Here is a 56562-nt window from a genome sequence, read left to right as displayed (position 1 = left end):
ACCCGGACCCCGGCACGCGGCCGAAACCGGAACCGGACACCGCCGAGGTCGCAGACGAGGCGACCGACAGGTGAACTCCCGGCGAAGCCCCCGGGCCCACGCCCCGTGCATCGACCGGCATCGATACGATCCTCATCGATGCCCGAGAACCCCGTGGACGACGACTGCTGCACCCCCGCCGACGGCGCCGCGATGAGCGCCGGACGCGCCGCCGAGGTGGCCGCGCTGCTCAAGGCGCTGGCCGACCCGGTGCGCCTGCGCCTGGTGAGCCTGATCGCCTCGAGCCGCACCGGAGAGGCCTGCGTGTGCGACCTCAACGCGGGCTTCGACCTGACCCAGGCCACGGTCAGCCACCACCTCAAGGTGCTGCAGACCGCCGGCGTCCTGGATCGGGAGAAGCGGGGCGTGTGGGCCTACTACCGCGTCCGCCCGGAGGCGCTGGCGGCCGTCGCCGACGTCTTCAGCTCGCCGAGCCTGGCCGGGGCGCGCGCGTGAGCGACACCGTCGGCGAGACCGCCCGCGGCGGGGCGGAGACGCCCGTCCTCCAGCGGCTGTCCACCCTCGACCGGTTCCTGCCGGTCTGGATCATCGCGGCCATGGCCGCCGGCCTGCTGCTGGGGCGGCTGGTGCCGGGCCTGGACGACGCGCTGGACGCCGTCCGCGTGGGCGAGGTGAGCCTGCCGATCGCGGTCGGCCTGTTGCTGATGATGTACCCGGTGCTGGCCAAGGTCCGGTACACCGAGCTGGACCGGGTCACCGGCGACCGCCGCCTGCTGGGCGCGAGCCTGGTGCTCAATTGGCTGCTCGGTCCGGCCCTGATGTTCGCCCTGGCCTGGCTGCTGCTGCCCGACCTGCCCGAGTACCGCACCGGGCTGGTCATCGTCGGCCTGGCCCGGTGCATCGCGATGGTGCTGATCTGGAACGACCTGTCGTGCGGCGACCGCGAGGCCGCCGCCGTCCTCGTCGCGATCAACTCCGTCTTCCAGATCCTCGCCTTCGCGGTGCTCGGCTGGTTCTACCTGCAGGTGCTGCCCGGCTGGCTCGGCCTGGAGACCACCTCCGCGGAGTTCAGCTTCTGGGCGATCCTGCTCAGCGTCCTGGTCTTCCTCGGCATCCCGCTCGTCGCCGGCTTCCTCACCCGCACGATCGGCGAGCGCCGGAAGGGCCGCGCCTGGTACGAGGAGCGCTTCCTCCCCCGCATCGGGCCGATCGCGCTCTACGGCCTGCTGTTCACGATCGTCATGCTGTTCGCGCTGCAGGGCGAGGCGATCACCTCCCAGCCCTGGGACGTCGTCCGCATCGCCCTGCCGCTCCTGGCCTACTTCGCGGTGATGTTCGGGGGTTCGTTCCTGCTCGGGATGCGCCTGGGCCTGGGCTACGCGAAGACGACGACGCTCGCGTTCACCGCCGCGGGCAACAACTTCGAACTCGCCATCGCCGTCGCCATCGGCACGTTCGGCGTGACCAGCGGCCAGGCGCTCGCCGGCGTCGTCGGCCCGCTGATCGAGGTGCCGGTCCTCGTGGGGCTGGTCTACGTCGCTCTCTGGGCCGGCCGCCGGTTCTTCCCCGGCGACCCCACCGTCCCCGCCCCCCTCCGGAGCGCCCGATGACCGCCGACGCCCGCAGCCTCCCCGGTCTCCTCCTCCCGGAGGCGGCGCTGCACCGGCTGGCCGACCAGCTGGCCGACCGGTTCGCCGGCGTCTTCGCCCGGGAGACCATCGACCGGTACGTGCTCGAGTCCTACACCGCGCTCGCCCGCACGGCGACGGTCACGCCGCACCTGCCCGTCCTCGCCGGGCGGTTCGCCACCGAGCGCCTCGCGGCCCTGGCACGGACGAAGGGGCCGGGCGAGGACGGCGTCCGCGAAGTGTTGTTCGTCTGCGTGCAGAACGCCGGGCGCTCCCAGATGGCCGCCGGGCTGATGGCCGCCCTGGGCGGCGACCGGGTCCACGTCCGCACCGCGGGTTCCCGCCCGGCCGCGGGGGTCGATCCCACGGTGGTCGAGGCGATGGCCGAAGTGGGCGTGGACATCTCCGCGGAGTTCCCCAAGCCCCTCACCGACGACGTCGTCCGCGCGGCCGACGTCGTCGTCACCATGGGCTGCGGCGACGCCTGCCCCGTCCACCCCGGCAAGCGCTACCTCGACTGGCAGGTGCGCGATCCCGCCGGGCTGCCCCTGCCCGAGGTGCGGGCCATCCGGGCGGACCTGCGGACGCGCGTCTCCGCCCTGCTCGCCGAGTTCCAGCCCGCCCCGACCGCCTGACCGTCATCCCCGTTCCCGAGAGGCGACCCGTGTCCGACAAGCCCAGCGTCCTGTTCGTGTGCGTGCACAACGCCGGCCGCTCGCAGATGGCCGCCGGGTGGCTGCGCGCCCTGGCCGGGGACGCCGTCGATGTCCGCTCCGCCGGCTCGCTGCCCGCCGACCGGGTCAACCCCGCCGCCGTGCAGGCGATGGCCGAGGCCGGCATCGACATCACCGACCAGCAGCCGAAGGTGCTGACCACCGACGCCGTCGAGGCCTCCGACGTCGTCGTCACCATGGGGTGCGGCGACGCCTGCCCGGTCTTCCCCGGCAAGCGCTACCTCGACTGGGCGCTCGACGACCCGGCCGGCCAGGGCGTCGCGGCGGTGCGGCCCATCCGCGACGAGATCGAGCGGCGCATCCGCGGCCTGCTCGCCGAGCTGGGCGTCCCGGCCCGGATCTGACCGCTCAGCGGTCCGTCGGCTCCTCCAACGGCAGCCGCACCTGGAACCTCGTGTCCCCCGGCTCCGACTGCACGCGCAGGTCGCCGCCGTGCCGGGTGACGACGATCCGCCACGAGACGTCCAGGCCCAGGCCGGTGCCCTGCCCGACCGGCTTCGTGGTGAAGAACGGCTCGAACACCCGGCGCCGCAGCTCCGGGGGGATGCCCGGCCCGGTGTCGCCGATCTCCACGAGCGCGCGGGCGCCGTCCACCGCCGTCCGCAGGGTGAGCGTCCCCGCCCCGTGCATGGCGTCGAGCGCGTTGTGCACCAGGTTGGTCCAGACCTGGTTGAGCTCCCCGGTGTAGGCCGGCACCGGCGGCAGCGACCGGTCGTAGTCCTTGACCACGGTGACGCCGGGGCCGATCTTGCCGCTCATCATCGTGAGCGTGGCGTCCAGGCCGACGTGCAGATCGGCGGCCTGGTGCGGCGTGCGGTCCATCTGCGAGTACTGCTTCGCCGCGTCGACCAGCGCGGAGATGCGCGCGGTGCTGTCGGCGATCTCGCCGACCAGCGTCTCCGTCTCGACCGCGTAGGCCAGCCACTGCACCGCCGCAGCGAGGAAGGACGGCGTCACCGCGGCGGCGACCCGGTCGAGGTCGGCGGGCCCCAGGCCGGCGCTCACGAACACCCCGGCGAGGTCCCAGGCCCGGTCGACGTCGCGCTCCTCCAGCCAGTCGCCGAGCTCGTCCTCCCGGTCGGAGCGCTCGACCGCCCCCAGCTCGGTCGCGGGCGCCATCCGCGCGAGGAAGTCCTCCTGCAGGGTCGTGAGCTCGCCGAGCATCTCCCCCGGGATGCGGCCGTCGGACAGCTTCGCCAGCTTGTGCCGCATCCCGGCGATCCGCTCGCGCAGCGCCGCGGTGGCCCGCGCGGCGGCCGCGGCCGGGTTGTTCAGCTCGTGGGTCAGCCCCGCCGTCAGCTTGCCCAGCGCCAGCAGCCGCTCCCGCTGGCCGACCAGCTCGTTGGCGTTCGCGTTGCCGACGAACATGCCCTCCAGCAGGTGCACCGCCATCGGGTACCACTGCCGGAACACGTCGGCGAACGGCCCGGCCGGCAGTGCCAGGAACCGGCAGTCGGTCACCGCGCGGACCGTCGCCGGATAGACCTGGGTCATCCGCTCGCCCGCGTAGAACTGCACCGCGCCGGAGTACACGCCCCGGTGGTCGGTGCGCACGGTCTCGACCTCGGTGCCGCCCACCCGCCGCGCCATGCTGAGCGTGCCCTCGAGCAGGACGAAGAAGCAGTCGGCGGGCTCCCCCTCCACCGACACGTCGGAACCGGCCGGGCAGTCGACGACGTCGCCGTTGGCCGCCACCCACGCCAGCTGGTCGGCGTCGAGGTCCTCGAAGAGGAACAGCCCGCGCAGCTCGTCGGGGGTCGGGCGGGGCGGGGCGCCGGTCACGACTCCCCCAGGTAGCGGTGCACCAGCGTCACGGCCATGGCCCCCTCGCCCACGGCGGACGCGACCCGCTTGACCGAGTCGGCCCGCACGTCGCCGGCGACGAACACCCCCGGGAGGCTGGACTCCAGGAACCACGGGTCCCGCTCCAGCGCCCAGCCGCGGGGCCGGTCGCCGTCGGCCAGGAGGCCCGGACCGGTGCGGATGAACCCCCGCTCGTCGCGCTCGACCACGCCGTCCAGCCACCCGGTGCGCGGCGCGCCGCCGATGAAGACGAAGAGGTGGTTGGCCGGGACCGTCTCCTCCTCGCCCGTCTGCTCGTGCCGCAGCGTGAGCGACTCCAGGTGGTCGGTGCCGTGCGTCTGCGCGACGGTCGTGCAGGTCCGCACGGTGATCGGCGGGATCTGCGCGATCTGCTCGATGAGGTAGTGCGACATCGACGCCTCGAGGGAGGGCCCGCGGACCAACAGGGTCACCGACCGGGCGTGCCGGGCGAAGAAGACCGCCGCCTGCCCGGCGGAGTTGGCGCCGCCGACGATGTACACGTCCTGCCCGGCGCACGAGGCCGCCTCGGTGAGCGCCGAGCCGTAGTAGACGCCCCGCCCCGTCAGCTGGTCGGCGCCGTCGACGCCCAGGCTGCGGTAGGAGACTCCCGTCGCGAGGACGACGGCGTGCGCGGCGATGGTGCTGCCGTCGGCGAAGCGCAGCACCCGCTTGGGGCCGTGCGCCTCCAGCGCGACGACGTCCCGGGTGAGCAGGAGCTCGGCGCCGAACTTGCCGGCCTGCCGGCGGGCGCGGTCGGCGAGCTGGCCGCCGGAGACGCCGTCCGGGAAGCCCAGGTAGTTCTCGATCCGGCTGCTCTGCCCCGCCTGCCCGCCGGTGGCCTCGCGCTCGACGAGCACGGTGCGCAGCCCCTCGGAAGCCCCGTACACCGCGGCGCCCAGCCCGGCCGGTCCGCCGCCGACCACGACGAGGTCGTAGAACTCCTCGCGCGGGTCCACGGTCAGGCCGACGACGGCGGCCAGTTCGGCGTCGGCCGGCGCCCTCAGCACCTGCCCGTCGGGCGTGACGACGACCGGGACGTCGTCCGTGGTGGCGCCGGCCGCCTCCAGCAGCCGCTGCCCCTCGGGCTCCTCCACGCTGAACCAGCGGTAGGGGACGGCGTTGCGGGCCAGGAGGTCCCGGGCGCGGAACGAGGCCGGCGACCACCGGTGGCCGACGAGCTTCACGTCCTCGGCCGCCGCCGCGGGGCTGGCGCGCCAGGCGTCGAGCATGGAGTCGAGGACCGGGTAGAGCTTCTCCTCGGGCGGGTCCCACGGCTTGAGCAGGTAGGCGTCGACGTCGACCAGGTTGATCGCCGCGATGGCGGCGTCGGTGTCGGCGTAGGCGGTGAGCAGCGCCCGGCGGGCCCGGGGGAACAGGTCCATCGCCTGCTCGAGGAACTCGATGCCGTTCATCTGCGGCATGCGGTAGTCGGCGAGCACGACCGCGACCGGCTCGCCACGCAGCTTGAGCTCGCGCAGCGCCTCCAGCGCCTCGACGCCGGAGGACGCCCGCACGATCCGGCAGTCCTCGCCGAAGCGGCGGCGCAGGTCGCGGGCGACCGCGCGGGACACCTGGGGGTCGTCGTCGACAGTGAGCAGCACGGGTCGTGGGCGGGCGGGCGAGGTCACGGACGGCCTCCTGTCGCGCGGGAACGGCGGCACCCGGCGACGTCGGCGGGCGGCTCACGCTAGCCCGCGACCGGCGCCGTCGGACAGGTTGTCGCCGTCTCCCCCGGCGCCTCTACGGTGGCCGGGTGACCGCGCCCGGCATCGATCCGTCCGTCCCGCCCAGCGGCCCCGGCTGCGTCGGGTGCGACGCCGCCGGCGGGTGGTGGTTCCACCTGCGCCGGTGCGCCGCCTGCGGCCACGTCGGCTGCTGCGACTCCTCGCCCTCCCGGCACGCCCGCGGGCACGCCGCGGAGACCGGGCACCCCGTGATCCGCAGCTTCGAGCCCGGCGAGGACTGGTTCTGGGACTTCCCGTCCGACCAGCCCGTCCACGGCGCCGAGCTGGCACCCCCGCAGCACCACCCGGTCGACCAGCCCGCCCCGGGTCCGCGCGGCCGGGTACCCGCCGACTGGCAGTCGCGCCTGCACTGACAGCGCGGCCGGACCGGCGTCCGCCACCGGCCCGGCCGTGCGGTCAGCTGCGCCCGCCGGGGCCGGGGGTCTCCGGTCCGCCGTCCAGCAGGACGTCGTCCTCGATCACCACGGCCGGGTGGGCGGGGGCGCCGTGCTCGGGGTCGACCGGCTCCTCGACGACGGCCTGGACGGGCGGCACCGGCGGCGGCTCGACCGGCACCTGCTGCACCTCCTCGCGCGGCCCCGCCTGCCCGCCCGGCCGCGTGCTCGCGGCGGCCACCGCGGCGACCCCGGCGACGGCGGCGGCCGCGCCCGCGGCGACGGCCTTGCCCGAGACGCCGGCCTTGCCGCTCTCCCCGTGCGAGCCGACGGCCGCCTCGGCGCCGGGCGTGCCGACGTCGATGGTCGGGTTGATCGAGCCGCGCCAGGCCCCGCTGGCGTATCCCTCGCTCTCGACGAGGGCCTTGAACCGCTCGAGGTCCGCGCGCACCTGGCGGTCGACCACGCCGAGCGCGTCGCCGGCCTTCTCGACCAGGCCCTCGGGCTCGTACTCCATCTCCAGGTGCACGATCGTCGAGTCGGGACCGGACGGCTCGAACCGGACGGCGCCCGCGTTCGTCGCCCCGCCCGTGGCCGCCCACGCGATCTTCCGGTCCGGGACCTGCTCCAGGACGCTGGCGTCCCACTCCCGGCGGACGCCACCGATCTCGGCCACCCAGTGCAGGTGGCGGTCGTCGAGCTGGCGCACCTCGCGCACCCCGCCCATGAACGCGGGGAACTCCTCGAACTGGGTCCACTGGTCGTACGCCGTCCGCACCGGGACGTCGACCTGCATCGACTTCTCGACCTTCGTCGTCATGCCGTATCTCCTCGCGTCGGGTCCGGGGAAGGGACCCGACGGGGATACCCGGACGGCGCCGACCGACTCCCCGCCGCGGCGCCGGCTATCCGCGCAGCGGCCGGTGCGCCCGCCGGTGGCCGAAGGCGCCGCGGATCCGCTGCCACCGGTCCGGCGTCCGCTCGGCGTCCAGCAGCTGGGTGTCGGCCAGCACCTTGCCCACCGCGCCGAGGTCCGGCGGATCGAAGGGCACCAGGGACCGCCCGCTCGGCCGGCGCAGCTCCTCGATCGCGGCGATCAGCGAGCCACCGGCCCGCTCGACCGCGGCGGCGACCTCCTCGGGCGCCACGTCGAGGTGCTCGCCGAGCAGCCGGTCGCGCATGCCGAGCACCGTCGCCGCGAGCGCCTCGCGGTCCGGGGCGTCGTCGGCCACCTCGATGCTGAGGTCGCACTCGGTGTCCAGCCCCATCGAGCGGTTGTTGAGGTTGGACGAGCCGATCCGCAGCAGCCGGTCGTCGACCACCGTGACCTTCGCGTGCACGTAGATCGGCCGGCGTGACTCCGTGACCGGCACGTACAGCCGGAACCGGTCGTGTCGGTCGGCCTCGCGCACCATGTCCAGCAGCGTGGCCCGGGCGGTGCCCATGGCCTTCTCCTCCAGCCAGCCCCACGCCTCGTGCGGGTTCAGGACCACGACCTCCGGCCCGTCGGGCTCCTTCAGCCGCTCGGCGATGGCCTCGGCGACCCGGCGGTTGGCGAAGTACTGCGTCTCGATGTAGACGGTGTGCCGGGCGCCGGCGATCACCGCCAGCCACAGCAGTTCGATCTCGTGGATCAGCGACGTGCCGCCGTGCTCGGGCCTGGTGCGCGACACCGCGACGTCGACGTCGGTCAGCAGCGGCTCGACCCCCTCGGGCCAGCACGGCTCCTCCCCCGTCACCGGCTCCAGGTGCTCGCCCTTGCCGCTCTCCCACCGCTCCCGTGCCAGGTCGCCGATCGCCCGCGCGGCCGGCCCGGAGACGAGGCTGGTGACGTCGTGCCAGGGCCCCATGTCCCGGTGGGACCCGGGACGGGCCCGCGCGCGGGAGTGGTCGGGGTGCTCGGAGGTGTCCCAGCGGTCGGCGGTGACGTCGATGCCGCCGGCGAACGCGAGGCAGTCGTCGATCACGACGATCTTCTGGTGGTGCGCGCCGCCGACCGGGTGGTGGGTGTCGACGGCGAAGGTCAGCCGGTCGGGGGTGCGCCGGCCGAGCAGCGCGATCGGCAGCATCCCGCGGGCCAGCCCGTACACCTGGCCCAGGTCCCAGGCGAGGACGCCGATGTCCAGTTGCGGATTGGCGCGGACGGCGGCCTCGAGGACCCGCCCCAGCCGGTCGTCGCGGGCCCGCCCGCCGCTGCCGGGGTCCAGGCGGACGCGGGGGTCGAAGTCCCACCCGATGAGCAGCACGCGCCGCCGTGCCCCCAGCACCGCCTTCTTGAGCGCGGCGAAGTAGCCCGCCGCGTCGACGAACACCGCGTACCGGTCGGCCCGCTCGATCCGCCAGCAGGTCTCCCCCGGGACGAGGAGCCGCTCGGCGCGCGCTCCGCCCGGCTCCGGCTCGGCCGCGGGTCGCGGCGTCGGGATCCGGAGGCCGGGTGAGGTCGTCGTGCCAGGGCCGTCGGAGGTCATCGGAGCATCTTCCCTCGTGCGGCGCCGTCCGTCTGCGAACGCCACCCGACCGGGTCGTCCACCTGGGGTTGACGTGCGGTCGGCGGGGGTGGCGGAACCGCGGTGATCATCGGCGGGTGGCTGCCCGGCACGCCGGGGGCGGCCGCCACCCGCCGATGATCAACGGGAGGGTCTGACCCCTAGTGCGCGGCGTGGGTGCCGAACCGCCGCGCGTGGTAGGTCAGCGGCGGCGCGGGCTCCTGGCTCGCGCCGAGGACGTCGCCGAGCACGATGACGTGGTCGCCCCCGTCGACCAGGCGCGCCACCCGGCAGGCCAGCCAGCCCGGGCTCCCGGCCAGCCGCGCGGCGCCGGCCTCGGCCGACCAGGCGACGTCGTCGCCGGCGAAGGAGTCCGGGCCGCTGCGGGCGAAGCGCAGGGCCAGGTCCGTCTGCCCGACCCCGAGCACGTTGAGCCCGAAGGGGGTGCCGTCGTCCAGGAGGGCCAGCAGCCGGGAGCGGCGGTCCAGCGACACGAGCACCATCGGCGGCGCCATCGACAGCGAGGTGAAGGCGCTGACCGTCGTGCCGTGCGGGCGGCCGCCGGCCAGCGTGGTCACCACCGAGACCGGCGTCGCGACGCCGGCCATCACCTCCCGGAACGCCTGCGTCACCGGTGCGGAGGGAGCGTGGTCGAGCGCGGTCATCAGGCCACCTCCGCGGCGACGGGCCGTCCGGCGACGGCGGGGAACCGGCGCCACAGCCGGCGGGCCAGGGCGTCGTTGATCCGGAAGAACGGGGCGTTGGTGCGCGGCCGGGCGAAGCCGGCGACCTGCGGGCCCGAGGTCCACGCGCCGTGTGCCAGCACCCGCGCGTCGGGCAGCCCCGACGCCCGCAGCACCCGCAGCTCGGCGTCGACCTCCAGGCGACCGGTGCGCCGGGCACCGGCCGGCGCGGAGGGGTCGGCCAGCACCCGCTCGCGCGCGTCGCCCCGCCGCAGCAGCGCGGACACCAGCGGGTCCCGGGTCGCCGCGACGTCGGCCGCGGGAAGCCGCGCGTCCACCAGGGCCCGCGCCGTCGTCTCCCCCCGGCAGCTGGCCGAGCGCGCCCGGAACACCCCGGCCCGCTCGTCCAGCACGACCTGGGAGTCCGCGCCGAGGAAGCGCAGCACGCCGGCCTCCGAGAGGGCGAGCAGCTCCTCCAGCCGCGGGCCCGGCGGACCGCTGGCCAGGTAGGAGAAGAGGTTCATGAACCAGCCGGTCAGCTGCTCGCTCTCCGACTCCGGGGTGAGCCGGCCGGCGGCCAGCAGCGCCCCCACGGTGCCGAAGGACTGGAGCAGGGCGACGAAGACCGCCGCGTCGGAGCTGTGCCGGGAGTCCGCCGAGCGCGCCAGGTCCGCACGCACGTGCTCCCGCACCGCCTCCTGCAGCTGCCCGGGGTCGGGGAACCGGCACCCGGCCAGCGGCCGGTCCAGCGCGTCGAGGTCGAAGCGGTCGGCGGGGTCCGGAACCGCCGCCGCGGCCAGCTCCCGCGCCTGCGCCGGGTCGGCCGCGGCGAACCGCTCGGCGAACTCCGACCACGGCAGCCGGGTGCGCTCGGGCGCGGCGCGGAACAGCTCGGCGTAGTGCGCCCACGCCAGCTCGCGGGCCAGCAGCGGGCCGAGGTCGGCGCGCAGGTCCAGCAGGCGGGTGGGGCCGAACGCCTCCTCGACCGCGGCCGGCGTGAGGAAGCGCAGCGGCACCGGCGGCCCGGCCCACGTGTAGCCCAGCTTCGCGCGGTAGGGCACGCCGCGGCGCGAGCCGACGTGCAGCACCGGCTCCCGGCCCGACGGCACGTAGTGCAGCCGCCCGTCGCCGCGCCGCTCGAACCGGCCGCCCCGACCGGCGGTCAGCAGCACCGCGAGGTCGACGAACGCCAGCCCCGCGCCGCGGACCAGCACGTCCTCGCCCGGCGCGAGCGATTCGAGGTCGACGTCGGCGGTGTAGCCGGTCGGCAGGTAGGTCAGGCCGTGCTCCGCCGCGGCCGCCGCCAGCGCCCGCTCCTGCGCCGTCGGCCCGGCCTCCAGGTGGCCCTGGGCGAGCAGGACGACGTCGGCGGCGAGCACCGTGCCGTCGGCGAGGACGACGTCGGCGCCGTCCGGCCCGCTGCGCACGTCGACCGCGCGGCCGGTGTGGCAGACGACGTCGGCCCACGGCTCGAGCCGGTCGACGACGCCGTCGAGCACCCAGCTGAGGTAGGCGTTGATCATCGGGCGGGACGGGAAGGACGTCGGGGTGAGCCGCCGGGCCTCCTCGCCCAGCGCTCCGGGCAGCGCGCGGCCGACCTGCTCGATCCACTGCGCGAGCGTGGTGTCGGCGACCACCGGGCCCTCGGCGGCCACCGACGCGTCGGGCAGCAGGGTCACGTCGGCGACCAGCGAGTTCGCCCACAGCAGCGCCGGCTGCGCGGCCCGCCAGACCCGGCCTCCTCCCGGCGGGTGCGGGTCGACCAGGTGCACGGTGAGCCGGTCGGCGCCGGCGAGCTCGGCCGCGTTGGCGGCCAGCCGCTCCAGCACGCCGACGGCGGTCGGGCCGGCGCCGACGACGCACAGGACGGGGCCGGGCCGGAGGGGGGTGGGCGAGGTGCGGGGCATGCGGGGGCTCCTGGGCAGGCGGGTGGTCAGGCGCTGATCTCGGTGTCCGGCCACACCCGGCTCGGCAGCTCCGCGCGCAGCACGGGGGCCACCCGGTCGAGGAACAGCTCGAGCGTGGCGCGGTGCTCGCCGGCGGGGACGCCGAAGCCCTGCAGGCCGAGCTGCAGGACCTCGACGCCGCCGAAGTCGGCGTGCCAGCGGGCGAGCTTCTCCGCGATCTGCTGCGGGCTGCCGACCAGCAGCGGCCCGCGCTCGATCGCGTCCTCGACGTCGGTGAACTCCGGCGCGTTGTGCCGGGCCGCCGGGGTCTGCAGGAACGCGCGGTAGCGGGGCCGCATGGCCTCCACGGCGTCCTGGCTGTTCTCGGCCACGTACACGCCACCGCAGCCGACCCCGACGACGCCGCAGGCCGGGTCGTGGCCGTGCGCGGCCAGCCGCTCCCGGTAGTGCAGCACCAGGTCGGTGTACTTCTTCGTCGGGTGGAAGGCGTTGGCGCTGAACACCGGTTCGCCGAACCGGGCGGCGAGCTCGGTCGACTCGGTCGAGGAGGCGCTGCCGTGCCACACCGGGATCCGCTGCTGCAGCGGCCGGGGCAGCGTGGTGGCGCCGGTCAGCGGCGGGCGGACGGCGCCGTCCCCGCCGTCCCAGGTGACCTCCTCCTCGTGCCACAACCGGCGCAGCAGCTCGTACTTCTCCCGGTTGAGCCGCCACTGGTCGTCGAGGTCGTAGCCGAACAACCGGTTCTGCACCGGGTGGTTGCCCTTGCCGATGACGAGGTCGACCCGCCCGCCGGACAGGGAGTCGATCGTCGCGAAGTCCTCGGCGACGCGGACCGGGTCCAGCAGCGGCAGCACGGTGACCGTGCTGACCAGCCGCACCCGCGACGTCAGCGCCGCGAGGTGGGCCAGCAGCACCGTCGGTGCCGAGGAGAGGAACGGCGCGGCGTGCCGCTCCCCGATCCCGACGGCGTCGAAGCCCGCCTCCTCGGCCCAGACGGCCCCGCGGACGGCCTCGGCGATCCGCTCGTGCGGATCGGCAACGACCCCGGTGACCGGATCCGGCGCGTTGAGCAGCAGGTCGGCGGCGAGCAGCTTCACCGCGCCCCCGCCGGCAGCGGCGCCAGCCCGAGGTGATCACGCAGCGTCTCGCCCTCGTACTCGGTGCGGAAGACGCCGCGCTCCTGCAGCAGCGGGACGACGCTGTCGACGAACGGGTCCAGCCCGGTCGGCGTGATGTGCGGAACGAGGATGAAGCCGTCGCTGGCGTCGGACTGCACCAGGTCGTCGATCGTCGCCGCCACCGTGGCCGGGCTGCCGACGAACGTCTGCCGGGCGGTCACCTCGACCACCAGCTCGCGGATCGACAGGTGCTTGGCCTCCGCCAGCGAGCGCCACTCGTTCGCGGTCGCGATCGGGTCCTTGTACGCCCGGGCGCTGGCCCGGCCCTTCGCGACGCTGGGCTCGCCCACGACCGGGTCGACGTCGGGCAGCGGGCCGTCGGGGTCGTAGGCCGACAGGTCCCGGTTCCAGACCTGCTCCAGCCACTGCAGCGCCGTCGCGCCCGAGACCTGCTGCAGCCGCACGGAGTGCGCGAGCTCGGCCGCCTCCGCGTCGGTGTCGCCGAGCACGAAGGTGGCGGCCGGCAGGACCAGCAGCTCCTCGGGACGGCGCCCGTACCTCGCCAGCCGGCCCTTGACGTCGGCGTAGAAGGCCTGGCCGGCCTCCTTCGTCCCGTGCCCGGTGAAGATGGCGTCGGCCGCCGAGGCGGCGAACTCCCGGCCCTCGTCGGAGTCGCCGGCCTGGAACACGACCGGCCGCCCCTGCGGGCTGCGCGGCACGTCGAACCGCCCGGCGATGTCGAAGTGCGCGTCGGAGTGGGCGAACCGGCCGGCGTCGGCGTCGGCCAGGAACACGCCGGAGGACTTGTCGGCGACGATCTCGTCCCCGCGCCAGGACGCGGCCAGCTCCTGCGCGGTGGCCAGGAAGGTGCGGGCCCGCTCGTACCGCTGGTCCTGCGCCAGGTAGCCCCCGCGACGGAAGTTCTCCCCGGTGAACGCGTCCCACGAGGTGACGACGTTCCAGGCCGCCCGGCCGCCGGAGAGGTGGTCGAGGGTGGCGAACTGGCGGGCCACGTCGTAGGGCTCGTTGAACGTCGAGTTGATCGTCCCGGTCAGGCCCAGCCGGTCGGTGACCGCGGCGAGCGCGGCCAGCACCGTGAACGTGTCGGGCCGGCCGACGACGTCCAGGTCGTGGATGCGGCCCTTGTGCTCGCGCAGCCGCAGCCCCTCGGCGAGGAAGAAGAAGTCGAACTTCCCCCGCTCCGCGGTCTGCGCCAGGTGCACGAACGAGGAGAACTCGATGTGGCTGCCGGCCTGGGGGTCGCTCCACACCGTCGTGTTGTTGACGCCGGGGAAGTGGGCGGCCAGGTGGATCTGCTTGCGGGGCTTGTCGGTCATGGCGGCGCTCCTCAGGCGGTGGTCGCGGCGGCGACAGGGGCGCCGGTCGCGTAGCGGTTGGCGGGGCGCGGCAGGCCGAGGTGGCCCCGCAGGGTGGTCGCCTCGTAGGCCTCGCGGAACAGCCCGCGGCGCTGCAGCTCGGGCACCAGCCGCTCGGTGACCTGCAGCAGGTCGTGCGGCAGGGTCGCCGGGCGCAGCCGGAAGCCGGTCAGCCCCGCGGCCGACCACTCCTCCAGCAGGTCCGCCAGCTGCGCGGCCGAGCCGGTGAAGATCCGCGCGTCGCTGCGGTACTCGCTGCCGGCGACGTCGTCGAGGCGGCGCAGCCGGGCGGCCGCGGTGGCCGGGTCGTCGTCCAGGACCACGACGAGGTCGCCGAAGACGTGCACGGTCTCCGCCGCCCGGCCGGCCGCCTGCTGGAGCCCGCGGATCTCGGCCACGATGGCGCCGGCGTCCGCGGCGTCGCGCGGGGTGACGAACCCGAGGTCGGCCTGGCTCGCCACCAGCCCGTAGGGCACCGTCGAGTGCGCCAGGGCCGTCACCACCGGCTGCCCCTGCGGCGGCCGCGGGGTGATCGACGGGCCGCGGACGGAGAACTGCGGGCCCTCGAAGTCGATGTAGTGCAGCTTGTCGCGGTCGACGAACCGGCCCGTGGCGACGTCGCGGATCTCGGCGTCGTCCTCCCAGCTGTCCCAGAGGCGGCGGACCACCTCGACCCAGTCGGCGGCCTCGCCGAACAGCTCGCGCACCACCTGCTGCACCTGCGGGCTGTCGTAGTCGGCGCGGTCGAACGCCGGTGCCTCGCGGCGCCCGACGTGCGCGTACTCGGTGGCGCTGGTGCTCACCTTGACGCGGACGCCGGCGCGGCCGGTGCTGACGTAGTCCAGCGTCGCGAGCGACTTGGACAGGTGGAAGGGCTCGGTGTGGGTGACGACGGCGGTCGGCACCAGCCCGATCCCGCGGGTCAGCGGCGCGACCCGGGCGGCGACCTGGACGGCGTCGAGCCGGCCGCGGACGCGGTCGGTGCGGTCGTCGGGGGCCCACGGGTCGTCGGACTGCAGCGACAGCGCGTCCTCGAGGGTGACCAGGTCGAGCAGGCCGCGCTCGGCCGCCCGGACCAGGTCGACCCAGTAGCCGGCGGTGAACAGGTCGGCGGGCCGGGCGTCGTCCTCGCGCCAGGCGGCGGGGTGCCAGCCGGCGCCGTCGAGCGCGACCGAGAGGTGGAGGTGCTCAGACATCGAGCACCGCCCCGGACTCCGTGACGCGGCCCAGGCCCCGGGTCAGCGGAGTGAGCTCGCCGGCCTCGACCGCGACCGGCAGCCGGTTCTCCGCCGGCGGCGTCGGGCAGGTGGCCAGGTCGGTGTAGGCGCAGGGCAGGTTCGCCGCGCGGTTGAGGTCGACGACGACGGAGCCGTCGGCGCCGGGGGCGTCGATCTGCAGGGCGCGGAAGGCGTAGGTGGTGCGCCCCGACGTCTCGTCGGAGAACAGCACGTTCAGCGAGCCCGGCTCGTAGCCGGCGAAGGCGGTCAGCGACAGCTCCCGCCCGTCGAGGGAGAACTCGACGACGCCGGGGGCGTCGTAGACGTGGGTCACCCCCTCGAACGCGCCGGGGACCTCGGTGGGCCGGGGCTCGGCGAAGGGCACGAACCGGCCGGGCACGGCCCAGCGCGGGTCGGCCGGGTAGGCGGGGTTGCCGGGGTACTGCTGGCGCAGCGGCGACTGCGGGTCCCGCAGCCGGACGACGTATCGGCCACCCCGCTCGGCGAGCTCCACCACGGTGTCGCCCGCGACGGTCGCGACGCTCTCGCGCAGGCCGAGCTCGCCGAACGCGTGCTCCCCGGTCACCGGCGCGCCGCCGACCTCGAGCTGCTCGCCCTCGTCGAGGGTGACGACGACTCCCTGCGGGCCGGCGACCCAGCTGCCGGGGACGCCGGGGATCCGCTGCGGCTCCTCGGAGAGCCACGACAGCACGGTCACCGCGAGGAAGCCGTGCGGGGAGGCGAGGTTGGCCTCCTTCTGCTCGTGCCACCTCGCCCACTCGGTCGCGAACGTGTCGGTGTCGGGCGCGGTCAGGGTCATCGGGTTCCTCCTGGTGCAGGGATGCGGGCGGCGGTGCCGGGGATGGCGGCCAGCAGCTCGCGCGTGTACTCGTGGGTGGGGGCGTCGAAGATCGCGTCGGTGCTGCCGGACTCGACGACCTCGCCGTCCCGGAGGACGACGACGGCGTGCGCGACCTGCCGGACCACGGCCAGGTCGTGCGAGATGAACAGGTAGGACACGCCGGTGTCGGCCTGGAGCTCGGCCAGCAGCTCCAGCACCTGGGCCTGGACGGACACGTCGAGCGCGGACACCGGCTCGTCGCAGACCACCAGCTCCGGGGCCAGCGCGAGGGCCCGGGCGATGGCGACCCGCTGCCGCTGGCCGCCGGAGAGCTCGGCCGGGCGGCGCTGCAGCACCGAGGCCGGCAGCGACACCCGCCCGAGCAGCTCCCGCGCCCGGGTGGCGCGGGAGGCACGGTCGCCGACGCGGAACGCCCGCAGCGGCTCGGTGACGACCTCCTCGATGGAGAAGCGCGGATCCAGCGACGCGTAGGGGTTCTGGTAGACGAGCTGGGCGCGCCGGCGGAACGCCCGCAGCGCCGCGCCCCGGACGCCGGTGACGTCCGTGCCGTCGAACGTCACCCGCCCGGCGGTCGGCTCGGTCAGCGCCAGCACCATCCGCGCCGTCGTCGACTTGCCGGAGCCGGACTCGCCGACCAGGGCCGTCGTCCGGCCGCGCTCGACGGTGAACGAGACGTTCCGGACGGCGTGCAGCACGCGGGGGCCGCTGCCGCCGCGGGGCAGCGGGAAGTCCTTGCTCAGCCCCTCGGCGACGACGAGCGGCTCCCGCGCCGGGACGTCGCCCTTGCGAACGGCTACCGGCGACGCCGCGCGGCGGGCCGCGGCCAGGCTCGGGGCGCTGGCCAGCAGCCGCTGCGTGTACGGGTCGCGCGGGTCGGTGAGGACCTGCTCGGTCGGGCCGGTCTCCACGATCCGCCCGCCGGACATGACGGCGATGCGCTGGGCCCGGTCGGCGGCGACGCCCAGGTCGTGGGTGACGAGCAGGACCGCCGTCCCCAGCTCCCGGGTGAGGGTGTCGAGGTGGTCGAGGATCCGCCGCTGCACCGTCACGTCGAGGGCGCTCGTCGGCTCGTCGGCGACCAGCAACTGCGGCCCGGCGGCGATCGCGACGGCGATGAGCGCCCGCTGCCGCATGCCGCCGGAGAGCTCGTGCGGGAACTGCCGCGCCCGCACCGCCGGCTCCGACAGCCCGGCGCGCCCGAGCAGCGCCACGGCGCGCTCGGCGGCCTCGCGGCGGCCGGCCAGGCCGTGCACGCGCAGCACCTCGGCCACCTGCGCGCCGATCCGCCGGGTCGGGTTGAGCGACACGGTGGGGTCCTGGGGCACCAGGCCGATCCGGGCGCCGCGGACCAGCTGCAGCTCCTTCTCCGAGGCGCCGGTCAGGTCGCGGCCGCTGAAGTGGATCGATCCGCCGTCGATCCGGCCACCGGCCGGCAGCAGGCCGACCACGGCGTGCGCGGTCGTGCTCTTGCCCGAGCCCGACTCGCCGACCAGGGCCACGACCTCGCCGGGGAAGACGTCGAGGTCGACCCCGCGCACCGCCGGGACCGGCCCGGAGCGGGTGGCGTAGGAGACGGTGAGGTCCCGGATCTTCAGCAGCGGGGCGCCGTCGGGCAGCGGCGCGCTCATCGGGTCGCCGCCCACTCGCCGTCCAGCGCCCGGGCGATCCGGTTGATGGCGAGCACGGTGCCGGCCACGACCAGGCCCGGCATCGTCGACAGCCACCAGGCGTTGCCCAGGTAGTTGCGCCCCTCGGAGACGAGGTTGCCCCACTCGGGCGCGGGCGGCGGGGCGCCGAAGCCGAGGAAGCTCAGCGAGGAGACCGCGAGCACCGCGGTGGCCAGCTCCAGGGTCGCCAGCACCAGCACCGGGCCCAGCGAGTTGGGCAGCACGTGCCGGGCGAGGACGCCGTACCAGCGGGTGCCCGAGGAGCGGGCGGCCTCGACGAACACCGCCGTCCGCACCCGCAGCACCTCGGCCCGCATCACCCGCGCGAACCCGGCGACGCTGGCGATGCCGACGGCGATGGCCACCTCGACCGTCCCGTAGCCCAGCGCGGTGACCAGTGCGAGGGACAGGAACAGCGCCGGGATCGACAGCAGCACGTCGACCAGGCGCATGACGACGTCCTCGACCCAGCCGCCGACGAACCCGGCGACCAGGCCCAGCAGCCCGCCGACGACGAAGGCGACGCCGACCGCGATCAGGGTCGCCTTGACCGACAGCGCCGTGCCGTGGACGACGCGGGCGAACACGTCGCGGCCCAGCTCGTCGGTGCCGAACCAGTGGGCGGCGCCGGGCGCGGCGAAGTTCTCCGCCGGCTCGCCCACCAGCGGGTCGGCCGAGGTGAACGCCCCGGGAGCGAAGGCGGCGACCGCGACGAGCAGCAGCAGCACGCCGGAGAGGACCAGGCCCGGCCGCCGGGCGAGGAAGCGCAGCAGCCGCCGCGCCGTCCCCCTCCCGGCGGCGGCGGGCGCCTCGGCCACGGCGACGGGCGCCGCCGGGGCCGCGACCGCGATCGGCTTGACGAGCAGCTCGGTCATGCGAGGCTCCTCCTCCGCCCGGCGACGACGATGCGCCGGTCGAGCAGCGGGTAGACGAGGTCGACGAGCAGGTTGACCAGCACGAACACCAGCGCGCCCAGGACGACGACGCCCTGCACCATCGGCAGGTCCTGGGCGCCCACCGCCGACGCGGTGACCCGGCCGATGCCGTCGCGGGAGAACACGGTCTCGACGACGACGGCGCTGGCCAGCAGCTGGCCGGCCAGCAGCCCCACGACCGTGAGCGCCGGCAGCGAGGCGTTGCGCAGCGCGTGCGCCAGGTGGATGCGGACCCGGCCGGCACCCTTGGCCCGCGCGGTCTGCACGTAGGGCTCGTCGAGCGCGGTGAGCAGGCTCTTGGCCAGCACCTGCGCCACCAGCGCGCCGGTCGGGATCGCCAGCGTCAGCGCCGGCAGGACCAGCGTGGCGGCCCCCTCGTTGCCGAACGCCGGGAACAGCCGCAGCTGGAACGACAGCAGCTGCACCAGCATCAGCCCCACCCAGAACGTCGGCACCGCGACGCCCAGCCCCGGCAGCGACAGCAGGAGCTGCCGCAGCCAGCGCCGCCGCGTGTAGGTGGCCAGGAGCGCCACGGCGCTGCCCAGGGCGACCGCCAGCAGCAGTGCCACCGCCGTCAGCTGCAACGTCGGGGGCAGGGCCGCGCCGAGGGTCTCGGCCACCGGCCGGTTGGTGGCGACGGAGTTCCCGAGGTCACCGGTCACCGCGTTGCCGAGGTTGGTCAGGTAGCGCACGACCAGCGGGTCGTCGTAGCCGTACTCGGCGCGGATGGCCGCCAGCTCCGCCGGGTCGACCTGACCCCCGTCCAGCCCCGCGCTCGCCATCGCCGTGACCGGGTCACCGGGCAGCGCGTCGAGGATGAGGAAGGAGACGGTGTAGGCCGCCCAGAGGACGACGATCGCCTGCGCCAGCCGGCGCGCCAGGTACCGACCCATCAGGAGATCCAGGTGTCGTGCAGCTGGAGGCGGCTGGAGGCGTCGAACTCGAGCTCGTGCACGGCCGGGGAGACGCCCAGCGTGGTCTGCAGCTCGACCACGGGGATGGTGAAGGCCTCCTCGACCAGCAGCTCCTGGGCCTGCGCGACCAGGTCGGCGCGCTCGGCCGGGTCGGCCGCGGCGGCCTGGGCGGTCAGCAGTTCGTCGAGCTCGCCCGCCGGGAGCCGGTAGAGGTTGGCCAGCTGGGTGGAGTAGGACCCGCGGAGGATGTCGGGGTCGGCGCGGGTCACGTTGCCCCAGGCGCCGTCGAACTCCCCGGCCTGCAGCGTCGGCAGGAGCTGGGCGATCGGCTGCTCGCGGAGCGTGACCTCGACGCCGATCGCGCGCAGCTGCTGCTGCAGCAGCTCCAGCGCCGGCTGGTTGGTCCCGGCGACCGGGGCCCACAGGACCTCGAGGGTCAGCCGGACGCCGTCCTTCTCGCGGATCCCGTCGCCGCCGGGTGCCCAGCCGGTCTCGTCGAGCAGCTCGACCGCGCGGTCGGCGTCGGTGGTCAGCCCGTCGGACAGGTCGGTGTAGCCCGGGGTCGTGCTCGACAGCACGCTGGTCGCCGGGAGGGTGCCGGTCGGGAAGACCGCGTCGACGATCTCCTGCCGGTCGACGGCGAGGGAGATGGCCTGCCGCACCGCCGCGTCGGCGAACTGCGGGCGCGCGTTGTTGAAGGTGATCCCGAAGACGACGCCGGGGTTGGCGCGGACCTGCAGCTCTATGCCGGCGCCGGACAGCGCGGCCTCGTCGGCCTGCCCGACGCTGCCGATGGCGTCGACCTGACCGGACTGGAGGCTGCCGGTGCGGACGCCGGCCTCGGGGACGATCCGGAACACCACGGAGTCGAGGCGGGCCTCGCCGTCGGCCCAGCGCGAGGAGCCCCAGTCGTAGCCGTCCCGCCTGTCCAGCGTGATCGACTGGTTCTGCACGTACTCGGCGAGGGTGAAGGGCCCCGAGCCGACGATGCCCGCGCTGCAGCGCTCGGCCGCGGGGAGGGCCGCGCTCGCCGAGGACACCAGGCCGAGGGAGTGCGTCGACGTCGCCTGCAGGAACTGCACGTTGGGCGTACCGAAGGTCACCTGCGCGGTGAGCTCGTCGACGACGGTCGTGCCCGTGTACCCGGTGAGGTAGCCGCGGGCCAGGCCGGCCAGCGCGCCCAGGTTCGGCACGGCGTCGAAGTTGTCCTTGACGACCTGGGCGGTCAGCGGGCTGCCGTCGCTGAAGGTGACGCCCTCGCGCAGGTGGAAGGTGAACGACGTCGCGTCGTCGCTGACCTCCCAGCTCTCGGCCAGCCACGGGACGATCTCGCCGGTCTCCGGGTCCTGGTCGGTGAGCGAGTCGACCAGCTGCCGCACCGAGTAGATCGTGTCGTTGCTGCCCACCTGCTGCGGGTCGACGCAGCCGGCGTCCGAACCGACGGCGAACGTCAGCGTCCCCCCGGACTGCGGCTCACCGCCGCTGCCGGCGTCGCCGGAGCCGGTGTCGCCGGTGCCGCAGGCGGTCAGCGCCAGCGCGGCGCCGGCGAGGAGGGCGGGGACGGCCCGGCGGGCCGATCGGGAACGGACGGTGCTCACGGGTTTCGGGATCTCCAGACGGGGGGCGGCCTCGGAGGGCCGCGGGGACGGATCGGGGGCATGCGGGCAGCACCGGCCGATCGGGGAGCGCGCGAGGACGCGCGCCATCCGACGGACGGGCAGTGGGTGGTCTCCGCCGGAAGGCGGAGGGGAGCCGCCCCTCGCGGGGCGGGCGGGGAGATCAGGCGCCCGGACAGAGCGCGCTGGTCACCAGCTGGAGGTCGATGTGCCGCCGGCAGGTGAGCGGTGAGCGGCGGGCGTACGCGGCGCGCGTACCGGCCAGACCGTCGTGCACCTGGGTTCCTCCTGCTGCTGCCGGCCGGAGCCGGTCTTCCACACTTGCGGGGCGGGGTCGCCTCGCCGGGCCGTCACCTGGAGCACCCCACCGCGGACGAGGGTTGCCGGTCAGCAAGCCAGGGCTTGTCGCTGACGCTCGATGCCGGGGTCGAGCCTGCCATCCCGAGCCAATTACGTCAATCCCGACCGACTTGATGCACTTTGCGGGAAGGGTCACACCGACCCCGCACCGGAGCGGCTGCGGAAGTCCCCGCGGCCGGAGTCCCCGCGCCAGTCGGCGAACGACTCCCCGGTCAGCTCCTCGAGCAGCGCGATGTCGTCCAGGAGCGGCGCGGGGCCGCCGGCGAGGACCTCCCGGCGGACCTCGACGGGCAGCGGCGGGCGCGGCGCCCGCCCGGCGTGCAGCGCGGCGATCAGCGGCCGGCTCGCCTGCCGCCACGCCTGGGGCGGCGCGTACGCGCCCAGCGCCGCGCCGGCCCGCGTGACGCGCGCCAGGGCCCGGTACCGCGGGGTGTCGGCCACGTACGGCTTCACGTTCTCGGGCGCCACGACGTGCGCGACGCCCTCGGCCACCCCGAGGAACCGGCTGACGCGGTCCAGCGTCTCCCGCGGCGTGTCGACCAGCTCGCGGTAGCGCAGCACGAGCACCTGCTCGCGGGGCAGGTGCCCGTACAGGTCGCGCAGCTGGGCGCCGTAGCGGGACAGGCCGCGGTAGTGCCAGAACGGCGCCCAGCCGGCGGCGATCCGCTGATCCTCGAGCCCGACCGCGGCGCCGAAGTCCGCCTCGGGCTCCAGCCCGTCGGCGCGCAGGTGGACCCAGTTGGAGTGGGCCCGGTCGACCGGGTCGCGCACCACCGCCACCACCTTGACGCCCGGGACGTCGGCGGCCAGCCGGGCCTGGGCAGCCCGGTCGTAGAGGTAGAAGGGCGTGCTCTCCCCCGCCACCGCGCCGCCCGGGGCCCCGGCGAACAGCGACAGGTAGTCCGGCCGCCGCCAGATCCACTCCCGGGCGCTGTGCGCGTCGCCCGGACCGCGCTGGCCGCTGCGCGGCGGCGGGCGCCCGTCGGTCAGGTAGTACTTCGGCTCCTTCACCGGCGACAGGTACAGCCCGGGGTGCGTCGCCAGCGCCGCGTGCAGCGCCGTCGTCCCCGCCTTGGGGGCGCCGGCGATCACGAAGTCGGGCAAACGGCCCTGCGGTCGGCTCATCGGGGCCCTCCTGGGGTCGATCGGGTGGGGTGTAGACACGGCGACGGCGACGGGCGACGACCGGCGCCGTCCCCCCGCACCGGAATCGGAGCAGCCGCGTGACCGCCAGCCCTCCCCGTACCCCCGCCGCCCGCCCGCCCGACCCGGGCCGGTTCTGGGCGGACGCCGAGGTGGTCGTGGAGCCCGAGGACCCGCGCGCGGGGTCGTGGGCCGGCGGGCCGTCGGCGCAACTGGTCGACGGGACGTGGTGGCTGGCCTACCGGCTGCGGCGGCCGGTGGGCGAGGGCCGGGGCTTCGGCAACGTGCTGGCCCGCTCCTCCGACGGCGTCCGCTTCGAGCCGGTCGCCGCCCTGGGCAAGGACCGCTTCGGCGCCGAGTCGCTCGAGCGGCCCGCGCTGGTGCACATGCCCGAGGGCCGCTGGCGGCTGTACGTCAGCTGCGCCACCCCGGGCACGAAGCACTGGCGGGTCGACCTGCTGGAGGCCGACGACGTCCCGGGCCTGGCCACCGCGCGGCCCCGGACGGTGCTGCCCGGCAGCGGCACGGCAGCCGTCAAGGACCCGGTCGTGCGCCACGACGGCGTCCAGTGGCACCTGTGGGCGTCGGTCCACCCGCTCGACGACCCCGACGCGACCGACCGGATGACCACCGAGCACGCCACCAGCCCCGACGGGGTGGAGTGGACCTGGCGCGGCACCGCGCTCGCCGGCACGCCCGGCACCTGGGACGCCCGCGGGGTGCGCTTCACCGCGGTCGTGCTCGACGGCTCGCGCACGTGGGCCCTGTACGACGGCCGGGCGAGCGCCGCGGAGAACTGGGAGGAGCGCACCGGCCTCGCCGTGCACGACGGGGAGGGCGCCTTCCGCGCCGTCGACGGCGGGCCGCTGCTCACCAGCCCGCACCCGCCGGGCGGCCTGCGCTACGCCGACGTCGTGGCCCTGCCCGGAGGCGGCGCCCGCTGGTTCTACGAGGCCACCCGCGCCGACGGGGGGCACGAGCTGCGCACCGTCGTCCTCCCCGGCTGAGCGACGGGCGGGCACGCGGCTCACGGGTGGCCCGCCGGTCCGCCGCACCCGGCCCCGCGGGCCAGCGCGCCGGGGTCGACGCCGGCGAGCGCGGCCAGCGGCCGCGGGTCGTCGGCGGGCTGCCACCGGCCGTCGACGACGGCATAGGCCACCGACGGCCCGTCGGCGAGATAGGCGGCCAGCCCGGCCAGCAGGCGGTCGACGTCGGCGGCGGTCGTGCCGACGCCGACGCTGGCCCGCAGCGCCCCGCCGGGGACGCCGAGCCGGGCGAGCAGCGGATGGGCGCAGAACCGGCCGTCGCGCAGGCCGATGCCGTGCTCGGCGGAGAGGTAGGCGGCCAGCAGGCCGGGGTCGGCGCCCTCCACGGTGAAGCCGACGACGCCGGTGGGCTCGCCCGAGTCCGGCCAGATCCGCAGCACCCGCACGCCCGGCAGCCCCGCCAGCCCGGCGACGAGCCGCTCGCGCAGCGCCCGCTCGTGCGCGTCGAGCGCGCCGTCGGGCAGGGCGCCGAGCGCGTCGCACGCCGTGGCCAGCGCCACCGCGCCGAGCACGTTGGGCGAGCCGCCCTCGTGCCGGTGCGGTGCGGCCAGCCACCGCGCCCCGGCCGCGGTGACCTCGGCGACCGCTCCCCCGCCGGCGAGGTACGCCGGGCCGGCGTCGAGCCAGTCGCGGCGGCCGACCAGCGCGCCGGCGCCGAAGGGGGCGTAGAGCTTGTGCCCGGAGAAGGCCACCCAGTCCGCCCCGCTGTCGGCCAGCGAGAAGCGCCGGTGCGGCACCAGCTGGGCGCCGTCGACGACCACCCGGGTGCCGGACTGGTGGGCCAGGGCGACCACCTCGGCCAGGGGCAGCGCCTCGCCGGTCACGTTGGACGCGCCGGTGACGGCCAGCAGCGCGTAGCGCTCGGCGCCGAGCTCGGCCCGCAGCCGGGCCAGGGTCTCCGCGGCGGTGGCCGGCGTGGCCAGCACCGTCGCGTCGCCCCGGCGCTGCCACGGGAGCAGGTCGGCGTGGTGCTCGGCGTCGAGGACCAGCACGCCCGCCCCGGCGGGGACGCAGCCGGCGAGCACGGCCAGGGCGTCGGTGGTGTTGCGGGTGACGACGCAGACGTCCGAGTCGCGCGCGCCGACGAAGGCGGCGATGCGGTCGCGGGCCGACTCGTACAGGGCCGTCGAGACCTGGGACAGGTAGCCCGCCCCGCGGTGCACGCTGGCGTACAGCGGCAGCACCTCGGCCACGCGCGCGGCGACCGCTGCGAGGGCCGGCGTGCTGGCCGCGGTGTCCAGCTGGGCGTAGGGCACGGTTGCGCCGGTCACCAGCGGCACGGTCAGGCCGGCGCCGACGACGGGCAGCAGCGGGGCGTCGGCCGCCGGGCCGTGGGCGGGGACGGTGCCGGCGGGGGCGGCGCCGACGGGGGCGGCGCTGCCGGCGGCGTCGGGGCCGGCCGGGCGGGGAAGGACGGCGGTGGACACGGGTCTCCTCTGGTCCGGGGACCCGCGAGGCAGGTCCGCGCTTGCCGGCGCCGGTCGGCGCCCGCCTGGTCGTCACCCGGAGCACCCCGCCGCGGAGGAGGGTTGCCGGCCAGCGAGCCGGGGCTTCGCGCTGGCACTCGTGACCTGTCGACGAGCCTGACAGACGCCCCCTATCCCGTCAAATACGATCGGGATGGTAGGGATTGGTGTCGTGAGCACCGTCGCCGTCGTCGGCAACCCCAAGCCCCTCTCGCGGACGCGGGCCGCGGCCGAGTCCGTCCTGGAGCGCCTCACCGGCGCCCCGCCCGACCGGGTGATCGACGTGATCGACCTCGGCGCGGGGCTGCTCGGCTGGGGTGATCCCGCCGTCGAGGACGCCGTCGCGGCCCTCCGGGAGGCCGACGTCGCCGTCGTCGCCAGCCCCACCTACAAGGGCACCTACACCGGCCTGCTCAAGCTGTTCCTCGACCAGGTGGGCACCGGCGACCTCGCCGGCGTCGTGGCGGTGCCGCTGATGCTCGGCGGCGGACCGACCCACGCCCTGGCCCCGGACCTGCTGCTCAAGCCCGTGCTCACCGAGCTGGGCGCGACCACCCCCACCCGCGGGCTGTACCTGATCGACCGCTCCTGGGACGACCCGACGGTGCTCGACCCGTGGCTGGCCACCGCGGGCCCGCAGGTGGCCGCGTTCACCCCCCGTTGATCATCGGCAGGTGGCGGCCCCCCTCGGCGTGTCGGGCAGCCATCCGCCGATGATCACGGCCGCCGGCGCCGGCCGCCGACGAGCCCGGCCACGGTGGCGCGGGCACCGCGGGCGCGCAGGGCGGTCAGGGCTTCGCGGTAGGAGGCGGCGAACCGCTCGTCGGCGGCCAGGTCGCCGAACACGTCGGGATCGTCGAGGAAGGCCAGGGGATCGGCGGCCTGCCGGTCCGCGCGGAGCCCGAGCTGCTCGGCGCGCGGATCGACCAGCGCCAGCGGCAGGCCCGCGTCGTCGGCGCCCTCGGCCGCCCGCGCCCAGCCGGCCAGCACGGCGGCCGAGCGGCGGATCTCGCCGCCGCGGGCCAGGTTGTCGCGCAGCACCGGCAGGAGGAACTGCGGCACCCGGTCGGAGGCGTTCTCGCGGATCCGGTCGAGGGTGTCGCGGACCTGCGGGTTGGCGAAGCGGCCGATCAGGTCGGCCTTGTACCGGCGCAGGTCGATGCCGGGCACGGGGGCGAGGGTCGGCGTGGCCTCCTCGTCGAGGTAGCCGCGGAGGAACTCGCGGAACAGCGGGTCCTGGCAGGCCTCGTGCACGTACTCCAGTCCCGCCAGCCGCCCGAGGTGGGCCAGCACCTGGTGACCGGCGTTGAGCAGCCGCAGCTTCATCTGCTCGTAGGGGGCGACGTCGGCGACCAGTTGCACGCCGACGTCCTCCAGGGGCGGCCGGCCGGCCGGGAACGCGTCCTCGAGCACCCACTGGGTCCACGGCTCGCACACCACCGGCCAGGCGTCGTCCACGCCGAACCGGCGGGCGAGCTCGGCCCGGTCGGCGTCGGTGGTGACGGGGGTGATCCGGTCGACCATCGAGTTCGGAAAGGCCACCTCGGCGCGCACCCACTCCCCCAGCTCGCGGTCGCGCAGGCCGGCGAAGGCGGCGAAGCTGCGGCGGGCCAGGTCGCCGTTGTGCGGGACGTTGTCGCAGGAGACCACCGCGAACGGCGGCAGCCCGCGGGCCCGGCGGCGCGCGAGGGCCTCGGTGACCAGACCGAACGTCGTCCGCGGTGCGGCGCCGGCCCGGAGGTCGGCGACCACGTCGGGGGCGTCGACGTCGAACTCGCCGGTGGCCGCCGAGGTGTTGTAGCCGCCCTCGGTGACCGTCAGCGAGACGATGCGGGTCGTCTCAGCGGCCATCCGCTCGACGACGGCCCCGGGGTCGTCGGGGGCGAAGAGGTACTCGACGATCGAGCCGACCACCCGGGCGTCGAGGAAGCCGTCGGGATGCTTGGCGACGACGGTGTAGAGGCAGTCCTGCGCCGCCATGACCTGGGCCATCCGGCGGTCGCCGGGCAGGACGCCGACGCCGCAGATGCCCCAGTCCGTGCCCCGCCCGGACTCCAGCAGCCGGTCGACGTACAGCGCCTGGTGGGAGCGGTGGAACCCGCCGACGCCCAGGTGCACGATGCCCGGCCGCACCGCCGTCCGGTCGTAGCGGGGCGTCCACACCGACGGGCCGAGGGTGGCGAGGGTGGAAGCGCTCAGCCGCGGCATGCCCGGGCCCTTACCCCCGCGGCGCGGTCTCCACCGGCGGAGCCGCCCGTGATGCGGGAGGGCTGGCGCTCGGGTGTGACGGGGGCCACCATGAGGGTCACTGCACCGTCCGCGCTGCCGGAGGTACCCGTGACGACGTCGCTCCAGGCCCCCCGAGCTCCGCGCGGTCCGGCGTGACCGCCCTCGTGCCGCGGCCGGTCGTCAGCCGGCCGGGGCCGGTCCGGGTGGCGGAGAAGGGGTCGCGGCTGTCGAACCTGCTGCGGACCACCGACCACAAGACCATCGGCCTGATGTACCTGGTCACCTCGTTCGTCTGGTTCATCGCCGGCGGGCTCATGGCGATGCTGATGCGGGGAGAGCTGGCCGTTCCGGGGCTGCAGTACCTCTCGCCGGAGCAGTACAACCAGCTCTTCACGATGCACGGCACGATCATGCTGCTGTTCTTCGCGACGCCGCTGTTCTTCGCGTTCGGCAACCTGATCATGCCGCTGCAGATCGGCGCCCCCGACGTCGCGTTCCCGCGGCTGAACGCGCTGTCGTACTGGCTGTTCCTCTTCGGCTCCATGATCGCCGTCTCGGGCTTCCTCACCCCCGGCGGCGCCGCCGACTTCGGCTGGTACGCCTACACCCCGCTGTCGGACGGGGTGAACTCGCCCGGCGCCGGCGCGACCCTCTGGATGGCGGGCCTGGCGGTCAGCGGGCTGGGCACCATCCTCGGCGCGGTCAACTTCATCACCACGATCGTCTGCCTGCGCGCGCCCGGCATGACCATGTTCCGGATGCCGATCTTCACCTGGAACACGCTGGTCACCAGCCTGCTGGCGATCCTGGTCTTCCCGATCCTGACCGCGGCGATCTTCGGCCTGCTGGCCGACCGCAACCTCGGCTCGCTGGTCTACTCCACCGAGAACGGTGGGCCGATGCTCTGGCAGCACCTGTTCTGGTACTTCGGCCATCCCGAGGTCTACATCATCGCGCTGCCGTTCTTCGGCATCGTCACCGAGATCATCCCGGTGTTCAGCCGGAAGCCCCTGTTCGGCTACAAGGGCATGGTCGCGGCCACCATCGCCATCGGCGCCCTGTCGATGGGCGTGTGGGCGCACCACATGTTCGCCACCGGCGCGGTCCTGCTGCCGTTCTTCGCGTTCATGACCTACCTGATCGCCGTGCCGACCGGCATCAAGTTCTTCAACTGGATCGGCACCATGTGGCGCGGCCAGCTGACGTTCGAGACGCCGATGCTGTGGTCGCTCGGCTTCATGGTGACCTTCCTGCTGGGCGGGCTGACCGGGGTGCTGCTGGCCAGCCCGCCGCTGGACTTCCACCTCAACGACAGCTACTTCCTCGTCGCCCACTTCCACTACGTCGTCTTCGGCACGGTCGTGTTCGCGGCGAACGCCGGGATCGTCTTCTGGTTCCCGAAGATGTGCGGCCGGATGATGGACGAGCGGCTGAGCAGGCTGCAGTTCTGGCTGACGTTCGTCGGCTTCCACGGCACGTTCCTGGTCCAGCACTGGCTGGGCGGCGAGGGCATGCCGCGCCGCTACGTCAACTACCAGCCCGACGACGGGTTCACGACGCTGAACGTCGTCTCGACGATCTTCTCGTTCGTGCTGGGGGCGTCGATCCTGCCGTTCCTGCTCAACGTCGTCCGGTCGTGGAAGCACGGGCAGCTCGCCGTGCGCGACGACCCCTGGGGCCACGGCAACTCGCTGGAGTGGGCGACCTCGTCGCCGCCGCCGCGGCACAACTTCCTCGAGATCCCGCGGATCCGCTCGGAGCGCCCGGCCTTCGAGCTGCACTACCCGCACCTGGTGGAGCGGCTGCAGCGCGAGGCGCACGTCGGCAAGCGACACGAGCCCTACGCGGGTCAGATCGGCGGCACGGCCGGCCGCCGGCAGGGGCCGAACGACCCCGACCCGACCTGAGGGTCCGCCCTCGACCTCCCGGAGGTGGCCCGTGGACAGTTCCGAGGCCCAGGTCCTCGCCGACCTCGAGCAGGAACTCCTCGCCCCCGCGGTGCGCCGCCTGCGGCGCCGGTTCTGCGCCGTGACGGCCGTCGCCGCCGCAGCCGCGGTCGGCGCGTTCGCGGTGCTCGGGCTCGCGGCCCTGCCGGTGCTGTACGTCGTCCTCCTCGCCGGAGGGCTGGTCCTCGTCGCGCGGGCGACGGACCGGCCCGGGCTGCCCGCGCCCGACGGGCTCGGCGACGGACGTCCCGAGCGTCCACGCCACCGGCACCGGCACCCGCTCCGGCACCGGCACCCGCGGCGTCAGCCCCTCGGCTGCAGCACGAAGTCGTAGCGCGCCTGCAGCCACGGCCGGTCGCTGCGGCCGCCGTCGGGCGTGGGGCCGGGCTCGCGCCGCTCGAAGGCGACGACGAGCTCGGCCTTGGTGCCGAACACCACGTCGGTGTCGAGGTACTCCGCGCCCTCCTGGAACAGGTGGGTGATCAGCGGCTCGAAGCCCGGGGCGTCGAGCAGGAAGTGGACGTGCGCCGGCCGGAAGTGGCTGATCGCGGTCTGGGCGACCAGGTCGCCGACGGGCCCGTCCATCGGGATCGAGTAGCCCTTCGGCGCGATGGTGTGCACGCAGTAGGTGCCGTCGTCCCGGCTGCGGTAGATGCCGCGCAGCCGCGCCTCGTCGACGTCGGCGTGCTGCACCTCGTAGAGGCCCGCGTCGTCGGCCTGCCAGACGTCCAGCCGCGCGCCCGCCACCGGGGCGCCCGCCAGGTCGCGGACGGTCCCCGAGACGTACAGCGGCACGCCGTCCAGGCCGCCGGACATGTCCCCGCCGAAGTCCAGCTCCGGGGACCCGGGGATGTGGAAGGGCCCGAGCACCGTGGCCGGCGTCGCCGACGGGTCGAGGCGGTGGTTCATCTGGACGACGAGCATCGACAGCCCGAGCACGTCGGAGGCGAGGATGAACTCCTCCCGCTTCTCGTTGCTGATCTGCCCGGCGCGGTCCAGCCACCGGACGGCGGCCAGCCACTCGGCCTCGGTCAGCCGCACCTCGCGGGCGAAGGCGTGCAGGTGGCGCACGAGCGCGGTCATGAGCTCGGCGAGCCGGGGGTCGCGCGCGGTCTGCCACCGCTGCGCGGCCAGCTCGGTGATGTTGTCCTCGGTGACGAGCTCCATCGCTCCTCCTCGTGCGCTGCGGGGGACGTCCGGGTGGTTCAGGGGGTCAGGACCAGGCGGCGGGGGGCACGGCCCGAGGCCTGCCGCTCCCAGGCGGCGGCGACGTCGGACAGCGGCAGGTGCTCGGCGTCGACGGCCAGGCGCCCCCGCGCCGCGTGCCCGAGCACCGCGTCGAGGGCCGCGCGGCGCTCCGCGGGCGTCAGCGAGACGTTGGTGTAGCCGAGGATCTCGGCCGACCGGCCGCGCAGCACCGCGGAGGAGAACTGCGCCGTGTCGCCCGACGCGCCGCCGAGGTTCACCAGCCGGCCGCCCGGCGCGAGCACCCACGCGGCGGCCGTCGCGGCGGTTCCACACACCGGGTCCACGACGACGTCCGCCCCGCCGCCGAGGGCGTCCCCGAACGCGGCGGCCAGGGCGTCGACGTCACCGGTCAGCGGGACGACGGCGTCGGCCCCGGCCCGCTCGGCCCGCTCGCGCGCCTCCGGCGAGCGGCACACGGCGACGACCCGGGCGGCGCCGAGCACCCGCGCGGCGCCGATGGCGACCTGCCCGACCGCTCCCCCGCCGCCGAGCACGAGCACCCGCTCCCCGGCGCGGAACCGGCCGCGGGCGGTGAGCGCCTGCCACGCCGCCACCGCGGACATGCCCAGCGCCGCCGCCGGGACGTCGCCGACGTCGGCGGTGATCGGCACGACCATCGCGTCGGGGGTGGCGCACCGCTGGGCCAGGCTCCCGTCCACCGGCGCGCGTCCGGCGGCGGTCTCGAAGAACACCCGGGTGCCGGGGGCGAGCGTCGCGGACTCCTCGACGACGCCGACGCCCTGGGTGCCGGGCACGTAGGGGCAGGCCGGCACGCCGAAGTACGACGTCCCCGAGGCGCACAGCAGGTCCAGCGGGACGATCGCCGCCGCCGACACGGCGATCAGCGTGCTGCCCGGCGCCGGGGCCGGGTCGGGGTGCTCGGCCCAGGCCGGCGTCGCGCCGGGGGCGGGGAGGACGGCGGCGTGCACGGGATCAGCCCCCCAGCGGGTCGGGGACGTAGGGGTCCGGCGCGACCGAGCGGTTGTTCCGGTCGACCGACAGGAAGACGTCGTTGGCGACCGGATGCCTCAACTCCTCGGCCAGCTGCCCGATCAGCCCCGCCGTCCGGGCGAGCAGGGCGAAGCCGCGGAGCAGTTCCAGCGGGAGCCCGAGGTCGGCGAGCGCCGCCCCGCAGACGCCGGCACCGTTCAGCGGCAGCGTCCGCCCGAGCACCTGGGGGTGCACGCGGCCGATCGCCGCGAACAGCGCCAGGTGCGGGCCGGCCACGCCCTCCTCGGCGGCGATCGCGAACAACCGCGGGGTGCGCGGATCGCCGTCCTTGTGCACGTGGTGCCCCAGCCCCGGCACGAACCGCCCGGCGGCACGCCGGGCGGTCACCGTCTCCAGCGCGAGGGCGTCCCAGCCGGCGTCGTCGGTGGGGAGGCCGTCGGCGGCGGCGAGGACGTCGTGCAGGAACCGGCCGCAGTCCTCGGTGACGCCGAGGAAGCGCGACCCGCCGCCGAGCAGCCCGGCGGCCAGCGCGCCCTGCACCGAGTCCGGGGCCGAGAGGTAGGTGAGCCGGGTGACGATGGCGGTCGGGGTGAACCCGTGGTCGGCCAGCGCGGCCAGCACCGCCTCGAAGACGCGGGTCTCGCCGGGCGTGGGGCGCCGCTGGGCGGCCAGCCAGAAGGCCAGCTCCCCGAAGCCGACGGAGCCCATGACGTCGCGGGCGAGATCGGACCCGAGCAGGGTGATCGTCTCGGGCGTGGAGGCGCCCAGCGCGGTGCGGTACTCCGGGGCGCTCACGACCGCTCCCCGAGCCAGCGGCGGATGTCGTCGCCGTGCTCGTCGACCCGGGGCGGGGGCAGCCGGTAGTCGACCGCCGTGTCGGAGAACCGGATCGGATTGCGGATCGACGGCACGGCGTCCGCCCCCTCCCCCACGACCACCACGGGCTCGAGACCGACCTCCTCGGCGAAGGCGACGCCCTGGTCGACGGTGTTGATCGGACCGCAGGGGACGCCCGCGCCGATGATGTCGCGGAACCACTCCATCTTCGTGCGGGTGCGCAGCCGCTCGACCAGCAGCGGGCGGAGTTCGTCGCGGTTGGCGGTGCGGTCCTCGTTGCGGCCGAACCGGGGGTCCCCGACCAGCTCGGGCAGCCCGAGCACCTCGCACAGCTTGCGGAACTGGCCGTCGTTGCCGGCCGTGATGATGAGGTCCCCGTCGGAGCACGGCAGCGGCTCGTAGGGGAACAGGCTGGGGTGGCTGTTGCCCATCCGGAACGGGACGACGCCGCCGGCGACGAACGCGCTGGTCTGGTTCACCAGCCCGGACATCGCCGAGGACAGCAGGTTGACCTCGACGTGCTGCCCCCGGCCGGTCTCGTGCCGCAGGTTCAGCGCCGAGAGGACGCCGATGGTGGCATGCAGGCCGGCCATCACGTCGAAGACGGCGACGCCGGCGCGGTAGGGGTCCCCGCCGGGGTCCCCGGTGAGGCTCATCAGGCCGGAGATCGCCTGCACGATCAGGTCGTACCCCGGCAGCGCCCGCCCGCCCGGCCCGCTGCCGAAGCCGCTGATCGACGCGTAGACGACGGCCGGGTTGGTCGCGGCGACCGCGTCGTAGTCCAGGCCGAAGCGGGCCAGGCCGCCGGGCTTGAAGTTCTCCACCACGACGTCGGCCCGGCGGGCGAGCTCCCGCGCCGCCTCGGCGTCCCCGGGGTCCTTCAGGTCCAGCGCCACCGACCGCTTGTTGCGGTTCACGCCGAGGTAGTAGGTGGAGACCTCCTCGCCCGCGACGTCGCGGACCGGTGGGGCCCAGGTCCGCGTGTCGTCGCCGCCGGGACCCTCGACCTTGATCACCTCGGCGCCCAGGTCGGCCAGCAGCATCGTGGCGTACGGGCCGGCGAGGATCCGGCTGAAGTCGGCCACCAGCAACCCGGAGAGCGGGCCGCGCGCGGCGCCGGACGGCGGTTCGGTGGTCATCGGCTGGTGGATCCCTCCGCGTCGTCGGCTCGTCATACGGACGACCGTCCGCCGAAGTCTCGGCGCGCCCTCGCGGGCCTGTCAACCGGACCGGGATCGGCCGGATTTCGCGTCTTGACAGGCCTGGAGGGGCCGCGCCAGGGTGGCCGGACCGGGGAGCCGTCCGTGCAGCGGACGGACGTCCGACAGCGTTGTCGTGCCCGTCTAGGAGGACACCATGAGCGATCCCAGCACCGAGGCCGGCCGGCCCGTCGTCCTGCGCGGCGGCACGGTCCTGACCATGGACGACGCGGGCACGGTCCTCCCCAACGCCGACGTGCTGGTCGCCGACGGCCGGATCGCCGCGATCGGCCCGGCGCTCGACGTCCCCGCGGGCACCCGGGAGGTCGACGCGGCCGGCGGCGTCGTGCTGCCCGGCATGATCGACACCCACCGGCACATGTGGCAGACCGCGATGCGCGGCTACGGCGCCGACTGGACGCTCACCCAGTACTTCGTCTGGTACTACCTCGAGCACGGCAAGAAGTTCCGCCCCCAGGACATCGCCGCGGGCAACCGGCTCGCCGCGCTCGAGTCGCTGGACGCCGGGGTGACGACGACGGTCGACTGGTCGCACAACCTGCAGAGCGTCGAGCACGCCGAGGCCGCCCTCGACGCGCTCCGCTCGGTGCCGGGGCGGTTCGTCCTGGCCTACGGCAACATCCAGGCCGGCCCGTGGGAGTGGACCGCCGACCCCGCCGTCCGCGCGTTCCTGGAGCGGCTGCGCGACGAGCGCGACGACATGATGGGCGTGCAACTGGCCTTCGACGTCACCGGCGACCCCGCGTTCCCGGAGCGCGCCGCCTTCGAGGTGGCGCGGGAGCTCGGCCTGCCGGTGACCACGCACGCCGGCGTCTGGGCGGCGACCAACGACACCGGCATCCGGCAGATGTACGACGGCGGGTTCATGACCCCGGAGACCACCTACGTGCACGCCGCCACGCTCACCGCCGACAGCTACCAGCGGATCGCGGGCACCGGCGGGTCGATCTCCGTGGCCACCGAGTCCGAGTGCAGCGCCGGCCAGGGGCACGCCCCGACCGAGCAGGTGCAGCGCTACGGCATCCCGGTGTCGCTGTCGATGGACACCAGCGTCTGGTGGAGCGGCGACATGTTCTCGGCGATGCGCGCGACGCTCAACACCGACCGCATGTCCGAGCACATGGAGGCGCACCTCACGGGCGAGACCATCACGCACCTGCGGCTGCGCGCCCGCGACGTCGTGGAGTGGTGCACCCGCGGCGGGGCGCACACGATCGGCCGCGCCGGCGACCTCGGCCGGCTCGAGGTGGGGCGCAGGGCCGACGTCGTCCTGCTGAAGAACGACCGGTCGCCGGCCTCCTTCCCGCTGCTCAACCCGTTCGGGCACGTGGCGTTCCAGGCGCAGCGGGCCGACGTGCACACCGTCCTGGTCGACGGGCGGATCGTGAAGTCCGACGGCGAGCTGGTCGGCGTCGATCTGGCCGCCGTCCGCCGGGAGATCGAGAACACGATCGACCACCTGCGCGGCGAGATCGGCGAGGAGGCCTGGCGGGCCGGGATGTTCCCGGAGGCGCCGGCCGCGGAGGCCGAGGTGCTGGAGAACCCCTACCAGTACTCCGACTTCAAGGACGAGTCCAAGCGGGCCGGCGGCGAGGACCGCGTCCTCGGACGATGACGACCGGAGGGGATCCGTCGGTGGAACGCCGCGGATCCCCTCCGCCGACGTGGAGGTGGAGATGGCGGGACGCGGTGCGGGGCCGGACTTCGTGGAGGCGCTGGCGCGCGGGCTGGACGTGCTGGCGTGCTTCGACGCCGGGCGCCGCGGGATGTCGCTGTCGGAGGTGGCGGCGGCGACCGGCCTCGCCCGGCCGACGGCGCGGCGGCTGCTGCTCACCCTCACCGAGCTCGGCTACGTCCGGTCCGGCCCGGGCGGGTTCGAGCCGACCCCGCACGTGCTCGACCTCGGCATGGCCTACATCGGGTCGCTGGGCCTGTGGGACGTCGCCCGCCCGCACCTGGAGGACCTCGTCGGGCGCACCGGGGAGTCCTCCTCGATGGCGCAGCTCGACGGGTCCGACATCGTCTACGTCGCCCGGGTGTCGGTGCCCAAGCTGATCGCGCTGCGCGTGGAGATCGGCACCCGCTTCCCCGCCGCGCAGACGTCGCAGGGGAAGGTGCTGCTGGCCGCGCTGCCGCCGGAGCAGCTCGACGGCGTGCTCGACCAGCCCAGCCGGGCCGGCCTGCCGACCTACATCGGCGCCACCCGGGAGGGGCTGCGCGAGGAGCTCGTCGGCGTGCGGGCCCGCGGCTGGGCGCTGGCCGACGAGGAGCTCGCGCCCGGCGTGCGGTCGGTCGCCGTCCCGGTGCGCGACGGCACGGGCGCGGTCCGCGCGGCGATGAACGTGACCGTGCACGCCGCGGAGACCTCCACCGAGCGGCTGCTCGACGAGCACCTGCCCCGCCTGCTGCGCGCGGCCGGTGAGGTCAGCGCCGACTGGGCGCGCTGGCAGTCGCGCCCGCACGTGGAGCTGCCCCGCCCCGCGGCCGGCGGCGCCGAGGCATAGGAAGCTCTCCCCTCGCCTCGGGGGTTGCGGACGTGCGGAAAGCCTCCTATGCCGCGGAGGTCAGCGTGGCGACGGCGGCGGCGAGGCGGGCGCGGGCGCCGGCCAGCGAGGGGCCGTACCAGGTGAGGTCGCGGCCGGAGACCAGCGCGACGGGCAGGCCGGGGAACGCCTCGGGCCCGTCGTCTGCGGTGAACCGGTAGGGCTCGTCGGGCAGCAGCACCGCGTCGGCGCCGCGGATCTGGTCGACGGTCACGTGCGGATAGCGCTCCTCCCCCGCCCCGAACGCGTTGACCAGGCCCAGCCGGTCCAGCACGTCACCGGCGAAGGTGCGCGGGCCGACGACCATCCACGGGTCCCGCCAGATCGGGACGGCGACCCGCGGACCGACCGCGGGCGGAGGCGTCGCCCAGGCCGCGGCCGCCTCGGTCAGCCACCCCGGCTCCGCCACCCCCAGCGCCTCGCCGAACAGCCGGCGCAGCGAGGTCAGCGCTTCCTCCACCGACTCGATCACCGTCACCCACACCGGGATGCCCGCGGCCCGCAGCCGGTCGACGTCCAGCCGCCGGTTCTCCTCCCGGTTGACGACGACGAGGTCCGGCGCGAGCGCGGCGATCGCGGCCCGGTCCGGGTTCTTCGTGCCGCGCACCCGGGCCACGTCGAGGCCGGCGGGGTGGGTGCACCAGTCGGTGGCGCCGACCAGCCGCTCGGGCACGGTGACCGCCAGCGCCTCGGTGAGCGACGGGACGAGGGAGACCACCCGCCGCGGCGGGCCGGCCAGGGGCACCGGCGTCCCGAGGTCGTCGGCGGGGGTCGGGCCGGTCATGGGCGGCCGTCAGTCGCCGAAGTCGCCCGCGGCGCGGCGCAGGTCGCGCAGGATGACGATCAGCTCGCGCATCCGGTCGTTGCTCAGGTCGGGAGCGGCGAAGACCTCGTTGATGCGCGCGGTCGCCTTCGCGGCCAGCTCCCGGCCGGCGTCGGTGATCTCGACCAGGACGCCGCGGCCGTCCTCCGGGTGCGGACGCCGGCGCACCAGCTCCGCGGCCTCCAGCCGGCTCGCCGCGTTGGTCACGCTCGCCGGGTGGACCTGGAGGCGGGCCCCCGCCTTGGCCATCGGCAGCGCGCCGGAGCGGGTGAACGACAGGAGCATGAGCAGCTCGTAGCGGGCGAAGGTGAGCTGCAGCGGGCGCAGCACCTCGTCGACGCGCGCCTGCACGATCGCCTGGGCGCGCATCAGCGACGTCACGGCCTCCATGCCGACGGCGGCGTCGCCCCAGCCGTGCTCGCGCCAGTGCCGGGTGGCTTCCGCGACGGGATCGAAGGGCAGGGACGGCGTGCTCACGACGCTCATCCTCCCGCAGCCGCTCCCGCGCCCCGCGGCGGCACCGGCTCGCACCCGCGCGGGCCGCATTGCGGGTCCTTCCCGAGCCTTGCGGGTCCTGCAGGACCCGCAAGGCTCGAGTTCGACCCGCAAAGGGGTCCCCACGGCGGCGGCACCGGCCCCCGCTCGTCACACGCTCCGGCGGTAGCGGCCCCCCACCTCGAAGAAGGCCTCGCTGATCTGCCCCAGCGAGCAGACCCGGACGGCGTCCATCAGCGCGTCGAAGACGTTGCCGCCGCCCATCGCCACCTCGCGCAGCCGGGCCAGCGCGGCGGGCGCCTGCGCGGCGTGCCGGGTGTGGAAGTCCTCCAGCCGGGTGAGCTGCGACTTCTTCTCGTCCTCGGTGGCGCGGGCCAGCTCCACCGGCCCGGGCGGTGCCGAGTCGCGCTGCGGGTCCAGGAACGTGTTGACGCCGATCAGCGGCAGCGACCCGTCGTGCTTGCGGTGCTCGTAGAGCATCGACTCGTCCTGGATCCGGCCTCGCTGGTAGCCGGTCTCCATCGCGCCCAGCACGCCGCCGCGCTCGGACAGCCGGTCGAACTCCTCCAGCACGGCGGCCTCGACGAGGTCGGTGAGCTCCTCGACGACGTAGGCGCCCTGCAGCGGGTTCTCGTTCGCCGCGAGGCCCCACTCCTGGTCGATGATCATCTGGATCGCCAGCGCGCGGCGGACCGAGTGCGCCGACGGCGTGGTCACCGCCTCGTCGTAGGCGTTGGTGTGCAGCGAGTTGGCGTTGTCGTAGATCGCGCACAGCGCCTGCAGCGTGGTGCGGATGTCGTTTAAGTCCATCTCCTGCGCGTGCAGCGACCGCCCCGACGTCTGCACGTGGTACTTCAGCTGCTGCGCGCGCGGGCCGGCGCCGTAGCGGTCCCGCATCGCGACGGCCCAGATCCGCCGGGCGACCCGGCCGATGACCGTGTACTCGGCGTCCATCCCGTTGGAGAAGAAGAAGCTCAGGTTGGGCGCGAAGTCGTCGATCGCCATGCCGCGGGCGAGGTAGGCCTCGACGTAGGTGAAGGCGTTGGCCAGCGTGAACGCGAGCTGGCTGACGGGGTTCGCCCCCGCCTCGGCGATGTGGTAGCCGGAGATCGACACCGAGTAGAAGTTGCGCACCGCGTGGGCGATGAACCACTGCTGGATGTCGGCCATGCAGCGCAGCGCGAACTCGGTCGAGAAGATGCAGGTGTTCTGGCCCTGGTCCTCCTTGAGGATGTCGGCCTGCACCGTGCCGCGGACCGTAGAGAGCACGAACGCGCGGATCTCCTCGGCCTCCGCCGCGTCGGGCCCGCGACCCTCCTCCGCGCGGAAGGCGGCCAGCCGCTGGTCGATCGCGGTGTTCAGGAACATCGCCAGGATCGCCGGCGCCGGGCCGTTGATCGTCATCGACACCGAGGTGCTCGGCGCGCACAGGTCGAACCCGTCGTAGAGCGCCTGCATGTCGTCGAGCGTGGCGATCGAGACGCCGGAGGTGCCGACCTTGCCGTAGACGTCGGGCCGCAGCTCCGGGTCGCGGCCGTAGAGCGTCACCGAGTCGAACGCGGTCGACAGCCGGGTGGCGGGCTGCCCCTCGCTGAGCAGCCGGAACCGGCGGTTGGTGCGGAACGGGTCGCCCTCGCCGGCGAACATCCGCGCCGGGGCCTCGCCCTCGCGCTTGACCGGGAACACGCCCGCGGTGAACGGGAACGCGCCCGGCAGGTTCTCCCGGCGCAGGAACCGCACCAGCTCGCCGTCGTCCGTGGTGCGCGGCAGGGCGACCCGGCGCACCTTCGTGCCCGACAGCGTCTCCCGGGTCAGCGGCACGGTGAGATCGCGGCCGCGGACGGTGTAGGTCAGCTCGTCGCCGGCGTACTGCTCGACCACCGAGGGCCAGCGCTCCAGTGCGTCGCGCACCTCCGGCAGCAGCTCGGTGGCCTCGGCGGCGGCCCGGGCGGCCGCGGCCGCCGGCTCCTGGTCCAGGCCGTCGAGCACCTCGGCGGCGGTCCCCAGGTGCTGGCGCCGCCGGGCCAGGGCGGCCTGCTCGTCGGTCGCCCGGTGGTACCCGCGGACGGTCTCGGTGATCTCGGCCAGGTAGCGCGCCCGGTTCGCCGGGACGACGCCGGCCAGCCCGCTCGAGGTCCGGACGTCGACCCGCGGCAGCGAGCCCTCGGATCCCGGCAGCCCGCGCTCACCCAGCAGCTCGCGCAGGTGCTGGTAGAGCGCGGTGACGCCGTCGTCGTTGAACCGGGCCGCGCTGGTGCCGAACACCGGCATCGACTCCCACGGCTGCCCGAAGGCCTCGCGGTTGCGCACCATCTGCCGAGCGACGTCGCGACGGGCGTCCTCGGCCCCGCGGCGCTCGAACTTGTTCACCGCGACGACATCGGCGAAGTCGAGCATGTCGATCTTCTCCAGCTGCGACGCGGCGCCGAACTCCGGCGTCATCACGTACAGCGAGACGTCGCTGAACGGCACGATCGCCGCGTCGCCCTGCCCGATCCCCGGCGTCTCCACGATCACCAGGTCGAACCCGGCGGCCGTCACCGCGGCCAGGACGTCGTCCAGGTGCTCGGGCACCTGCGCGCCCGCGGTCCGAGTGGCCAGCGAGCGGAAGAAGGTGCGGTCGCCCTCGACCGCCTCCTCCAGCGCGTTCATCCGGATCCGGTCGCCGAGCAGCGCGCCCCCGCCGCGGCGGCGGGTCGGGTCGATCGCCACGACGGCGACCCGCAGCCGGTCGCCGGAGTCCAGCCGCAGCCGGCGCAGCAACTCGTCGGTGAGCGAGGACTTGCCCGAGCCGCCGGTGCCGGTGATGCCCAGGACGGGCACGGTGCGGGAAGTCGCCGCCTCGGCCAGCCGCGCCGCGAGTTCCGGGGCGCGGCCGGCCTCCAGCACGGTGATGGCGCGGGCCAGGGCAGCCCGGTCGCCGCCCAGCACGGCCTCGGCGGACGGCGCGGTCGCCGCCAGGTCGACGTCGCAGGCGCGGATCAGCTCGTTGATCATCCCGGGCAGGCCGAGCCGGGCGCCGTCCTCGGGCGAGAAGACCCGCACGCCGCGGTCGCGCAGCAGCGCGATCTCCTCGGGGACGATCACGCCGCCGCCGCCGCCGAACACCTGCACGTGCCCGGCGCCGGCCGCGGTCAGCCGCTCCCGCAGGTAGGAGAAGTACTCGACGTGCCCGCCCTGGTAGGAGGAGATCGCGACCCCTTGCACGTCCTCCTCCAGCGCCGCGCGGACGACGGCGTCCACCCCGCGGTCGTGGCCCAGGTGCACCACCTCCGCGCCCTGGCTCTGCAGCAGCCGGCGCATCACGTTGATCGCGGCGTCGTGCCCGTCGAAGAGGCTGGCCGCGGTGACGAACCGGACCGGGTGGACGGGCACGTGCAGCGGCGGCCGGGCGGGGGTCGGCTCAGCGGTCACGGCGGGCTCCAGGGGCGAGGTACGTGGACGTCCACAGACCGTACCGCAGATACTTTGACGTCCACGAACTGCCCGTCGGACTCGCGCGGGTGCGGAGACCGCGCTCGAGCGACTCCGCTCAGGCGTTGCGGACGGCGGCCGCGGCCTCCAGGCCCAGCTCGCGCACCGAGACCTCGCGCATCTCGACCTTGCGGACCTTTCCGGTGACCGTCATCGGGAACGCGTCCACGACCTTCACGTACCGCGGCACCTTGAAGTGGGCGAGCCGGCCGGCGCAGAACTCGCGCAGCGCCTCGGCGGTCAGCGGCTCGGCACCCTCGCGCAGCCGGACCCAGGCCATGAGCTCCTCGCCGAAGCGCTCGTCGGGCACGCCGATCACCTGCGCGTCGACGACGTCGGGGTGGGTGTAGAGGAACTCCTCGACCTCCCGCGGGTAGACGTTCTCCCCGCCGCGGATCACCAGGTCCTTGATCCGGCCGACGATGTTCACGTAGCCCTCGGCGTCCATCACCGCGAGGTCGCCGGTGTGCATCCAGCGGGCGGAGTCGATCGTCTTCGCAGTGGCTTCGGCATCCCCCCAGTAGCCCCGCATCACGGAGTAGCCGCGCGTGCACAGCTCCCCCGGGGCGCCGCGCGGCACGGTCAGACCGGTCGCCGGGTCCACGACCTTGATCTCCAGGTGCGGGTGGACCCGGCCGACGGTCGAGGTGCGCCGGTCCAGGTCGTCGTCGGCCCCGGTCTGGGTGGACACCGGCGAGGTCTCGGTCATGCCGTAGCAGATGGTCACCTCGGTCATCCCCATCTCGGCGACCACCCGCTTCATGACCTCCACCGGGCACGGGGAGCCGGCCATGATCCCGGTCCGCAGCGAGGACAGGTCGTAGTCGGCGAGGTCGGGCAGCGCGAGCTCGGCGATGAACATCGTGGGGACGCCGTAGAGGGAGGTGCAGCGCTCCTCCTGGACCGCGCGCAGCGTCGCCACCGGATCGAACCCGGGCGCCGGGATCACCATCGTCGCGCCGTGGCTGGTGGCCGCCAGGTTGCCCATCCCCATGCCGAAGCAGTGGTAGTAGGGCACCGGGATGCAGATCCGGTCGGCCTCGGTGTACCCGCAGCCCTCGCCGACGAAGAAGCCGTTGTTGAGCAGGTTGTGGTGGGTGAGCGTCGCGCCCTTGGGGAAGCCGGTGGTGCCCGACGTGTACTGGATGTTCACCGGGTCGTCCGGGGACAGCTGCGCCGCCCGCTCGGCCAGCAGCCCGTGGTCGGCGGCGCGGCCGCCGGCGACGAGGCGCTCCCACTCCGGGTCGCCGAGGAACACCACCTCGCGCAGGTCCGGGCACTCGCCGCGGACCTCGCCGACCATCCCCCGGTAGTCGCTGCTCCGGAACTCCGGCGCGCTGACCAGGATCGAGATCCCCGACTGCCGGAGCACGTAGCGCAACTCGTGCGTGCGGTAGGCGGGGTTGACGTTCACCAGGATCGCCCCGAGCTTCGCGGTCGCGTACTGCACGAACGCCCACTCGGCGCAGTTGGGCGCCCAGATGCCGACCCGGTCTCCGGCGGCCACCCCGAGGGCGTCCAGCCCCAGGGCCACGGCGTCCACCTCGGCCGCGAACTCGGTGTAGCTGAACCGCCGGCCGGTCGCGCACTCCACCAGCGCCTCCCGGCCCCCGACGCGGGCCACGGTGCGGTCCAGGTCCGCGCCGATGGTGTCGCCGAGCAGCGGCACGGACGAGGTCCCGCTGGCGTAGGAGGGCACGGGCGGCGGGGACGGGGTCACGACGGGCCTCCGATCGGCGACGGTGGGACGGCGTCCCCACCCTCCCGCCGTCCCGGCGGGCGCACCACCTCCGGTCGGGGGGAGCGTTCCGCGCGCGAGGTGCTCCGGGAAGGACGGCGGGGCGACGGCGGTTGTCGTCAGCAACGAACGCCGACGAGAGGTCCCCGCACCGTGTCCCAGCAGTCCCTGCCGCTGTCCGTCCTCGACCTCGCCCCGATCGCCCCCGGGCAGACCGCCGGGGAGAGCATCGCGGCCAGCGTCGCCCTCGCCCGGACGGCGGAGGAGCACGGGTACCGGCGGGTCTGGTACGCCGAGCACCACAACATGCCGACCATCGCCTCCTCGGCGACCAGCGTGCTGATCAGCCACGTCGGCGCGCACACCTCGACGATCCGGCTCGGCGCCGGTGGCGTGATGCTGCCCAACCACTCCCCGCTCACCATCGCCGAGCAGTTCGGCACGCTCGAGGCGATGTACCCCGGGCGGATCGACCTCGGCCTCGGGCGGGCCCCGGGCAGCGACCAGAACACGATGTACGCGCTGCGCCGGGACGGGAACTCCGCCGACCGCTTCCCCCAGGACGTGCTGGAGCTGCAGGCCTACCTCGCCGGCGAGACCCGCGTGCCCGGCGTGGACGCCGTCCCCGGCAGGGGTTCGCACGTGCCCCTCTACATCCTCGGCTCGTCGATGTTCGGCGCCACCCTGGCGGCCGCGCTCGGGCTGCCGTACGCGTTCGCCTCGCACTTCGCGCCGCAGCTGCTGGAGCCGGCGGTCGCCGCCTACCGGGCCGAGTTCCGCCCCTCGGCGCAGCTGGCGGAGCCGTACGTGATCGCCGGGGTGAACGTGGTCGCCGCCGACACGACCGACGCCGCCCGCGCCGACCTCGAGCAGGTCCGCCGGCGGCTGGCGGTCGGCCTCTTCGGCCGGGGCCGCGACCTGTCCGGCCACGGGTCCGAGGAGGAGGTGGCCGACCTGCTCCTCGCCGGCGGCGCCGCCGTCCACGTCGACGGGATGCTCACCCACACCGCCGCCGGCACGCCCGCCGAGGTCCGCGACCAGCTCATCGCCTTCCGGCAGCGGGCCGACGCCGACGAGCTGATCGTCGCCTTCCAGTCCCCCGATCCCCAGCGGCGGCTGCGCTCGGTCCAGCTCACCGCGGAGGCCGTCGCGACGATCGCGGCGTGAGCCGTCCCGCACGGCCGGCCCGGGGCGTCGGCACGGGGCCGGCCGGGGCGCCCGGCAGGATGACCGGGTGAGCGTCGAGACCGTCCTCCTGCTGGTCCTCGGCGCCGTCGGGGTCACCGTCGTCGTCCACTGGGTGGCCGAGCGGACCGGGCTGCCGGCCGCGGCGCTGCTCACCCTGCTCGGGATCGCCTACGCGTTCTTGCCCGGGCCGAACGTCGAGCTCGACCCGCACCTGGTGCTCACCCTGGTGCTGCCGCCGCTGCTGTACAGCGCGGCGCTGGACTCCTCGCTGCTGGCGATCCGCAAGAACATCCGGACGGTCGTCAGCCTCTCGGTGCTGCTGGTGTTCGCCACCGCCCTGCTGATCGGGATCGGGTTCAGCCTGTTCGTGGCCGGCGCGACGCTCGCCGCCGGCATCGCGCTGGGCGCCGCCGTCGCCCCGCCGGACCCGGTGGCCGCGCTCGCCGTGGGCCGCAAGGTCGGGCTGCCGCCGCGACTGCTCACCCTCATCCAGGGCGAGGGGCTGCTCAACGACGCGACCGCGCTGACGATCCTCACCGTGGCCGTGGCCGCCGCCCAGGGCGAGGGGTTCTCCACGTCCGCCGCGGTCGGGCAGTTCGTGCTGTCCGCGGCCGGGGGGATCGCCGCCGGCCTGGTCGTCGCCTACGCCGTCCGCCCGCTGCGCCGGCTGCGGCGGGACCCGCTGTCGTCGAACGCGGTCTCGGTCGCCACGCCGTTCGTCGCCTACCTGCTCGCCGAGTCGGTGCACGTGTCCGGCGTGCTCGCCGTCGTCGTCGCCGGGCTGGTCATCGGGCACAACGCGCCGTACTGGCAGAACGGGGAGACCCGGCTGCAGACCCGCGCGTTCTGGCGGCTGATCGACTACCTGCTCGAGGGCATCGTGTTCCTGCTGATCGGCCTGCAGCTGCCCGAGGTGATCGAGAACCTGGGGAAGTACGAGGTCTCCACGATCGTGATCGCCGTGTCGATCACCATCGGGGTGATGCTGCTGCTGCGCCCGCTGTGGCTGCTGCTGACCGAGTCGATGCCCGCCTGGATGCACTCCCGGCTGGGCGGCCACGTCGCCGAGGACGACGCCCCGGACCTCGACGGCCCGCCCGCCCGGCTCGCCCGGCACCTGGAGGACCGCCTCTCCGGCCGCGAGATCACCGTGCTCAGCTGGGCCGGCACCCGCGGGGTGATCAGCCTGGCCGCGATCTTCACGCTGCCGCTGACCACCGACGCCGGCGCACCCTTCCCCGACCGCGACCTGCTGCTGTTCTGCGCCTTCGTCGGCGTGCTGGTCACGCTGGTCGGCCAGGGGCTCACGTTCGCCCCGCTGGTGCGCCGGCTCGGCGTCCGCGCGGACGCCGCCGACGAGGCCCGGCTGCGCAACCAGGCCCGCGCCGCCGCCGTCCGCGCCGGGCTCGCCCGCCTCGAGGCGCTCGACGACGAGCAGCACACCCACCTCGAGGACGAGGCGATCGACGGCCTGCGGGCCGCACTGCGCGGCCGGCTGGAGCGCTACGACCGGCGCCTGTCGATGCTGCAGTTCGCCGAGGGCGGGGAGGTGCCGACGTCGCCGGAGTACGAGGCGGCCCTGCGGGTGCGGCGGGCCGTCCTGGAGGCCGAGCGGCAGGAGCTGCTGCGCTGGCGCGACGCCGGCCGGCTGCCCGACGCGAGCCTGCGCATCCTGCAGCGGGAGCTGGACCACCAGGAGGGCCAGCTCCCCACCCGCGGAGGCTGAGCCGCCCGCCCGACCCGCCACCGTGCCGCCCTCCCCCGCTCCCCCCGCTACCCCCGCTCCCCCGCTACCCCGGCTACCCGGGCTACCCGGGGATCAGGTGACCTGATCGTGGCGCTACCTCCCTCACCGCCCACCGTGAGGGAGGACGCGCTGCGGTGCGGGAGGACGCCGATCCTGCCGACCTCAGCCCGCGGCGAGGACCTCGTCGAGGCGCTCGTAACCCTGGACGACGCCGACCTCCATGCCACTGGCGACGAACGCGTCGCGGCCCTCGAACGAGTCGACGAGCGAGGTGCAGGTCAGCCGGCAGCGCCCGCCGGGCAGCTCCTCGAACGCCATCCGCTCCAGCGCGACCGCGTCGGGCATGCCCTCGAAGGTGAAGGTCTGCACGATCAGCTCGCCCGGCCGCACGTCGTGGAAGCAGCCGCGGAAGGCGTACTCCTCGCCGTCCTCGGACTGCACGTAGCGGTAGGAGCCGCCCGTGCGGCAGTCCCAGCCGTCCACCCGCGTCTCCAGCCCGCGGGGGCCGAGCCACCGGACCAGCAGGTCGGGCTCGGTGTGCGCCCGGAAGACCGCGGCGGGAGTCGCGTCGAACTCGCGGGTGATCCGGACCAGGGGGACGTCGGGGTCGGAGACGATCCGGGTCTCGCGCGTGCTGGTGGTCATGGCCGGTTTCCTCCTGCGGATGGGGTGGGGTCGTCGTCCGGCAGGGATGCCAGGACGTCGTCGAGGCGGCGGTACCGCTCCTCCGCGGCACGCCGGTAGCGCTCGAGCCATGCCGTCATCAGGTCGAACACCTCCGCCTCGAGGTGCACCGGCCGGCGCTGCGCCGACCGGCTGCGGGTCACCAGCCCCGCGTCCGCCAGCACGCGCACGTGCTTGGAGACCGCCTGCAGGCTGATGTCGTAGGGCGCCGCCAGCTCGTTGACCGTCGCGTCGGCGAGCGTCAGTCGCGCCACCATGTCCCGGCGGGTCGGGTCGGCGAGGGCCGCGAACACCCGGGACAGCGCATCCGCCGCCATGTCGACCTCCGTGCTCAACCAACCGGTTGAGTACGACGGTAGGACCGCTCCCCAGCCGTTGTCAACCGATCGGTTGCAGACGGCGATGCCTTCCGGCGGCGGCCCCGCGGGTCGACGATGGTCCATGGGCACGGGACTGCTCCCCCGCAGCACCGCCGACCACGTCGGCCTCGCCGACGCGGTCACGGCGCACACCTACGCCCCGCTGCCCGTCGTGGTCGCCGAGGCCGAGGGCGCGTGGGTCACCGACGTCGAGGGCCGCCGCTACCTGGACTGCCTGGCCGGCTACTCGGCGCTGAACTTCGGCCACCGGCACCCGACCCTCCTCGCGGCCGCGCGGGAGCAGCTCGCGCGGGTCACCCTCACCAGCCGCGCGTTCGGCAACGACCGGCTCGGCCCGTTCTGCCGGGACCTGGCCGCGCTCGCCGGCATGGACGCCGTGGTGCCCATGAACACCGGCGCCGAGGCCGTGGAGACGGCGATCAAGGTCGCCCGCCGCTGGGGGTACCGGGTGCGGGGCGTGCCCGACGGCCGGGCCCGGATCGTCGTGGCCGAGGGCAACTTCCACGGGCGGACGACGACGATCGTCGGGTTCTCCACCGACCCCGTCGCCCGCGACGGCTTCGGCCCGTTCACCCCCGGCTTCGACGTCGTCCCGTTCGGCGACGCCGCGGCGCTGCGGGCCGCGCTGACCCCGGACACGGTCGCGGTGCTGATCGAGCCGGTGCAGGGCGAGGCGGGCGTCGTGGTGCCGCCGCCGGGCTACCTGGCCGCGGTCCGGGAGGCCTGCACCGCCGCCGGCGTCCTGCTCGTGGCCGACGAGATCCAGTCCGGCCTCGGGCGCACCGGCACGACGTTCGCGTGCGAGCTCGAGGGCGTCGTCCCGGACGTCTACGTGCTGGGCAAGGCGCTGGGCGGCGGCATCCTGCCGGTCTCGGCGGTGGTGGCCCGCGCCGACGTGCTCGACGTGCTGACCCCGGGCAGCCACGGCTCGACGTTCGGCGGCAATCCCCTGGGCGCCGCGGTCGGGCACGCCGTCGTCCGGCTGCTGGAGACCGGCGAGTACCAGGCCCGGGCGCGCCGGCTGGGCGAGCGGCTCGCCGCCCGGCTGCAGCCCCTGGTCGGGCGCGGGCTGCGGGCGGTGCGCACCCGCGGGCTGTGGGCCGGCGTGGACCTGGACCCCGCGCTCATGAGCGGCCGGGCCGCCTGCGAGCGGCTGGCCGCCCGCGGGGTGCTCACCAAGGAGACCCACGGCGCGACCCTCCGGCTGGCCCCGCCGCTGGTGATCGAGGACGACGACCTGGACTGGGCGGTCGACCAGCTGGCCGCCGTCCTCGCCGGGGCCTGACGCGGCTGCGGGTCCGGTGCGGCCCGCGCCCGCTCACATCCAGGGCGGCAGCTCCGGCAGCGGACCGTCCGAGCGCAGCCCCTCGCCCGCCGACCGCCCCAGGACCCAGCCGGCCACCGCCGGTACCGACCCGGACACCGCCACGCCGCCCGCTCCCCACTCCCGGTTCCCGGCGAACAGGGTGACCCCGGGGTCGGTGCCCGCGCGCTCCCACCCGGCGAAGACCCGATCGACGATCGCGACCAGGACCTCGGCGGGCACGTCGTCGAAGCCGACGCCCGCGTCCAGGTCGACCGCGTGCACCCACGCCTCCTGAGCGCGCATCCAGATGACGTCGCCGGCCTCGATGGCGCGGCCCTGTCGGGTGCGCACCTGCGCCGACCACGCCTCCTCCGGCATCGCGGCGACGGCGTCGGCGAGCCGCCGGGTCGCCGCCAGCACCTCGGCGTCCAGCGCGGCCGGGCTCAGCGCCGCCCGACGGTCGATGTCGGCGTCCCGGGCCTCCTGCGAGGCGTACATCGGCGTCTCCACGCCGGTGCGGGCCCAGGTGAGCAGGTTGACCAGCGCGTCGGCGTTGCCGGCCAGGTGGCCCAGCAGGTGCGCCCGGTCCCAGCCGGGCAGGCGCGAGGGACCGGCGTAGTCGGCCTCGACCAGCCTGCCCAGCGCCGTGGCCACCGCCTGCTCCCCCGTCGTCCACCACTCCCGCGGCACCGCGAACGTCGTCATGCCCGAGATCGTGGCAGCCCCCGGGGCCCGGGGACTATGCCCCGCCGGCCAGCACGGCCGGGCGCCAGCCGCGCAGCGAGTTGACCAGCGCGAGCTCCTCGGCGGCGCGCAGGTCCGCGGGCCGCAGCGCCCGCTCGGCCAGCACCCCCGCGGCCACCAGCCGGCCGCGCTCGACGCCGGGCAGGCACCCGTTCCCCAGCGGGGGCGTCCACCAGCGGCCGCCGAGCCGGACGGCGAGGTTGGCCGTGCAGGCCTCGGTCACCTCGCCGCGCTCGTTGACCAGGACCACCTCGTCGGCAGCGGGATGGCGGTCCCGGCGCTCGGTGTAGGGACGACGGCGGGTGGTCTTGTGGTGCGGCCACCACTCGCGGGAGTCGATCGGGTCGTCGTCGACGGCCAGCCGGAGGGGGCGGGCGTCGGCCTCCGGCGCCGGGGCCACGTCCACCGCCAGCGCGCCGTCCCGCCGGCACAGCAGCCGGACGCGGAGGTCGCCGTCGCCGGTCAGCCCGAGCAGCGCCGACCGCGCGGCCGCCTCGTCGAACCGGAAGCCGACGTACGCCGCTGACGCCGCCAGGCGCGCCAGGTGCGCGTCCAGCGAGCGGATCCCCCGACCGGACTGCCACCGCATCGTCTCGAGCAGGGCGAACTCCTCGGGCCGGGCGTCGAGCACCCGCGCCTTCGCCAGCAGCTCGGCGTACTCCGCCGCCGGCTCCGAGCCCCAGGTGATGCCGCCCCCGGCGCCGTAGACGGCCGTGCCGGTCGACCGGTCGACCACCGCCGTGCGGATCGCGACGCTGAAGCGGGCCCGGAACGGCGCGCCGGGCGGGGCGACGACGCCGATCGCGCCGCAGTAGACGCCGCGCGGGCCGTCCTCGAGGTCGCGGATCAGCTCCATCGACCGCAGCTTCGGCGCGCCGGTGACCGAGCCGCTGGGGAACAGTGCCCGGAAGACGTCGGTCAGGCCGGTGCCGGGCAGCACGTCGGCGGTGACCCGCGAGGTCAGCTGGTGGACCGTCTCGAAACGCTCGGCCTCGCACAGCGCGGTCACGGTGACGCTGCCGGTGCGCGCGACGCGGGCCAGGTCGTTGCGCACGAGGTCGACGATCATGACGTTCTCGGCCCGGTCCTTCCCGCTGGCCCGCAGCCGGGCGACCGCCGCGTCGTCCTCCGCGGCCGTGCGGCCCCGCGCGGCCGTGCCCTTCATCGGCGCCATCGTCACCCGGTCGCCGACCCAGTCGAGGAACAGCTCGGGGCTGGCGCTGCAGACGGCGAAGCGGCCCAGGTCGATCAGCGCGTTGTGGGCGCCGCGCTGCCCGAGCGCCATGTCGGCGTACAGGTCCCCCACGTCGCCGGTCATCGGCGCGGACAGCCGGGTCGTGAGGTTGCACTGGTAGGTGTCCCCCGCCGCGATCCGCTCCCGGACCGCCGCCACGGCGGCCGCGTGCCGGACCTCGTCCCAGTCGCACACCCACGGTCCCGCCGCGGGGCCGCGCGCCGCGGCCGGGGCCACGACGTCGACCGGGACCGGCCCGCGCGAGACGCCGAACCAGGCCAGCGGCAACCCCTCGACGGGCTCGTGCACGGCCAGGTCCGGGTCCAGGCCGGCGGCGGCCTCGTAGGCGACGAACCCGAAGGCCCACCGGCCGGCGGCGGCGACCCGGTCGACCTCGTCGAGCACGACCGCGACCTCGTCGGGGGTGACGGCGACCAGTTCGGCCTCGACGCCGTCGAACGCCATCGCCGAGCCGGCCCGGAGGTCGTCGAACCGCGCCCGGGGACGGGTCCCGGCGGTCGGCGGGGCCGCAGCGGTGGCCATGGCGCGGTCAGCCCTCCTCGGGGCCGCGGGCCTCCCGGACGACCATCTCCTGCGCGATGCTGGCCAGGGCGGCGCCGGAGCGGTCGAACAGCGTGCCGGTGTACCACCCGCGGGCCGCGGCGACCGTCGTCCCCACGTTGTCCATGAGCACCCAGTCGTCCATCCGCACCGGCCGGTGGAACCAGACCGCGTGGTCGAGGCTGGCCATGGCGCGCACCCGCGGGCCCATCAGGTGCGCCAGGCCGCTGAACAGGTCGGACACGTACACGAGCACCGCCGCCTGGTGCACCGCGTCCCCGTCGGTGCAGCCCGCCGCGCGCAGCCAGGTGCGCATCGGGTGCGTGCGCTCGGCGCTGGGCTCGGGGTCGCGGACGGAGACGCCGGGCAGGATCGACGGCAGTGCCTGCGACTCCTCCGGCGAGCGGGTCGCCGGCATCGCGACGGACTGCCGGTCCGGCCCCTCCTCCGGGCGGCAGAACGACGCCGACATCCGGAAGATCACCCGCCCCTCCTGCCGGGCGACCACCGTCCGCGCGGAGTAGGAGTGCCCGTCGCGGTCGCGCTCGACGTCGAAGGTCACCGGCTGCCGCGCGTCGCCGCGGCGCAGGAAGTAGCCGTGCAGCGAGTGCGGGAGGCGCTCGGGGACGACGGTGCGGGCGGCGGCGACCAGCGCCTGCGCCGCGACCTGCCCGCCGTAGAGCCCGTTGTGCCGGCCGGGTGCGACCGCCTCGGCGAGCCAGCGGTCCGGCGTCAGCTCGCGCAGCGTCATGAGGTCGGTCAGCAGCGCCGCCCCCTCGGCACCCTCGATGGCGGTCACCGCGACGCCCGGCTCTCGGCCAGCACGCCGGCGTCGAGCAGGCGCGCCACCTCGTCGGCGTCGATGCCCCAGGCGGTCAGGGCCGCACGGGTGTCCTGGCCGGGCCGGCGGGGGCCGCCGCGCACCGCGCCCGGCGTCCGGGAGAACCGCGGCGCGGTGCCGGGCTGGGCGACGCCGTCGATCTCCACGTAACTCCCCCGCGCGGCCAGGTGCGGATCGCGGGGGGCCTCGGCCAGCCCGAGCACCGGGGTCACGCAGGCGTCGGTGCCGGCGAAGTGCGCCGTCCACTCGTCGCGGGTGCGGGTGGCGAAGACCGCGGCGAGCGCCGCGCGGTGCTCCGGCCACCGGGCGACGTCGTTCTGGGCGCCGTCGAGCCGGCCGGTCAGGCCGAGGCCCTCCAGGAGGCGGGCGTGGAACTGCGGCTCGATCGCGCCGACGGCCACGTGCCCACCGTCGGCGCACGCGTAGGTCGTGTAGAACGGCGCGCCACCGTCGAGCAGGTTCGCCTCGCGGCGGTCGGACCAGGCCCCAGCGGCGAACATGCCCTGGATCATCGTGATCAGCGAGCTGGCGCCGTCGACCATCGCCGCGTCGACCACCTGGCCCCGCCCGCTGGTGGCGCGCTCCAGCAGGGCGGCGAGCACGCCGACGACGAGGAACAGCGAGCCCCCGCCGAAGTCCGCGCCCATGTTGAGCGGCGGCACGGGGCGGTCGGCCGGGCCGATGGCGTGCAGCGCGCCGGTCAGCCCGAGGTAGTTGATGTCGTGCCCGGCCTCGGCCGCGCGCGGACCGCTCTGGCCCCAGCCGGTCATGCGGGCGTAGACCAGGCGCGGGTTGCGGGCCAGGGCGTCGTCGGGGCCCAGCCCGAGCCGCTCGGTGACGCCGGGGCGCAGCCCCTCGACCAGGACGTCGGCGCCGGCCAGCAGGCGCAGCACCAGGTCGCGGCCCTCGGGGCGCTTGAGGTCCACCGCGGCGCAGGGGCGGCTGCGGTGCAGCAGCTCGGCGTCGGCCGGGAGCAGGGCGGTGCCGCCGCCCGGCCGGTCGATCCGCAGCACGTCGGCCCCGAGCTCGGCCAGCAGCATGCCGGCGTAGGGACCGGGGCCGAGCCCGGAGAGCTCGACGACGCGGACGCCCCGCAGCGGGCCGGCGGCCGGCCGGAGCTCGGGGCGGGGGTCGTTCGGGGCGGGGTCCACGGCTGGTCACCGTAACGAGGCACCGCACTGCCGGACTGGGGGCGGCACCTCGGCAGCGCCTCCCGGAGCGCCACCGCACCCTCTACTGTCCCCGCCATGCCCCGGAGCCTGCGCGCCGTCGACCTGGACTTCACCACCACCGCCAAGCACCGCGTCACCGTCACCGAGGTGCTCCCCGCGTCGCCCGACGCGGTGTTCGCGGCGCTGGCCGAGGACCCCGCGGGCTGGGCCGCCTGGTTCCCCGGCTTCACCGACGGCGGCCGCTACCTCACCCCCGGCCCGCACGGGGTCGGCTCGCAGCGCGAGGTGTTCGCCCGCGGCTCCCGGTTCCTGGAGACGATCCTCGCCTGGGAGCCCGGCCGGCGGTGGGCGTTCCGGGTCGACGAGGCCGGCCTGCCCGCGGTGCGCGCGCTGGCCGAGAACTTCACCCTCACGCCCGAGGGCGCCGGCACGCGGGTCGACTACACGATGGCCCAGGAGACCAGCCCCGGGTTCGCCGGCGGGCTGATCATCCGCGTCGCGGGCGGCCAGCTGCGCAAGGCGCTGCGCAACCTCGGCGCCCACCTGGCCGCGACCGAGCCGGCCTGACCCGGGCGGACCGGACGGGCGGGGTCAGCCGCCCGTGGCCTCGCCGGCGTCGGACCCGGCGGCGTCCACCGCGGCCCGCCGGCCGGTGACCAGGGCGCCGCTGGCCTCCCCGAACGTCGCCGTCGTGAAGCCCAGGCCGGTGAGCAGCCCGGCGAGGGTGCGGTTCATCGTCTCCTGCAGCCACCGCTCGGTCTCCGGCGGCCGCGGGGCCTCGCGGGTCGTGCGCAGGTGCTGGCTCCACGCGACGACGACGCCGTCGTGCACCTCGCTCGGGGTCAGGCACACCCCGCCCCGGGCGCGGGTCGCCGTGCGGCCGCTGCAGTCGTGCAGCGGCAGGCCGATCTCGACCAGCGACGCGCCGAGCTGGCAGAGCAGCCCCACCAGCGGCGAGGCGTCGTCGACCAGCGGGTCCCACTCCTCGCCGACCCGCTCCAGCTCACCGGAGAGGTCGGCCAGCCACGCCCGGTCCTCCGGGGAGGGACGCCGGGCGACCCGGCCGCTCTCGCGCCGCGTGCCGTAGGCCGGCGTTCCGCCGACGCCGCCGGCGGTGCCGAGCGGCCCCGTGGCCCACACGGCCTCGCCCTGGTCGGCGTACGGCCCCGACAGCACGACGTCGCCGTCGTCGACCAGCCACCACGCCGGTCCCGTCGCCGCCTGTTGCGCGGTCCCGCAGTCCGGCCCCGACCCCTGCACCCCGCACCCCCGCTCCGTGCCGTCTGCTCCGGCCGTGGTCGACCCGACTCGGTCCGACGATGGGATATCGGCCCGCGGGCCCGCGCCTCCACTCCCACTTCTGCCAGCGATCCCCGGGAACGGGGTCAAGGGTTGCCCGTGTAGATGGCGGGCCACCGAATCAGGCGCGCACCGGGTGCCGCGACCGCCCGCCGACCAGCGCGCGGTAGCAGTCCAGGTGGGCCCGCGCGGCGGCGTCCCAGGTGTGCGCGGCGGCCAGGGCCCGGCCGGTCTCGACACGCCGCGCGTCCGGCGTGCCGGCCGCGAGCAGGCCGGCGGCCAGGGACGCCGGGCCGGTCGCGAACCCGACGGCGCCGTCGAACACCTCGCGGAGCACCGGCAGGTCCCGCGCCACCACAGGCACGCCCGCGGCGAGCGCCTCCATCGCGGCCAGGCCGAAGCCCTCCTTGGTCGACGGGAAGGCCAGGACGTCGGCGGCGGCGACCAGCGCCGGCAGCTCGTCGTGCGGCACCGGCCCGAGGACCAGCGGGAACACCTCCAGGTCCTCGGCCCGGGCGTCGACCGCCGCCCGGTAGGCGCGGTAGTCGAACAGCGTCTCGCCCCCGGCGATCACGAGCGTCAGGTCGGGCCGCACCAGCTGGACGGTGGCCATGGCCTCGACCAGGTCCAGGGTCCCCTTGCGCGGCTCGATGCCCCCGACGGCCAGCACGTAGCGACCGAGCCGGGCCCGCCACCGCCCGCGCCCGGCGCTGCCCTCGGGCCCGGCCGCGGCGGCGAACCGATCGGCGTCCACCCCGTTCGGGATCACCGTGGCCTCGCGCCCCCAGCCGGCCCGCACCTCGGCGGCCACCGCCGCCGAGACGCAGAACAGCGCCCGCGGCCCGACGATCGCCCGCTCGTGGCAGGCGGCCAGCTCGGCGGTGGTGAACGTGTCGAGGTGGTGCACGGTGCGCACGCAGTCGGGCACGGCGTTGGCGCTGATGCAGTCCTGGGCGTGGACGACGTCGTAGCTCTCCCCCGCCACCGCGAACGCGAGGCCGAGTTCCTCGATCGACCGCGCGATGCGCGCGCCGACGTCCTCCCCCGGGCGATCGGCGAACGGCACCAGCCGCACCCGGACGGCGGGGTCGACCGGCCGGAAGAAGCCCTCGTCCCCGCCGCGGCCCAGCGACCAGACGGTCACCTCCGCGCCCGCCCGGGCGAGGGCCTCGGCCAGGGCGAGGGTGTGCACGACCCCGCCGCGGGGCTTCGTCGAGTACGTCAGCAGCGCGACCTTCACGGGGAGCTCCTCAGGGGGGACGTCGAGGCGGGCAGGTAGGCCTCCGGGCGGCGCTCGGCCAGGTGCGACAGGACGAGCCGGGCGCGGCTGACCTCGGCCGCGACGTCGAGCGAGGCGAGGGCGAGGCCGGCCTTGGCCCAGGTCCGGGCGAGCACGTCGCCGCCGGGGCCGACGACCTTGGCCTGGCCGAGGAAGCGCAGCCGGCCCATGGCGCCGGTCTGGTTGGCCGACACCCACACGACCTGGTTCTCGGCGGCCCGGGCGCAGTCGTAGAGGTCGAACAGGCGCGACTGCCGGTCCTGGACCAGCCGCGGCGCGCGGTGGGTCAGGCTGGCGGGCCAGGCCGACAGGCACGCCACGACGTGCGCGCCGTCCCCGGCCAGCGCGCGGGCGGCCTCGGGGAACGTCTTGTCGTAGTCGATGAGCATGCCGATCCGGCCGAGCGGGGTGTCGAAGGCGGCGAACCGGTCGCCGGCCCGGTAGGCCGTGGACTCGCCCACCGGCTGGTGCACCTTGCGGTGCCGCCCCAGGACGCCGTCGCCGGTGAGGCAGACCGCGGAGTTGTGGTGCGCCCCGTCGGCGGCCTCCCGGTAGCCCAGGCAGACCACCATGTCGCCGGCCACGGCCGCGACCCGCGCGATCTCCGGGGAGTCCTCGGCCAGCGCCGGCGGCAGGCCCGTGGCGTCCCGGCCGCCGAGGTCGCCCAGGTAGCCGCCGAGGGTCGCGTCGGGGAACACCAGCAGCTCGACGCCCTGGGACCGCGCCGCCGCGACGATGGTGTCGATCTTGGCCAGGCACTGGTCGAGGTCCCGGCCGAAGTGCGCCGCCACCGCCGCGACCCTCATCGCGCCCCCGCCCATGCATAGGAGGCTTTCCCCTCGTCGCCGGCCGCCAGACGTGGGGAGAGCTTCCTATGCCTCGCGAGTGGCCTCATCGCTCAGCCCGCCGTCGGGGCGGCCGCGCTGGCCAGGGCCAGCTCCCGGTCCAGGCCGGACGCGGCGCCGCTCGCCAGCTGCCGGCCGAGGTGCCCGGCCAGGTGCTCGGCGTCGCGGGCGATGCCGGAGAAGCGGCCCGAGCCCCAGGTGTGGAGCCACGGCAGCCCGAGCACCGACAGCCCGGGCACGCTGGTCACCCCCCGCGTGTGGGTGGGGTAGCCGCGGCCGTCGAAGGCCGGCAGGTGCACCCAGCTCCAGTCGCTCGAGAACCCGATGCACCACACGACCGCGGCGATCCGGCCGGCGTCCAGGGTGGTGGGGTGGTCGGGCCCGGGCGCCCACACCGGCACGTAGCGCGGCTCGGTCGGGACGTCGATCCCGGCCGCGGCGATGTGCCGGTCGACGAGGTCCAGGGCGTTGTCGTTGACCCGGTCGGCGTTGTCGAGGTTGGCGGCCAGGTCGCCGGCGAAGGTCAGCGTCGTCCCGCGCAGCCCGGTGAGGGCGCCGTAGAGGTGCATTCCGTCGCGGGCGAAGGCGCGCAGGTCGATGTCGCGGCCACCGTCCCGGCCGGTGACGTAGTGGTTGGTGCCCACCCGGGCGGCCGCGCCGTCGCGGTGTTCGTCGAT

Annotated in this window: 50 protein-coding genes and 2 riboswitches (1 of these 52 cut by a window edge); of the genes, 15 read left to right on the top strand and 35 right to left on the bottom strand. The window is 75.4% G+C overall.

Annotated elements, in window-relative coordinates:
* Window positions 1–138 precede the first annotated feature (138 nt).
* From BMY88_RS02175 to BMY88_RS02160, 4 genes are read left to right on the top strand one after another with little or no spacing between them, the layout of a single operon-like run.
* A complete protein-coding gene (locus tag BMY88_RS02175; protein ID WP_091939620.1) occupies window positions 139–495 on the top strand; it encodes an ArsR/SmtB family transcription factor in 357 nt (118 codons plus the stop codon).
* Window positions 492–1610 (top strand): ACR3 family arsenite efflux transporter, encoded by a 1119-nt coding sequence (arsB, locus tag BMY88_RS02170; protein WP_091939618.1) that lies wholly within the window; start codon window positions 492–494, stop codon window positions 1608–1610. The genes BMY88_RS02175 and arsB overlap by 4 nt, the downstream gene beginning before the upstream one ends.
* Window positions 1607–2263: an arsenate reductase ArsC gene (locus BMY88_RS02165; RefSeq protein ID WP_091939617.1), complete on the top strand. Its 657-nt coding sequence runs from the start codon at window positions 1607–1609 to the stop codon at window positions 2261–2263. The genes arsB and BMY88_RS02165 overlap by 4 nt, the downstream gene beginning before the upstream one ends.
* Before the next feature lie 29 nt (window positions 2264–2292).
* Window positions 2293–2706 carry an arsenate reductase ArsC gene (locus BMY88_RS02160; RefSeq protein ID WP_091939615.1) on the top strand — a complete coding sequence of 138 codons (414 nt, stop codon included), beginning with the start codon at window positions 2293–2295 and terminating at the stop codon, window positions 2704–2706.
* Between the two features lie 4 nt (window positions 2707–2710).
* Here BMY88_RS02160 and BMY88_RS02155 read toward each other — a convergent pair whose 3' ends face one another.
* Window positions 2711–4144 carry an ATP-binding protein gene (locus BMY88_RS02155; protein ID WP_091939614.1) on the bottom strand — a complete coding sequence of 478 codons (1434 nt, stop codon included), beginning with the start codon at window positions 4142–4144 and terminating at the stop codon, window positions 2711–2713.
* Window positions 4141–5814 (bottom strand): FAD-dependent oxidoreductase, encoded by a 1674-nt coding sequence (locus BMY88_RS02150; RefSeq protein ID WP_091939612.1) that lies wholly within the window; start codon window positions 5812–5814, stop codon window positions 4141–4143. The genes BMY88_RS02155 and BMY88_RS02150 overlap by 4 nt, the downstream gene beginning before the upstream one ends.
* Before the next feature lie 125 nt (window positions 5815–5939).
* Here BMY88_RS02150 and BMY88_RS02145 point away from each other — a divergent pair, with 125 nt between their 5' ends.
* Complete coding sequence (locus tag BMY88_RS02145; protein WP_091939610.1) at window positions 5940–6284, top strand: UBP-type zinc finger domain-containing protein; 345 nt, start codon at window positions 5940–5942, stop codon at window positions 6282–6284.
* 43 nt (window positions 6285–6327) lie between these two features.
* Here the strand turns inward: BMY88_RS02145 and BMY88_RS02140 are convergent, their stop codons facing one another.
* The 13 genes from BMY88_RS02140 to BMY88_RS02080 form a co-directional block, all read right to left on the bottom strand.
* Window positions 6328–7125, bottom strand: coding sequence for an SRPBCC family protein (locus tag BMY88_RS02140; protein WP_211435425.1), 798 nt, complete (start codon window positions 7123–7125; stop codon window positions 6328–6330).
* Window positions 7126–7210: 85 nt separating this feature from the next.
* Complete coding sequence (locus BMY88_RS02135) at window positions 7211–8773, bottom strand: phospholipase D-like domain-containing protein (protein WP_091939609.1); 1563 nt, start codon at window positions 8771–8773, stop codon at window positions 7211–7213.
* Between the two features lie 179 nt (window positions 8774–8952).
* A complete protein-coding gene (locus tag BMY88_RS02130; protein WP_091939607.1) occupies window positions 8953–9456 on the bottom strand; it encodes a flavin reductase family protein in 504 nt (167 codons plus the stop codon).
* On the bottom strand, window positions 9456–11381 hold the full coding sequence (locus BMY88_RS02125; protein WP_091939605.1) for an FAD/NAD(P)-binding protein: 1926 nt from the start codon (window positions 11379–11381) through the stop codon (window positions 9456–9458). Before BMY88_RS02125 ends, BMY88_RS02130 begins: the two co-directional genes overlap by 1 nt.
* A 26-nt stretch (window positions 11382–11407) precedes the next feature.
* Window positions 11408–12478, bottom strand: a complete 1071-nt coding sequence (locus tag BMY88_RS02120; protein WP_091939604.1) for an LLM class flavin-dependent oxidoreductase — start codon at window positions 12476–12478, stop codon at window positions 11408–11410.
* Window positions 12475–13836 carry an NtaA/DmoA family FMN-dependent monooxygenase gene (locus BMY88_RS02115; protein WP_091939602.1) on the bottom strand — a complete coding sequence of 454 codons (1362 nt, stop codon included), beginning with the start codon at window positions 13834–13836 and terminating at the stop codon, window positions 12475–12477. The genes BMY88_RS02120 and BMY88_RS02115 overlap by 4 nt, the downstream gene beginning before the upstream one ends.
* Before the next feature lie 11 nt (window positions 13837–13847).
* The gene (locus tag BMY88_RS02110; protein WP_091939600.1) at window positions 13848–15071 is read right to left on the bottom strand and encodes an LLM class flavin-dependent oxidoreductase; all 1224 of its coding nucleotides are present in this window, start codon (window positions 15069–15071) and stop codon (window positions 13848–13850) included.
* A complete protein-coding gene (locus tag BMY88_RS02105) occupies window positions 15064–15912 on the bottom strand; it encodes a DUF1684 domain-containing protein (protein WP_091939598.1) in 849 nt (282 codons plus the stop codon). Before BMY88_RS02105 ends, BMY88_RS02110 begins: the two co-directional genes overlap by 8 nt.
* Window positions 15909–17582, bottom strand: coding sequence for a dipeptide ABC transporter ATP-binding protein (locus tag BMY88_RS02100; RefSeq protein WP_091939990.1), 1674 nt, complete (start codon window positions 17580–17582; stop codon window positions 15909–15911). Before BMY88_RS02100 ends, BMY88_RS02105 begins: the two co-directional genes overlap by 4 nt.
* Window positions 17579–18496, bottom strand: a complete 918-nt coding sequence (locus BMY88_RS02095) for an ABC transporter permease (RefSeq protein WP_091939596.1) — start codon at window positions 18494–18496, stop codon at window positions 17579–17581. The genes BMY88_RS02100 and BMY88_RS02095 overlap by 4 nt, the downstream gene beginning before the upstream one ends.
* Complete coding sequence (locus tag BMY88_RS02090) at window positions 18493–19449, bottom strand: ABC transporter permease (protein ID WP_091939595.1); 957 nt, start codon at window positions 19447–19449, stop codon at window positions 18493–18495. Before BMY88_RS02090 ends, BMY88_RS02095 begins: the two co-directional genes overlap by 4 nt.
* Window positions 19449–21068: an ABC transporter substrate-binding protein gene (locus BMY88_RS02085; RefSeq protein ID WP_244524408.1), complete on the bottom strand. Its 1620-nt coding sequence runs from the start codon at window positions 21066–21068 to the stop codon at window positions 19449–19451. Before BMY88_RS02085 ends, BMY88_RS02090 begins: the two co-directional genes overlap by 1 nt.
* A 330-nt stretch (window positions 21069–21398) precedes the next feature.
* A riboswitch (SAM riboswitch) is annotated at window positions 21399–21509 on the bottom strand.
* A 69-nt stretch (window positions 21510–21578) separates the two neighbouring features.
* Window positions 21579–22571 (bottom strand): sulfotransferase, encoded by a 993-nt coding sequence (locus tag BMY88_RS02080; RefSeq protein ID WP_091939591.1) that lies wholly within the window; start codon window positions 22569–22571, stop codon window positions 21579–21581.
* A gap of 98 nt (window positions 22572–22669) precedes the next feature.
* Here BMY88_RS02080 and BMY88_RS02075 point away from each other — a divergent pair, with 98 nt between their 5' ends.
* Entirely contained in the window at window positions 22670–23596 is a 927-nt protein-coding gene (locus tag BMY88_RS02075; RefSeq protein ID WP_091939588.1) for a glycoside hydrolase family protein, read from the top strand.
* A gap of 20 nt (window positions 23597–23616) precedes the next feature.
* On the opposite strand, the gene BMY88_RS02070 is transcribed toward BMY88_RS02075, so the two are convergent.
* Window positions 23617–25062 (bottom strand): aminotransferase class V-fold PLP-dependent enzyme, encoded by a 1446-nt coding sequence (locus BMY88_RS02070; RefSeq protein WP_091939586.1) that lies wholly within the window; start codon window positions 25060–25062, stop codon window positions 23617–23619.
* A gap of 32 nt (window positions 25063–25094) precedes the next feature.
* Window positions 25095–25207, bottom strand: a riboswitch (SAM riboswitch).
* 66 nt (window positions 25208–25273) lie between these two features.
* Here BMY88_RS02070 and BMY88_RS02065 point away from each other — a divergent pair.
* Window positions 25274–25765: an NADPH-dependent FMN reductase gene (locus BMY88_RS02065; RefSeq protein WP_211435424.1), complete on the top strand. Its 492-nt coding sequence runs from the start codon at window positions 25274–25276 to the stop codon at window positions 25763–25765.
* A 53-nt stretch (window positions 25766–25818) separates the two neighbouring features.
* Here BMY88_RS02065 and BMY88_RS02060 read toward each other — a convergent pair whose 3' ends face one another.
* Window positions 25819–27309: a mannitol dehydrogenase family protein gene (locus BMY88_RS02060; RefSeq protein WP_091939582.1), complete on the bottom strand. Its 1491-nt coding sequence runs from the start codon at window positions 27307–27309 to the stop codon at window positions 25819–25821.
* A gap of 173 nt (window positions 27310–27482) precedes the next feature.
* Here BMY88_RS02060 and ctaD point away from each other — a divergent pair, with 173 nt between their 5' ends.
* Both ctaD and BMY88_RS02050 read left to right on the top strand, forming a co-directional pair.
* Window positions 27483–29237: an aa3-type cytochrome oxidase subunit I gene (gene ctaD / locus BMY88_RS02055; protein WP_091939581.1), complete on the top strand. Its 1755-nt coding sequence runs from the start codon at window positions 27483–27485 to the stop codon at window positions 29235–29237.
* A 31-nt stretch (window positions 29238–29268) separates the two neighbouring features.
* On the top strand, window positions 29269–29610 hold the full coding sequence (locus BMY88_RS02050) for a hypothetical protein (protein ID WP_091939578.1): 342 nt from the start codon (window positions 29269–29271) through the stop codon (window positions 29608–29610).
* Here BMY88_RS02050 and BMY88_RS02045 read toward each other — a convergent pair.
* Genes BMY88_RS02045 through BMY88_RS02030 form a run of 4 tightly spaced genes read right to left on the bottom strand, consistent with a single transcriptional unit; the run spans window position 29580 to window position 33451 of the window.
* Complete coding sequence (locus tag BMY88_RS02045; RefSeq protein WP_091939576.1) at window positions 29580–30443, bottom strand: dioxygenase family protein; 864 nt, start codon at window positions 30441–30443, stop codon at window positions 29580–29582. The genes BMY88_RS02050 and BMY88_RS02045 overlap by 31 nt on opposite strands.
* Before the next feature lie 38 nt (window positions 30444–30481).
* Window positions 30482–31453: a quinone oxidoreductase family protein gene (locus tag BMY88_RS02040; protein ID WP_091939574.1), complete on the bottom strand. Its 972-nt coding sequence runs from the start codon at window positions 31451–31453 to the stop codon at window positions 30482–30484.
* Window positions 31454–31457: 4 nt separating this feature from the next.
* Window positions 31458–32270 carry a citryl-CoA lyase gene (locus tag BMY88_RS02035; protein ID WP_091939572.1) on the bottom strand — a complete coding sequence of 271 codons (813 nt, stop codon included), beginning with the start codon at window positions 32268–32270 and terminating at the stop codon, window positions 31458–31460.
* Window positions 32267–33451: a CaiB/BaiF CoA transferase family protein gene (locus BMY88_RS02030; RefSeq protein ID WP_091939570.1), complete on the bottom strand. Its 1185-nt coding sequence runs from the start codon at window positions 33449–33451 to the stop codon at window positions 32267–32269. The genes BMY88_RS02035 and BMY88_RS02030 overlap by 4 nt, the downstream gene beginning before the upstream one ends.
* Window positions 33452–33668: 217 nt before the next feature.
* On the opposite strand from BMY88_RS02030, the gene BMY88_RS02025 reads away from it, so the two are divergent.
* Window positions 33669–35147, top strand: a complete 1479-nt coding sequence (locus BMY88_RS02025; protein WP_091939567.1) for an amidohydrolase family protein — start codon at window positions 33669–33671, stop codon at window positions 35145–35147.
* A 61-nt stretch (window positions 35148–35208) separates the two neighbouring features.
* Window positions 35209–36036 (top strand): IclR family transcriptional regulator domain-containing protein, encoded by an 828-nt coding sequence (locus BMY88_RS02020; RefSeq protein ID WP_091939988.1) that lies wholly within the window; start codon window positions 35209–35211, stop codon window positions 36034–36036.
* Between the two features lie 46 nt (window positions 36037–36082).
* On the opposite strand, the gene BMY88_RS02015 is transcribed toward BMY88_RS02020, so the two are convergent.
* The 4 genes from BMY88_RS02015 to BMY88_RS02000 all read right to left on the bottom strand — a co-directional run bounded on the left by BMY88_RS02015 (window position 36083) and on the right by BMY88_RS02000 (window position 42587).
* Window positions 36083–36859: a helical backbone metal receptor gene (locus tag BMY88_RS02015; RefSeq protein ID WP_091939565.1), complete on the bottom strand. Its 777-nt coding sequence runs from the start codon at window positions 36857–36859 to the stop codon at window positions 36083–36085.
* A gap of 9 nt (window positions 36860–36868) precedes the next feature.
* Window positions 36869–37375, bottom strand: coding sequence for a MarR family winged helix-turn-helix transcriptional regulator (locus tag BMY88_RS02010; RefSeq protein ID WP_170860911.1), 507 nt, complete (start codon window positions 37373–37375; stop codon window positions 36869–36871).
* Window positions 37376–37543: 168 nt separating this feature from the next.
* Window positions 37544–40807: a fused isobutyryl-CoA mutase/GTPase IcmF gene (icmF, locus tag BMY88_RS02005; protein ID WP_091939560.1), complete on the bottom strand. Its 3264-nt coding sequence runs from the start codon at window positions 40805–40807 to the stop codon at window positions 37544–37546.
* Between the two features lie 118 nt (window positions 40808–40925).
* Window positions 40926–42587 (bottom strand): AMP-binding protein, encoded by a 1662-nt coding sequence (locus tag BMY88_RS02000; RefSeq protein ID WP_091939558.1) that lies wholly within the window; start codon window positions 42585–42587, stop codon window positions 40926–40928.
* A 171-nt stretch (window positions 42588–42758) separates the two neighbouring features.
* On the opposite strand from BMY88_RS02000, the gene BMY88_RS01995 reads away from it, so the two are divergent.
* The gene (locus tag BMY88_RS01995; protein WP_091939556.1) at window positions 42759–43772 is read left to right on the top strand and encodes an LLM class flavin-dependent oxidoreductase; all 1014 of its coding nucleotides are present in this window, start codon (window positions 42759–42761) and stop codon (window positions 43770–43772) included.
* A 67-nt stretch (window positions 43773–43839) separates the two neighbouring features.
* Window positions 43840–45519: a Na+/H+ antiporter gene (locus tag BMY88_RS01990; RefSeq protein WP_091939553.1), complete on the top strand. Its 1680-nt coding sequence runs from the start codon at window positions 43840–43842 to the stop codon at window positions 45517–45519.
* Window positions 45520–45702: 183 nt separating this feature from the next.
* On the opposite strand, the gene BMY88_RS01985 is transcribed toward BMY88_RS01990, so the two are convergent.
* Together BMY88_RS01985 and BMY88_RS01980 are read right to left on the bottom strand one after the other, a co-directional pair.
* Window positions 45703–46185, bottom strand: a complete 483-nt coding sequence (locus BMY88_RS01985) for an SRPBCC family protein (RefSeq protein ID WP_091939551.1) — start codon at window positions 46183–46185, stop codon at window positions 45703–45705.
* The gene (locus BMY88_RS01980; RefSeq protein WP_091939549.1) at window positions 46182–46541 is read right to left on the bottom strand and encodes an ArsR/SmtB family transcription factor; all 360 of its coding nucleotides are present in this window, start codon (window positions 46539–46541) and stop codon (window positions 46182–46184) included. The genes BMY88_RS01985 and BMY88_RS01980 overlap by 4 nt, the downstream gene beginning before the upstream one ends.
* 124 nt (window positions 46542–46665) lie before the next feature.
* Between BMY88_RS01980 and rocD the strand changes: the two genes are divergently transcribed.
* A complete protein-coding gene (gene rocD, locus BMY88_RS01975; RefSeq protein WP_211435423.1) occupies window positions 46666–47889 on the top strand; it encodes an ornithine--oxo-acid transaminase in 1224 nt (407 codons plus the stop codon).
* A 33-nt stretch (window positions 47890–47922) separates the two neighbouring features.
* Here the strand turns inward: rocD and BMY88_RS01970 are convergent, their stop codons facing one another.
* The 4 genes from BMY88_RS01970 to BMY88_RS01955 are packed head-to-tail and all read right to left on the bottom strand — an operon-like array spanning window position 47923 to window position 52441.
* Complete coding sequence (locus tag BMY88_RS01970; RefSeq protein ID WP_091939545.1) at window positions 47923–48615, bottom strand: maleylpyruvate isomerase family mycothiol-dependent enzyme; 693 nt, start codon at window positions 48613–48615, stop codon at window positions 47923–47925.
* Between the two features lie 34 nt (window positions 48616–48649).
* Window positions 48650–50431 carry a chorismate-binding protein gene (locus BMY88_RS01965; protein WP_091939543.1) on the bottom strand — a complete coding sequence of 594 codons (1782 nt, stop codon included), beginning with the start codon at window positions 50429–50431 and terminating at the stop codon, window positions 48650–48652.
* Window positions 50432–50438: 7 nt separating this feature from the next.
* Complete coding sequence (locus BMY88_RS01960; protein ID WP_211435422.1) at window positions 50439–51248, bottom strand: acyl-CoA thioesterase; 810 nt, start codon at window positions 51246–51248, stop codon at window positions 50439–50441.
* On the bottom strand, window positions 51245–52441 hold the full coding sequence (locus tag BMY88_RS01955; RefSeq protein ID WP_091939540.1) for a CaiB/BaiF CoA transferase family protein: 1197 nt from the start codon (window positions 52439–52441) through the stop codon (window positions 51245–51247). Before BMY88_RS01955 ends, BMY88_RS01960 begins: the two co-directional genes overlap by 4 nt.
* A gap of 96 nt (window positions 52442–52537) precedes the next feature.
* Between BMY88_RS01955 and BMY88_RS01950 the strand changes: the two genes are divergently transcribed.
* Window positions 52538–53029, top strand: a complete 492-nt coding sequence (locus BMY88_RS01950; RefSeq protein ID WP_091939538.1) for an SRPBCC family protein — start codon at window positions 52538–52540, stop codon at window positions 53027–53029.
* A gap of 24 nt (window positions 53030–53053) precedes the next feature.
* Here BMY88_RS01950 and BMY88_RS01945 read toward each other — a convergent pair whose 3' ends face one another.
* The 4 genes from BMY88_RS01945 to BMY88_RS01930 form a co-directional block, all read right to left on the bottom strand.
* A complete protein-coding gene (locus BMY88_RS01945) occupies window positions 53054–53722 on the bottom strand; it encodes a hypothetical protein (protein WP_091939536.1) in 669 nt (222 codons plus the stop codon).
* Between the two features lie 160 nt (window positions 53723–53882).
* A complete protein-coding gene (locus BMY88_RS01940; RefSeq protein WP_091939534.1) occupies window positions 53883–55001 on the bottom strand; it encodes an MSMEG_0565 family glycosyltransferase in 1119 nt (372 codons plus the stop codon).
* Window positions 54998–55846 carry a carbon-nitrogen hydrolase family protein gene (locus BMY88_RS01935; RefSeq protein ID WP_091939532.1) on the bottom strand — a complete coding sequence of 283 codons (849 nt, stop codon included), beginning with the start codon at window positions 55844–55846 and terminating at the stop codon, window positions 54998–55000. The genes BMY88_RS01940 and BMY88_RS01935 overlap by 4 nt, the downstream gene beginning before the upstream one ends.
* Before the next feature lie 92 nt (window positions 55847–55938).
* Window positions 55939–56562, bottom strand: the 3' portion of a protein-coding gene (locus tag BMY88_RS01930) for an MSMEG_0569 family flavin-dependent oxidoreductase (protein ID WP_244524407.1). It continues 708 nt past the right edge of the window; only the last 624 of its 1332 coding nucleotides appear in the window; its start codon lies off the right edge, out of view; the stop codon is at window positions 55939–55941.

Source organism: Trujillonella endophytica, assembly GCF_900110555.1.
In the GTDB taxonomy this organism is placed as follows: domain Bacteria; phylum Actinomycetota; class Actinomycetes; order Mycobacteriales; family Geodermatophilaceae; genus Trujillonella; species Trujillonella endophytica.
Note: the sequence above shows the minus strand (reverse complement) of the source record. Positions and strands in the feature narration are given on the sequence as shown.

What these genes read in the sequence shown, in the direction of transcription:
- BMY88_RS02175 (WP_091939620.1), top strand. Translation starts at nt 139, where the DNA reads ATGCCCGAGAACCCCGTGGACGACGACTGCTGCACCCCCGCCGACGGC.
- BMY88_RS02165 (WP_091939617.1), top strand. Translation starts at nt 1,607, where the DNA reads ATGACCGCCGACGCCCGCAGCCTCCCCGGTCTCCTCCTCCCGGAGGCG.
- BMY88_RS02140 (WP_211435425.1), bottom strand. Translation starts at nt 7,125, where the DNA reads ATGACGACGAAGGTCGAGAAGTCGATGCAGGTCGACGTCCCGGTGCGG.
- BMY88_RS02135 (WP_091939609.1), bottom strand. Translation starts at nt 8,773, where the DNA reads ATGACCTCCGACGGCCCTGGCACGACGACCTCACCCGGCCTCCGGATC.
- BMY88_RS02130 (WP_091939607.1), bottom strand. Translation starts at nt 9,456, where the DNA reads ATGACCGCGCTCGACCACGCTCCCTCCGCACCGGTGACGCAGGCGTTC.
- BMY88_RS02125 (WP_091939605.1), bottom strand. Translation starts at nt 11,381, where the DNA reads ATGCCCCGCACCTCGCCCACCCCCCTCCGGCCCGGCCCCGTCCTGTGC.
- BMY88_RS02115 (WP_091939602.1), bottom strand. Translation starts at nt 13,836, where the DNA reads ATGACCGACAAGCCCCGCAAGCAGATCCACCTGGCCGCCCACTTCCCC.
- BMY88_RS02110 (WP_091939600.1), bottom strand. Translation starts at nt 15,071, where the DNA reads ATGTCTGAGCACCTCCACCTCTCGGTCGCGCTCGACGGCGCCGGCTGG.
- BMY88_RS02105 (WP_091939598.1), bottom strand. Translation starts at nt 15,912, where the DNA reads ATGACCCTGACCGCGCCCGACACCGACACGTTCGCGACCGAGTGGGCG.
- BMY88_RS02100 (WP_091939990.1), bottom strand. Translation starts at nt 17,582, where the DNA reads ATGAGCGCGCCGCTGCCCGACGGCGCCCCGCTGCTGAAGATCCGGGAC.
- BMY88_RS02095 (WP_091939596.1), bottom strand. Translation starts at nt 18,496, where the DNA reads ATGACCGAGCTGCTCGTCAAGCCGATCGCGGTCGCGGCCCCGGCGGCG.
- BMY88_RS02090 (WP_091939595.1), bottom strand. Translation starts at nt 19,449, where the DNA reads ATGGGTCGGTACCTGGCGCGCCGGCTGGCGCAGGCGATCGTCGTCCTC.
- BMY88_RS02080 (WP_091939591.1), bottom strand. Translation starts at nt 22,571, where the DNA reads ATGAGCCGACCGCAGGGCCGTTTGCCCGACTTCGTGATCGCCGGCGCC.
- BMY88_RS02060 (WP_091939582.1), bottom strand. Translation starts at nt 27,309, where the DNA reads ATGCCGCGGCTGAGCGCTTCCACCCTCGCCACCCTCGGCCCGTCGGTG.
- BMY88_RS02045 (WP_091939576.1), bottom strand. Translation starts at nt 30,443, where the DNA reads ATGGAGCTCGTCACCGAGGACAACATCACCGAGCTGGCCGCGCAGCGG.
- BMY88_RS02030 (WP_091939570.1), bottom strand. Translation starts at nt 33,451, where the DNA reads ATGACCACCGAACCGCCGTCCGGCGCCGCGCGCGGCCCGCTCTCCGGG.
- BMY88_RS02025 (WP_091939567.1), top strand. Translation starts at nt 33,669, where the DNA reads ATGAGCGATCCCAGCACCGAGGCCGGCCGGCCCGTCGTCCTGCGCGGC.
- BMY88_RS02020 (WP_091939988.1), top strand. Translation starts at nt 35,209, where the DNA reads ATGGCGGGACGCGGTGCGGGGCCGGACTTCGTGGAGGCGCTGGCGCGC.
- BMY88_RS02015 (WP_091939565.1), bottom strand. Translation starts at nt 36,859, where the DNA reads ATGACCGGCCCGACCCCCGCCGACGACCTCGGGACGCCGGTGCCCCTG.
- BMY88_RS01985 (WP_091939551.1), bottom strand. Translation starts at nt 46,185, where the DNA reads ATGACCACCAGCACGCGCGAGACCCGGATCGTCTCCGACCCCGACGTC.
- BMY88_RS01980 (WP_091939549.1), bottom strand. Translation starts at nt 46,541, where the DNA reads ATGGCGGCGGATGCGCTGTCCCGGGTGTTCGCGGCCCTCGCCGACCCG.
- rocD (WP_211435423.1), top strand. Translation starts at nt 46,666, where the DNA reads ATGGGCACGGGACTGCTCCCCCGCAGCACCGCCGACCACGTCGGCCTC.
- BMY88_RS01970 (WP_091939545.1), bottom strand. Translation starts at nt 48,615, where the DNA reads ATGACGACGTTCGCGGTGCCGCGGGAGTGGTGGACGACGGGGGAGCAG.
- BMY88_RS01965 (WP_091939543.1), bottom strand. Translation starts at nt 50,431, where the DNA reads ATGGCCACCGCTGCGGCCCCGCCGACCGCCGGGACCCGTCCCCGGGCG.
- BMY88_RS01950 (WP_091939538.1), top strand. Translation starts at nt 52,538, where the DNA reads ATGCCCCGGAGCCTGCGCGCCGTCGACCTGGACTTCACCACCACCGCC.
- BMY88_RS01935 (WP_091939532.1), bottom strand. Translation starts at nt 55,846, where the DNA reads ATGAGGGTCGCGGCGGTGGCGGCGCACTTCGGCCGGGACCTCGACCAG.